At 63.5% G+C, this 45,925-nt stretch carries 42 protein-coding genes and 1 pseudogene; 23 read left to right on the forward strand and 20 right to left on the reverse strand.

Annotated features, from left to right (window positions below; translation table 11 throughout):
* Positions 1 to 226 precede the first annotated feature (226 nt).
* The 5 genes from PPL01S_RS11145 (at position 227) to PPL01S_RS11165 (ending at position 6,486) form a co-directional block, all read left to right on the forward strand.
* On the forward strand, positions 227 to 1,870 hold the full coding sequence (locus PPL01S_RS11145) for an acetolactate synthase large subunit (protein WP_028626001.1): 1,644 nt from the start codon (positions 227 to 229) through the stop codon (positions 1,868 to 1,870).
* Positions 1,871 to 2,048: 178 nt separating this feature from the next.
* Positions 2,049 to 2,603, forward strand: a complete 555-nt coding sequence (locus tag PPL01S_RS11150) for a UPF0149 family protein (RefSeq protein ID WP_016391640.1) — start codon at positions 2,049 to 2,051, stop codon at positions 2,601 to 2,603.
* 142 nt (positions 2,604 to 2,745) lie between these two features.
* On the forward strand, positions 2,746 to 3,369 hold the full coding sequence (locus tag PPL01S_RS11155) for a glutathione S-transferase family protein (protein WP_016391639.1): 624 nt from the start codon (positions 2,746 to 2,748) through the stop codon (positions 3,367 to 3,369).
* A 27-nt stretch (positions 3,370 to 3,396) separates the two neighbouring features.
* Complete coding sequence (locus PPL01S_RS11160; RefSeq protein WP_016391638.1) at positions 3,397 to 5,424, forward strand: pyridoxamine 5'-phosphate oxidase family protein; 2,028 nt, start codon at positions 3,397 to 3,399, stop codon at positions 5,422 to 5,424.
* A 162-nt stretch (positions 5,425 to 5,586) separates the two neighbouring features.
* On the forward strand, positions 5,587 to 6,486 hold the full coding sequence (locus PPL01S_RS11165) for a LysR family transcriptional regulator (protein WP_016391637.1): 900 nt from the start codon (positions 5,587 to 5,589) through the stop codon (positions 6,484 to 6,486).
* On the opposite strand, the gene PPL01S_RS11170 is transcribed toward PPL01S_RS11165, so the two are convergent.
* Positions 6,487 to 7,911 carry an aminotransferase-like domain-containing protein gene (locus tag PPL01S_RS11170; RefSeq protein WP_028626000.1) on the reverse strand — a complete coding sequence of 475 codons (1,425 nt, stop codon included), beginning with the start codon at positions 7,909 to 7,911 and terminating at the stop codon, positions 6,487 to 6,489. It lies immediately after the preceding gene.
* A gap of 17 nt (positions 7,912 to 7,928) precedes the next feature.
* Positions 7,929 to 9,359 (reverse strand): L-lactate permease, encoded by a 1,431-nt coding sequence (locus tag PPL01S_RS11175; protein WP_028625999.1) that lies wholly within the window; start codon positions 9,357 to 9,359, stop codon positions 7,929 to 7,931.
* Between the two features lie 257 nt (positions 9,360 to 9,616).
* Here PPL01S_RS11175 and PPL01S_RS11180 point away from each other — a divergent pair, with 257 nt between their 5' ends.
* Positions 9,617 to 9,856 (forward strand): type II toxin-antitoxin system RelB/DinJ family antitoxin, encoded by a 240-nt coding sequence (locus PPL01S_RS11180; RefSeq protein WP_016391634.1) that lies wholly within the window; start codon positions 9,617 to 9,619, stop codon positions 9,854 to 9,856.
* Positions 9,846 to 10,134, forward strand: a pseudogene (locus PPL01S_RS11185) (type II toxin-antitoxin system RelE family toxin). Before PPL01S_RS11180 ends, PPL01S_RS11185 begins: the two are co-directional and overlap by 11 nt.
* 184 nt (positions 10,135 to 10,318) lie before the next feature.
* Here the strand turns inward: PPL01S_RS11185 and PPL01S_RS11190 are convergent.
* The 3 genes from PPL01S_RS11190 to PPL01S_RS11195 form a co-directional block, all read right to left on the reverse strand.
* Positions 10,319 to 11,569, reverse strand: coding sequence for a ribonucleotide-diphosphate reductase subunit beta (locus tag PPL01S_RS11190; RefSeq protein ID WP_016391632.1), 1,251 nt, complete (start codon positions 11,567 to 11,569; stop codon positions 10,319 to 10,321).
* A gap of 504 nt (positions 11,570 to 12,073) precedes the next feature.
* Positions 12,074 to 12,205 carry a hypothetical protein gene (locus PPL01S_RS25645; RefSeq protein WP_016391631.1) on the reverse strand — a complete coding sequence of 44 codons (132 nt, stop codon included), beginning with the start codon at positions 12,203 to 12,205 and terminating at the stop codon, positions 12,074 to 12,076.
* A gap of 140 nt (positions 12,206 to 12,345) precedes the next feature.
* Positions 12,346 to 15,225, reverse strand: coding sequence for a ribonucleoside-diphosphate reductase subunit alpha (locus tag PPL01S_RS11195; protein ID WP_016391630.1), 2,880 nt, complete (start codon positions 15,223 to 15,225; stop codon positions 12,346 to 12,348).
* A gap of 765 nt (positions 15,226 to 15,990) precedes the next feature.
* Between PPL01S_RS11195 and PPL01S_RS11200 the strand changes: the two genes are divergently transcribed.
* The gene (locus PPL01S_RS11200) at positions 15,991 to 16,689 is read left to right on the forward strand and encodes a response regulator (protein ID WP_016391629.1); all 699 of its coding nucleotides are present in this window, start codon (positions 15,991 to 15,993) and stop codon (positions 16,687 to 16,689) included.
* Complete coding sequence (locus PPL01S_RS11205; protein WP_028625998.1) at positions 16,686 to 18,293, forward strand: ATP-binding protein; 1,608 nt, start codon at positions 16,686 to 16,688, stop codon at positions 18,291 to 18,293. Before PPL01S_RS11200 ends, PPL01S_RS11205 begins: the two co-directional genes overlap by 4 nt.
* 3 nt (positions 18,294 to 18,296) lie before the next feature.
* Here PPL01S_RS11205 and PPL01S_RS11210 read toward each other — a convergent pair whose 3' ends face one another.
* Together PPL01S_RS11210 and PPL01S_RS11215 are read right to left on the reverse strand one after the other, a co-directional pair.
* Complete coding sequence (locus PPL01S_RS11210; RefSeq protein WP_016391627.1) at positions 18,297 to 18,998, reverse strand: 4'-phosphopantetheinyl transferase family protein; 702 nt, start codon at positions 18,996 to 18,998, stop codon at positions 18,297 to 18,299.
* Between the two features lie 84 nt (positions 18,999 to 19,082).
* Positions 19,083 to 19,874 (reverse strand): dienelactone hydrolase family protein, encoded by a 792-nt coding sequence (locus tag PPL01S_RS11215; RefSeq protein ID WP_016391626.1) that lies wholly within the window; start codon positions 19,872 to 19,874, stop codon positions 19,083 to 19,085.
* A gap of 130 nt (positions 19,875 to 20,004) precedes the next feature.
* Between PPL01S_RS11215 and PPL01S_RS11220 the strand changes: the two genes are divergently transcribed.
* The 4 genes from PPL01S_RS11220 to PPL01S_RS11235 all read left to right on the forward strand — a co-directional run bounded on the left by PPL01S_RS11220 (position 20,005) and on the right by PPL01S_RS11235 (position 24,376).
* Entirely contained in the window at positions 20,005 to 20,607 is a 603-nt protein-coding gene (locus tag PPL01S_RS11220; protein ID WP_016391625.1) for an outer membrane beta-barrel protein, read from the forward strand.
* Positions 20,608 to 20,706: 99 nt separating this feature from the next.
* The gene (locus PPL01S_RS11225; RefSeq protein WP_016391624.1) at positions 20,707 to 21,384 is read left to right on the forward strand and encodes a response regulator; all 678 of its coding nucleotides are present in this window, start codon (positions 20,707 to 20,709) and stop codon (positions 21,382 to 21,384) included.
* Positions 21,381 to 22,727: an ATP-binding protein gene (locus PPL01S_RS11230; RefSeq protein ID WP_016391623.1), complete on the forward strand. Its 1,347-nt coding sequence runs from the start codon at positions 21,381 to 21,383 to the stop codon at positions 22,725 to 22,727. The genes PPL01S_RS11225 and PPL01S_RS11230 overlap by 4 nt, the downstream gene beginning before the upstream one ends.
* A gap of 326 nt (positions 22,728 to 23,053) precedes the next feature.
* The gene (locus tag PPL01S_RS11235) at positions 23,054 to 24,376 is read left to right on the forward strand and encodes a dicarboxylate/amino acid:cation symporter (protein WP_016391622.1); all 1,323 of its coding nucleotides are present in this window, start codon (positions 23,054 to 23,056) and stop codon (positions 24,374 to 24,376) included.
* A gap of 72 nt (positions 24,377 to 24,448) precedes the next feature.
* Here PPL01S_RS11235 and PPL01S_RS11240 read toward each other — a convergent pair whose 3' ends face one another.
* Positions 24,449 to 24,943 (reverse strand): SprT family zinc-dependent metalloprotease, encoded by a 495-nt coding sequence (locus PPL01S_RS11240; RefSeq protein ID WP_028625997.1) that lies wholly within the window; start codon positions 24,941 to 24,943, stop codon positions 24,449 to 24,451.
* A gap of 129 nt (positions 24,944 to 25,072) precedes the next feature.
* A complete protein-coding gene (locus PPL01S_RS11245) occupies positions 25,073 to 25,672 on the reverse strand; it encodes a Yip1 family protein (protein ID WP_016391620.1) in 600 nt (199 codons plus the stop codon).
* 264 nt (positions 25,673 to 25,936) lie between these two features.
* Between PPL01S_RS11245 and ttcA the strand changes: the two genes are divergently transcribed.
* Together ttcA and PPL01S_RS11255 are read left to right on the forward strand one after the other, a co-directional pair.
* A complete protein-coding gene (ttcA, locus tag PPL01S_RS11250) occupies positions 25,937 to 26,761 on the forward strand; it encodes a tRNA 2-thiocytidine(32) synthetase TtcA (protein WP_028625996.1) in 825 nt (274 codons plus the stop codon).
* Between the two features lie 4 nt (positions 26,762 to 26,765).
* On the forward strand, positions 26,766 to 27,437 hold the full coding sequence (locus tag PPL01S_RS11255; protein ID WP_028625995.1) for a DNA-3-methyladenine glycosylase I: 672 nt from the start codon (positions 26,766 to 26,768) through the stop codon (positions 27,435 to 27,437).
* 72 nt (positions 27,438 to 27,509) lie between these two features.
* On the opposite strand, the gene PPL01S_RS11260 is transcribed toward PPL01S_RS11255, so the two are convergent.
* The 3 genes from PPL01S_RS11260 to arsC are packed head-to-tail and all read right to left on the reverse strand — an operon-like array spanning position 27,510 to position 28,871.
* Positions 27,510 to 27,923: a DUF2069 domain-containing protein gene (locus PPL01S_RS11260; protein WP_016391618.1), complete on the reverse strand. Its 414-nt coding sequence runs from the start codon at positions 27,921 to 27,923 to the stop codon at positions 27,510 to 27,512.
* A gap of 1 nt (position 27,924) precedes the next feature.
* The gene (wrbA, locus tag PPL01S_RS11265) at positions 27,925 to 28,521 is read right to left on the reverse strand and encodes an NAD(P)H:quinone oxidoreductase (RefSeq protein WP_016391617.1); all 597 of its coding nucleotides are present in this window, start codon (positions 28,519 to 28,521) and stop codon (positions 27,925 to 27,927) included.
* A complete protein-coding gene (gene arsC, locus PPL01S_RS11270) occupies positions 28,518 to 28,871 on the reverse strand; it encodes an arsenate reductase (glutaredoxin) (RefSeq protein ID WP_016391616.1) in 354 nt (117 codons plus the stop codon). The genes wrbA and arsC overlap by 4 nt, the downstream gene beginning before the upstream one ends.
* Positions 28,872 to 28,956: 85 nt before the next feature.
* Between arsC and PPL01S_RS11275 the strand changes: the two genes are divergently transcribed.
* Positions 28,957 to 29,421, forward strand: coding sequence for a TlpA disulfide reductase family protein (locus PPL01S_RS11275; RefSeq protein ID WP_016391615.1), 465 nt, complete (start codon positions 28,957 to 28,959; stop codon positions 29,419 to 29,421).
* A 126-nt stretch (positions 29,422 to 29,547) separates the two neighbouring features.
* Here the strand turns inward: PPL01S_RS11275 and PPL01S_RS11280 are convergent, their stop codons facing one another.
* The 4 genes from PPL01S_RS11280 to PPL01S_RS11295 all read right to left on the reverse strand — a co-directional run bounded on the left by PPL01S_RS11280 (position 29,548) and on the right by PPL01S_RS11295 (position 34,250).
* Complete coding sequence (locus PPL01S_RS11280) at positions 29,548 to 29,952, reverse strand: META domain-containing protein (RefSeq protein WP_016391614.1); 405 nt, start codon at positions 29,950 to 29,952, stop codon at positions 29,548 to 29,550.
* Entirely contained in the window at positions 29,949 to 30,386 is a 438-nt protein-coding gene (locus PPL01S_RS11285; RefSeq protein WP_016391613.1) for a hypothetical protein, read from the reverse strand. Before PPL01S_RS11285 ends, PPL01S_RS11280 begins: the two co-directional genes overlap by 4 nt.
* 31 nt (positions 30,387 to 30,417) lie before the next feature.
* On the reverse strand, positions 30,418 to 31,407 hold the full coding sequence (locus PPL01S_RS11290) for a 2-hydroxyacid dehydrogenase (RefSeq protein WP_028625994.1): 990 nt from the start codon (positions 31,405 to 31,407) through the stop codon (positions 30,418 to 30,420).
* Positions 31,408 to 31,490: 83 nt separating this feature from the next.
* Complete coding sequence (locus tag PPL01S_RS11295) at positions 31,491 to 34,250, reverse strand: response regulator (RefSeq protein ID WP_016391611.1); 2,760 nt, start codon at positions 34,248 to 34,250, stop codon at positions 31,491 to 31,493.
* A gap of 195 nt (positions 34,251 to 34,445) precedes the next feature.
* Between PPL01S_RS11295 and PPL01S_RS11300 the strand changes: the two genes are divergently transcribed.
* The 7 genes from PPL01S_RS11300 (at position 34,446) to PPL01S_RS11330 (ending at position 42,841) form a co-directional block, all read left to right on the forward strand.
* Positions 34,446 to 35,162: a response regulator transcription factor gene (locus PPL01S_RS11300; RefSeq protein ID WP_028625993.1), complete on the forward strand. Its 717-nt coding sequence runs from the start codon at positions 34,446 to 34,448 to the stop codon at positions 35,160 to 35,162.
* A 3-nt stretch (positions 35,163 to 35,165) separates the two neighbouring features.
* Positions 35,166 to 36,527, forward strand: a complete 1,362-nt coding sequence (locus PPL01S_RS11305) for a sensor histidine kinase (RefSeq protein WP_016391609.1) — start codon at positions 35,166 to 35,168, stop codon at positions 36,525 to 36,527.
* Between the two features lie 173 nt (positions 36,528 to 36,700).
* Positions 36,701 to 37,600 (forward strand): cysteine synthase CysM, encoded by a 900-nt coding sequence (gene cysM, locus PPL01S_RS11310; protein WP_028625992.1) that lies wholly within the window; start codon positions 36,701 to 36,703, stop codon positions 37,598 to 37,600.
* On the forward strand, positions 37,601 to 38,959 hold the full coding sequence (gene rlmD, locus PPL01S_RS11315; RefSeq protein ID WP_016391607.1) for a 23S rRNA (uracil(1939)-C(5))-methyltransferase RlmD: 1,359 nt from the start codon (positions 37,601 to 37,603) through the stop codon (positions 38,957 to 38,959).
* Positions 38,960 to 39,055: 96 nt separating this feature from the next.
* Entirely contained in the window at positions 39,056 to 41,296 is a 2,241-nt protein-coding gene (relA, locus tag PPL01S_RS11320; RefSeq protein ID WP_016391606.1) for a GTP diphosphokinase, read from the forward strand.
* A gap of 145 nt (positions 41,297 to 41,441) precedes the next feature.
* Positions 41,442 to 42,275 (forward strand): nucleoside triphosphate pyrophosphohydrolase, encoded by an 834-nt coding sequence (gene mazG / locus PPL01S_RS11325; protein ID WP_028625991.1) that lies wholly within the window; start codon positions 41,442 to 41,444, stop codon positions 42,273 to 42,275.
* A 26-nt stretch (positions 42,276 to 42,301) separates the two neighbouring features.
* A complete protein-coding gene (locus tag PPL01S_RS11330) occupies positions 42,302 to 42,841 on the forward strand; it encodes a DUF2058 domain-containing protein (RefSeq protein WP_016391604.1) in 540 nt (179 codons plus the stop codon).
* A gap of 45 nt (positions 42,842 to 42,886) precedes the next feature.
* Here the strand turns inward: PPL01S_RS11330 and PPL01S_RS11335 are convergent, their stop codons facing one another.
* The 4 genes from PPL01S_RS11335 to purM all read right to left on the reverse strand — a co-directional run bounded on the left by PPL01S_RS11335 (position 42,887) and on the right by purM (position 45,695).
* Positions 42,887 to 43,069, reverse strand: coding sequence for a hypothetical protein (locus PPL01S_RS11335; protein ID WP_016391603.1), 183 nt, complete (start codon positions 43,067 to 43,069; stop codon positions 42,887 to 42,889).
* A gap of 195 nt (positions 43,070 to 43,264) precedes the next feature.
* Positions 43,265 to 43,975, reverse strand: a complete 711-nt coding sequence (locus PPL01S_RS11340) for a DUF3108 domain-containing protein (RefSeq protein ID WP_016391602.1) — start codon at positions 43,973 to 43,975, stop codon at positions 43,265 to 43,267.
* Between the two features lie 8 nt (positions 43,976 to 43,983).
* On the reverse strand, positions 43,984 to 44,637 hold the full coding sequence (gene purN, locus PPL01S_RS11345) for a phosphoribosylglycinamide formyltransferase (protein ID WP_028625990.1): 654 nt from the start codon (positions 44,635 to 44,637) through the stop codon (positions 43,984 to 43,986).
* Complete coding sequence (gene purM / locus PPL01S_RS11350; RefSeq protein WP_016391600.1) at positions 44,637 to 45,695, reverse strand: phosphoribosylformylglycinamidine cyclo-ligase; 1,059 nt, start codon at positions 45,693 to 45,695, stop codon at positions 44,637 to 44,639. Before purM ends, purN begins: the two co-directional genes overlap by 1 nt.
* Positions 45,696 to 45,925: the final 230 nt, after the last annotated feature.

Genomic DNA, 45,925 nt, shown 5'->3' on the forward strand with positions numbered 1-45,925 from the left:
CTTGCACCTTACATCCGCAAGCCACCATATTTGTCCGCCTGCTACCTCTCCAAGCGCGCTCATCAGTGCGACAATCAATCCTGTTCGTTTACGTGACTTTTCCCTGCCTGACCTGCGTCAAGGCTTAGGTTCGGGGCATCCTCGCGCCCGGACAGAGCGATGCCAGCGTACCGTGCTGCGCATTTCTGGACCTCCACCGTCCTATACAACTGAGGTAAGAAGCAAGATGGCCAAGGCCGCCGATGTCGTTGTGCAATGCCTGGAAAACGAAGGTGTCGAGTATGTATTCGGCATTCCCGGCGAGGAGAACCTCGACCTGCTGGAATCCCTGCGCAAGTCGAAGATCAAGCTGGTTCTGACCCGTCATGAGCAGTCCGCTGGCTTCATGGCTGCGACCTACGGCCGCCTGACCGGCAAGACCGGCGTCAGCCTGTCGACCCTCGGCCCTGGTGCGACCAACCTGGTAACCGCCAGTGCATACGCCTACCTGGGCGGCATGCCAATGATGATGATCACCGGCCAGAAGCCGATCAAGAAGTCCAAGCAGGGCCGCTTCCAGATCATTGATGTGTGCGGCATGATGGACCCCATCACCAAGTACACCCATCAGTTCGCCTCGGCCGACAACATCCCGTCGCGTATGCGTGAAGCTTTCCGTCTGGCCGAAGAAGAGAAGCCGGGCGCGGTGCACCTGGAGCTGCCGGAAGACATCGCCGCCGAACAGACCGACGCCATGCCGATTCCACCGAGCCTGCACCGTCGTCCGCTGGCCGAGCATGTCGCCATCGAAGCTGCCATCGAGAAGCTGCGCAACGCCCGCAGCCCGATCCTGGTGATCGGTGCTGGTGCCAACCGCAAGATGACCGCCAAGGTCCTCAAGCAGCTGATCGACCAGACCGGTATCCCGTTCGTCACCACTCAGCTCGGCAAGGGCGTGGTCGATGAGCGCAGCCCGCGTTTCCTGGGCAACGCTGCCCTGTCCTCCGGTGACTTCGTCCACCGTGCCGTCGAGGCTGCCGACCTGATCGTCAACATCGGCCACGACGTGATCGAGAAGCCGCCATTCTTCATGGTCCGTGGCGGCACCGAAGTCATCCACATCAACTTCCGTTCCGCCGAAGTCGATGCCGTGTACTTCCCGCAGATCGAAGTGATCGGCGACATCGCCAACGCGGTCTGGCAGATCGGTGAAGGCCTGGGTGACACCTCGCACTGGGACTTCACTCGTCTGATGGCCATCCGCGAAGCCAACGAAGCGCAGATCGCCGAAGGCAAGGACGACGACCGCTTCCCGGTCTACCCGCAGCGCCTGGTCGCCGACGTGCGCCGTGCCCTGCCATCCGAAGGCATCGTGGCCCTGGACAACGGCATCTACAAGATCTGGTTCGCCCGCAACTACAAGGCGCACAAGCCCAACACCGTGCTGCTCGACAACGCCCTGGCGACCATGGGCGCCGGCCTGCCTTCGGCAATGGCTGCGCACCTGGTGTACCCGGATCGTCCGGTCATCTCGGTATGTGGCGACGGTGGCTTCATGATGAACAGCCAGGAGCTGGAAACCGCGGTACGCCTGAACATGCACATCACCGTGGTGATCCTGCGTGACGATGGCTACGGCATGATCCGCTGGAAGCAGGCCAATATGGGCTTCACCGATTTCGGCCTGGACTACGGCAACCCTGACTTCGTCAAATATGCCGAAGCCTACGGTGCCAATGGCCACCGCGCGGAAAGCGCCGAAGGTTTGCTGCCGTTGCTCGAGCACTGCATCAAGACCCCGGGCGTGCATGTGATCGACTGCCCGGTGGACTACAGCGAGAACGACCGTATCCTCAACAGCGAGTTGCGTGAGCGCGCGCTGGCGGTCTGATAGCTGAAGGCCCTATCGCCGGCGAGCCGGCACCCACAGGGAAACCACTGGTTCTGAATACAGTGGGGTACATGTGGGAGCCAGCTCGCCGGCGATTGCATTTGTGCGCAAGACAATCCCTCCCCACCGATCCCCATGTGCTAGGGTGCAGGCAAATCTCCACCTCAGGACACCCCGCATGCTCCCTTCGCTCAGCGAAAAAGAACTCGACCGCCTCGAAGACCTGCTGATTACCTACGGCAACGACTATTCGGTGCTCAACCTGGCCGAACTCAATGGTTTCTTCACTGCCTTGGCCAGTTCTCCGACCCAGGTCATCCCCGAGCAGTGGCTGCCGACAGTTGCAGGTGGCAAGGTGCCGAAATTCAAGAAACCCGCCCATGAAGAAGCCTACACGGCGCTGATGCTGCGCTACGCACACCAGGTGGCGGAGCAATTGGCGGAAAACCTCGAAGGCTTCGAGCCGATGTTCGAAGCAAGCGAAGCCGAGGAAGGTCCGGCGATCATCATGGAAGAGTGGTGCTTCGGTTACATGCGTGGTACCCAGGTCGCCGCTTGGGACGAGCTGCCAGCAGAGCAGGATGCATTGCTCAGGGCCATCTCGCTGCATGGCCTGGAAGACAATTTCGAAGTGCTCGATGCCATGAGCTTCAGTGAGCTGCAGGCTTGCGTACCGCAGGTGGTCGAGGCCGCGAAGGGGCTCTATCGGTACCAGCGTCAGCAACGCAATTGAGGTGAAAGGTCGGTGCGGTGGCCCGTGATTATTTCGCCAAGCGAAATTATGGTTTCCCCACAGCACTGATTCTACAGTCAGACGATTCGGCGCAGCATGTGCTCCAGCCGCACCGCACCGGTGCCGACCTGGAGCCCAGACCGTGATCAAACTCTACAACTTCCCCAAATCCGGCCACGCCCACCGCATCGAGCTGATGCTGTCGCTGCTGAAGCTGCCTACCGAGCTTGTCTTCGTCGACCTGGCCAAGGGCGCCCACAAGCAGCCGGAGTTCCTCGCGCTCAACCCTTTCGGCCAGGTGCCGGTGATCGATGACAACGGCACCGTCATCGCCGATTCCAACGCCATCCTGGTGTACCTTGCCAGCACCTATGACAAGCAGGGCCGCTGGCTGCCTCATGACCCTATCGGCGCCGCCCGTGTGCAACGCTGGCTGTCGGTCGCCGCAGGGCCGCTTGCCTTCGGCCCTGCCGCCGCACGCCTGGTCACGGTATTCGGTGCCGCGTTCAACACCGATGAAGTGATTGGCCGCGCCCACACCCTGCTCAAGGTCATGGATGCCGAACTGGCCAGGACGCCGTTCCTCGTGGGCAACGAAGCGACAATCGCCGATGTCGCCAACTACTCGTATATCGCCCACGCCCCAGAGGGCAACGTTTCGCTCGAGCCGTACCCACATGTACGTGCCTGGCTGGCTCGGGTCGAAGCGCTGCCCGGTTTCGTCGCCATGCCGCGCACGGTCGTGGGCCTGCAAACCACCGAGTGAGTTACGGACGACGCGAGGAATGCCGCCATGTCGCAATCCCCTGACCATCGCTCACCCTGGCACGCCGGTGAGAAACGCCTGCAGGAGCAGGTGGGAGTGGCACAGCGCATGGAGGCGTTCGGGCAGAAGGTCATTCTTGACCACATGCCCGACCAGCACCGAACCTTCTATCATCAACTGCCGTTCATCATCGCCGGCGCCGTGGATTCATCAGGCAGACCGTGGGCGACGCTGCTCGAAGGCCCAGAAGGCTTCATAAGCTCGCCTGACCCACGGCAGTTGCTGATCGATACCCAGCTTGCCAGCGATGACCCTGCAACCCCGGGGCTGGCTGCAGGCGAGGCCATCGGCCTGCTTGGTATCGAGTTGCACACCCGCCGGCGCAACCGTATGAACGGCTTGATTCATCCGACTGTCAGCGGAGCGCTTGCGGTGGTGGTGGAGCAGTCATTCGGCAACTGCCCGCAGTACATCCAGCTGCGTACCTATCGCCGCGTCGATGAGCCGGCGCAAGGGCGGCAGGACTCAGCCGTACTGGATGACCAGGCGATTGCAATGATCGAGAACGCCGACACCTTCTTCGTCGCCAGTTACATAGACCACCCCGACGGCCATCGCTCGGTGGACGTATCCCACCGGGGTGGTCGCGCGGGTTTCATAAAGGTCGAAGGCAACCGCCTGACCATCCCTGACTATGCCGGCAACCTGCACTTCAACACCTTGGGCAACCTGTTGGAAAACCCGCAAGCGGGGCTGTTGTTCGTCGATTTCAGCAACGGCAACGTGCTGCAACTGACCGGGCGCACCGAGGTCATCCTCGATAGCCCAACGATCAAGGCCTTCGAAGGTGCCGAGCGGCTGTGGACGCTTGCGGTCGAACAGGTCGTGCTGCGCCGCGCCGCCCTCAGCTTGCGTTGGGCGTTCGAGGCATACGCGCCCACCAGTCTGATGACCGGCACCTGGGACGAAGCCGAGCAACGCCTGCAGCAGCGCGAGCGGCAGCGCCAATGGTTGACGTGGCGAGTGCTACGGGTGGAGCAGGAAAGCCGCGATATCCGTTCGTTCTATTTTGCTGCCGACGCATCGGTGACCTTCGCGCCGGGCCAACATATCCCGGTGTGTATCCCCGTGGGGGGCAATACACCACAGATCCGCACCTACAGCTTGTCCAGCGCGCCCTCCGATGGCCACTTGCGTATCAGCGTCAAGGTACAGGGCCCGGCATCACGTTACCTGCATGAGCAAGTCGGTCTCGGTGACCTGCTGCAGGTACGCCTGCCCATGGGCAGCTTCACCCTGGATAGCGACAGCGACAGACCCTTGGTGCTGATTGGAGCGGGCGTGGGCATGACGCCGCTTGTCTCCATGCTGCGTGAACAGCTGGCCAGGCGGCAGGGTCGACGTATCTATCTGTTCCAGGGCGCACGCAACCTCGCCGAGCTGCCGTTCCAGCGAGAGGTCGCCGAGTTGCGGCAGCAGGCTGGTACCCTGTTGAGTGTGCACCGCGCCTTGAGCCAGCCGGAGGGCGAAGCGATATCCGGGCGTGACTACGAGCATGCCGGTCGCCTGGCGATCGAACAGGTCAAGGCAGCACTGCCGCTGGGCGATTACGATTTCTACTTGTGTGGCCCTTCCAGTTTTACCCAGGACCTGTATGAGGGCTTGCGTGCGGTGCACGTGCCGGATGCTTGTATCCACGCCGAAGCCTTCGGGCCCTCGACCCTCAGGCGCCATACCGACGACAATCAACCGGTATTGCAGCAACCGCCTGCAGCCGATGAGCCGGTGCCGGTGTACTTTGCCAGTTCGGCCAAGGAGGCACGCTGGACGCCAGGCAGTGGCACTTTGCTGGAGCTCGCCGAAGCGCGCGGGCTGTCGCCGGATTTCAGTTGCCGGGGAGGGTCATGCGGCACCTGCAAGACCAAGCTGGCGAGCGGGCAAGTGCATTACCCCAACCCGCCTGCCGAGCTGCCGGAAAGCGGCAGTGTGCTGATTTGCTGCGCGGTGCCTGCCAAGGTGGAGGAGGGCGCCCAGGCGCTGGTGCTGGAGCTCTGACGTTGTCTGCACGGGCCTCATCGCCGGCAAGCCGGCTCCCACAAAAAGTGAGTTCGATGCGGTCCTTGTGGGAGCCGGCTTGCCGGCGATGAGGCCCGTGCAGGCAGCACAAAGCCCCCAGATAACCGATAATCCCACCACCCCCGATGCCCAGGAGCCGGCATGGACCAGATCCACCTGATGAAGGTCTTCGTCGCCGTCGGCGAGCTGGAAAGCTTCGCCGCCGCCGCCCGCCGCCTGGACATATCGCCCGCCGCTGTCACCCGCGCAGTCAGCGCCCTCGAAGATCAGCTTGGGGTCAAGCTGCTGCTGCGCACCACCCGCAGCGTGCGCGTGACCGAGGCCGGCAGCCGCTATCTGGAAGACGCCAGACACATCCTCGCCAGCATCAACGAGGCCAACGAAGCCGCCGCCGGCATCAACGCCACGCCCAAGGGCGAGCTGGCGGTGACCGCGCCAATCCTGTTCGGCAAGAAGTTCGTCATGCCCTGCATCGTGCGCTACCTGCAGCAGTACCCCGAGGTGGACGTATCGGCCTACTTCCTCGACCGCATCGTCAACATGGTGGAAGAGGGCATGGATGTGGCCGTACGCATTGGCCCGCTACCTGATTCCGGCCTCAAGGCCCTGCGCGTGGGCAAGGTGCGGCGCATGCTCTGCGCCTCCCCGCAGTACCTGGCACGCCATGGCGTGCCGCAGCACCCCTCGGATTTGCCCGAGCATGCGGTGATTGCCACCACCAACCTCTCGCCCCGTGCCGGCTGGCGCTTCGGCGTGACCGACCAGCCGACGACGGTGCGCATGCAGCCAAGGCTTACCGTGACCAGCAACGATGGCGCCATCGCTGCGGCAGTAGGCGGGCTGGGAATCGCTCGGTTGTTGTCGTACCAGGTAGTCGACGAGATTGCCAGCGGGCAACTTGAAGTGATCCTTGCCGAGTATGAAGAAGCCCCTTGGCCAATTCATGTGTTGCACCGGGAAAGCAAGTACGGCTCGGCCAAGGTACGTGCGTTCGTCGACATGCTGGCAGAGCATTTGCGCAGGCAGGCGCACCTGGACTGATCACGTGCTTCGCTGAGCCAGCTGTGCGCACTCGGCCAGCACGTTCAGCCCCCGCATCACTTCTGGCGTGATCAGCCGTCCAAGGCACACACGCAATCCCGTGCCACTTTCGCCATCGGCAAAGAACATCCCACTGGCGCCAACATTGCACCCGCGCTCACCCGCAAGTCGCTGCAGCGCAGCCATGTCCGTCCCCTCGGGCAACGCGAGCCAGTGAATGAAGCCTCCCTGGGGCGCTACATATCGTGTTCCCGCCGGAAATGCCGAGTGCACCAGCGTATCCAGCGCCTCGGTCTGCGCCGCCAGCCGTCCGCGCAGTTTCGCGCAGTGCTCTTCCATATACCCACGGCCGATGAACTCATCCAGCACCCGTTGCGCCAGGCTCGACACCGCCAGGTTGCGTGAATACATCTGCGCCAGGATCGCGTCCCGATGGCGGCCGGCCAGACACCAACCCACCCGGTAACCCGGCGCCACGGTCTTGGAAAACGACGAGCAGTAGATCGTTTGCCCGCTCGTGTCGTAATGCTTGATCGCTTTGGGTCGCTGCGCCTCATCCAGCAGGTCGAAGAAGATATCGTCCTCGATGATTGGCACATCTGCCGCCACAGCCAGGCGCACAAGCCGAGCGCGTGCTGCGTCGGGCATGATGAAGCCCTGCGGGTTCTGCAACGTCGGGTTGAGGAAGATCACATCGACCTTTTTCTGCCTGAGGGCCCATTCCAGGTGCTCGAGGTCGATACCGCTGCCGGCCTGGGTACGGATGGGCAGGGCACGCATTCCCAGGCGCTCGATGGTTTGCAGGATGCCGTAGTAGGTGGGCGTCTCGATGGCCACCGTGGCACCAGGGCGTGCAACGGCTTCCAGGGCCAGCTCCAGGGCTACGGTGTCGCCGGAGGTCACTAGGATATCGTCCGGGCTGCATGCCACGCCGCGTTGCAGCATCAGCCCGGCGATACGCCGGCGCAACGAGGCCAGGCCGGGCGGGGCAATCAGCCCGGCCAACGGCTGATCGGCCTTGCTGGCCAGTGTCGCCAGGCACTTGCTCAGCAGCACCTGGGGCGCGAGCTCGTCATGCAGCACGGCCGAACTCAACGACAGCTGGGTGGTGCTGGCCGCCTGGGCGAGCATGGCGACCACCGCATGGTCGACGTTGACACTGACGCTGGCCAGGTCGAAGCCCTGCACCTGGGACGCACCGTTGGCCACGAAATAGCCTACACGTGGTGTGGCCTGAACATAGGCGTTGGCCTCGAGCTCCGCCAGGCCCCGCTGCACGGTGGCGATGCTGCTGTCGAACAGCCTCGCCAGCTCGCGCACCGAGGGCAGTTGCGTGCCATTGGGCCACTCACCGCTGTCGATCTGGCGCAGCAGCCAGGCATAGACGGTTTGCCAGCGTTTGTCGGGTTTAGGGTTCAGATCCATGAGGGCCTTGTGTCGAGTCAGGCGGAGGCTCCCGAAAGGTAGAGCAAAATCACCCCGGTTGCAGCCACGATAGTGATGTTGAGCAGCACCAGGGCAAAGCCAAAGCGGATCAGCCCGTGTTCTTCCTCACGGTTGGCCCCGGCCAGCCCGCTGACCAGCGACAGGATCGACAACGAGCCCAACGCCCCATGCCCTGCTGCACTGTTGGCGATGGCGGCCAGCCAAGGGCCGTGGGTACCGGACAATGCGGCAATGGAGGGCATGACCAGCGTGGCGCCGCCGACATTGGAGCTGGTGACATAGCCGGCCAACCCAGCCAGCAGTGAAACCGTCGCTGCCAGCGATACGCCGGACAGCGCCTGCAATGCCCGCTGCGCCTCGACCAGGAAGCCCGCCTTGACCATCACTTGGGACAGCAGCAGGAACAGGAACACTGTGGCCAACGGAAACCGCGCACGGACGAACAGCGATCGCCACGCAAAACCTGTGCCCTGGCGTGCTGTCATCATCAGCACCACCAGCAGCAATGCCAGCCCCGGCGACGCCAGCGGCTTCCATGACACACTCAGCCCTTGTACCACCCACAGCCCATCCCAGCCCGTCAGCAGAAACAGCCCCCGCGATGCAACGATCACCACCAGCAGCGCAAGGTACGGCCACGCTGCCCGCGGCCAGCGCACCAGTGCCCCGCGCCGCGCCCAGGAAACTCCCAGCCCCACGCAGGCCACCGCCAGCCCCGCCAGCACGCCGGAAGCTTCCGGTCCGATCCAGCGGTTGACCACATACAGCACCGCGCTGAACAGCAGCGAGGTCAGCGCCAGCCCCAACCACGCCTGAATGCTGCGAACCCCCGCCACGGCCAGCGCCACGCAAGCGAGGCAGAGAAACACGGGGGCACTGATCAGCGCCGAATGGCTGCCCAGCTCCTGCGCAGGCACATGGGTCAGAAGCGCGCCGATCACCGTGGCCAGCCCAAGGGTGCCCCAAGGCATCACCACCATCCCTGCCAACGCCATCTTCATGCCCTGCTGGCGCGAAAACAGCCCCATCAGCAACGGCACGGTAGCAATCAGCGACACCCCGAACCCGGTCATCGCCTCCAGCATCGGCGCCAGGCCCAGCACGATGAAGATCACCTGCATCGGCGGCGTCCACCCCAGCTCCCGCACCCACGCCCCGATCGCCTGCGGCGCGCGGGCGCGCTCGACCAGAATGGCAAAGGCCAGGCCCGCTGCAATGACGCTGCCGGTGTTGAGGAAAAGGATCAGCGTGTCCTGCACGATCGCCGCCGACACTGCGCCCGACAGCGGCTGAGCAGCACCCAGGCCCCACAGCAGCAGAACGCCGGCCACCCCGGCGAGTGCCGCCTGCACGGGAGGGCGGCGCAGCAGGAGGATCAGGGTGATCACCAGGCCTAAGGGAGAGATTTGCAGGAGCAGGGCAGCCATGATGCGGGATCCTTCAGCCATTCAAAGGTGAGATGAAGGGTGAAGGTTGGTCACCTGCCGAAACAGATACAGCAGCTGGGTGATTTTCAATACAGCCGCACCTCCGTCCTGAGGTCGATGCCGAACCTGTAGGAGCGGGCTTGCCCGCGATGGGCTGCAAAGCAGCCCCTGCACCCAGTGAAATGACGAGATGCGCTTGCGCTGTTCCTGCCAATGGTAGTGTAATGACGAATGTCTTTACCTTGGAGGATCAGGCCATGGCATCCATCAATGTCCGCGTCGACGATGAACTGAAGGCTCGCGCCTACCAGGAGTTGGAGCGTCTGGGGGTGACTCCATCCGAACTCATGCGCCAAGCGCTGCAATACGTGGCTGAACGGGGCAAGCTGCCTTTCCGACCGGTGTTGATGAGCGAGGAAGATGAAGACCTGATCGCAACGGTGAGCGAGCGCCTGGCCGCCCCGCAACGCGTGAAGGTAAAACTGGATGACCTATAGTCTCGAGTTCGATTCGCGCGCACTGTAAAGAATGGAAAAAGCTGGGGGATACCGTCCGCCAGCAGTTCAAGAAAAAGCTGGCTGAGATCCTGCTCAATCCCCGTGTCGAGGCAAACAGACTTCATGCTTTGCCAGACTGCTACAAGATCAAGCTGCGAAGCAGCGGCTACCGTTTGGTTTACCAAGTAATCGACAAAGAGATCGTCGTATTCGTCGTGGCTGTTGATCGTCGCGAACGCGATCAGGTTTACCGCAAGGCGGCAGAGCGCCTGGACTGAACATGCATGGCGCATTTCCTGGGAAAGCAACAATCCTGCTCAAAATCCCAAGGCCTTGTTCGACCCCTGTGGGAGCCGGCTGAATCCTGCTTCATGAAGATCAAGAATGACTTTCCCGGTAATCCGTGAAGAACCATAAAAAAGGCTGCCAATCGGCAGCCTTTTCGATGATAAGCCCGGACAATCAATCCCAGCTCAACGCCCCACCCGTCTGATACTCGATCACCCGCGTCTCGAAGAAGTTCTTCTCCTTCTTCAAGTCCATGATCTCGCTCATCCACGGGAACGGGTTGGTAGTGCCCGGGTACTCTTCCTTCAGACCAATCTGGGTCAGGCGACGGTTGGCGATGAACTTGAGGTAGTCCTCCATCATCGCCGCGTTCATGCCCAGCACGCCGCGAGGCATGGTGTCGCGCGCGTATTCGATCTCCAGCTGGGTCCCTTGCAGGATCATCTGGGTCGCTTCTTCCTTCATCGCCGCATCCCACAGGTGCGGGTTCTCGATCTTGATCTGGTTGATCACGTCGATACCGAAGTTCAGGTGCATCGACTCGTCACGCAGGATGTACTGGAACTGCTCGGCAACGCCGGTCATCTTGTTGCGGCGGCCCATGGACAGGATCTGGGTGAAGCCGCAGTAGAAGAAGATGCCTTCCAGAACGCAGTAGTAGGCGATCAGGTTGCGCAGCAGCTCTTTGTCGGTCTCGACGGTGCCGGTGTTGAATTCCGGGTCGGAGATCGCGCGGGTGTACTTCAGGCCCCAGGCGGCTTTCTTCGCGACCGACGGGATCTCGTGGTACATGTTGAAGATCTCGCCTTCATCCATGCCCAGCGACTCGATGCAGTACTGGTAGGCGTGGGTGTGGATCGCTTCTTCGAAGGCCTGGCGCAGGATGTACTGGCGGCACTCCGGGTTGGTGATCAGGCGGTACACGGCCAGGGCCAGGTTGTTGGCGACCAGCGAGTCGGCGGTGGAGAAGAAGCCGAGGTTGCGCATGACGATGCGGCGTTCGTCTTCGGTCAGGCCGTCCTGGCTCTTCCACAAGGCGATGTCGGCGGTCATGTTGACCTCTTGCGGCATCCAGTGGTTGGCGCAGCCGTCGAGGTACTTCTGCCAGGCCCAGTCGTACTTGAACGGTACCAGCTGGTTGAGGTCGGCGCGGCAGTTGATCATGCGCTTCTCATCGACCGCGACGCGGGCCGAGGAGCCTTCCAGCTCGGCCAGGCCTTCGGCGATGTCGAGGGCGTCGAGGGCGGCCTTGGCACGTTTCACGGCTTCGGAATCGGAAGCGGTGGCAGCACGGGCTTCCAGGGCGGCGGCACCGCCGGCGCTGTCCAGTTTGTCCAGGGTTGCAGCGGCGTTGGCCTGTGCAGGGGTGGCGCCTTTGGCGGCGACTTCACCGTCTTCCTTGTCGAATTCGTCCCAGCTCAGCATGGTGATTGGCTCCTGCTTGAGGGTTGCCCTGGGGCAACCGGTTGGATTTTAAGAATGTGATGCCTGACGCAAGGCCGTTACGGCGAATGGACAGCTCGAGAGGCTGACTCTCGTTACATCTGGATTCGTGCCTGGCCAGGCCTCGGGGGAGGGGCCAGGGACTTGAATGGTGTGCCCTTTTCAGAGGGGGCGAAGTATACCGGAATTCGCTATCGATCGGGGGCGGGAGTCCTGCGGGCGAAGGTAATATTTCGACCGGTTCTGTACGCTTCCGTTCAGTTGGCTCGGGTCGTCTTGCATGGGGGGAGAGTGTAGCGTCAACCTATATGTTGTGCCAGTTTAAATTTTCAGGCACATCATGTGGTGTTTTGGTGGGTTTGGCCGTTAGGCGCTGTGTTGCCTGAGCGGGCCTCATCGCCGGCAAGCCGGCTCCCACAGAGACCGCGTTGTGCAGCATACCTGTGGGGGCCGGCTTGCCGGCGATCAGGCCCGTTCAGGCGGCCACTAACCGCATCGCTTGCGCAGCGTCTCGACCACATGGGTCTTGGGATGCTTGCGGGCTTCTTCCACCGACGTGAAGCGGCCGGTTTGCGCATTGCGGCCAATCTTGCGAGTGATCACTTTTTTCCGTGCCATGGGCTAGGTCCTTGTTGAGAGGTCCTGTCTGTGTACCAAGCCGTGCGAGCGGTGGACAAAGGGCAGGGCTTCTCAGTGGCGCGGATACAAAAATGCCGCAAAAGGGGTACCCGAGGGCACCCCTTTGCGGCATCAGTGCCTTACTGGCAGGCTTCGCAATCCGGCTCGTCGATGGCGCAAGCCTTCGGTACCGGGGCCGGGCCGGCGGCCTGGGCCGGGGCGCTGTCGCCACCGCTGGACACGGCGTTGAGCTTGCCGGTGTTGATGGTCGACTTCTCGGTGCTGGTCGCGGCCAGGGCACGGAGGTAGTAGGTGGTCTTCAGACCACGGTACCAGGCCATGCGGTAGGTCACGTCCAGCTTCTTGCCCGAAGCGCCGGCGATGTACAGGTTCAGCGACTGGGCCTGGTCGATCCACTTCTGGCGACGGCTTGCTGCGTCGACGATCCACTTGGTCTCGACTTCGAACGCGGTGGCGTACAGGTCCTTCAGCTCTTGCGGGATACGCTCGATCTGCTGCACCGAACCGTCGTAGTACTTCAGGTCGTTGATCATGACCGAGTCCCACAGGCCGCGGGCCTTCAGGTCGCGGACCAGGTACGGGTTGATCACGGTGAACTCGCCCGACAGGTTCGATTTCACGTACAGGTTCTGGTAGGTCGGCTCGATGGACTGCGACACGCCGGTGATGTTGGCGATGGTCGCGGTCGGCGCGATGGCCATGATGTTCGAGTTACGAATGCCTTTCTGTACGCGGGCACGGACCGGCGCCCAGTCCAGGGTCTCTTCCAGGTTGACGTCGATGTACTTCTGGCCACGGGCCTCGATCAGGATCTGTTGCGAATCCAGCGGCAGGATGCCCTTGGACCACAGCGAACCCTGGAAGGTCTCGTAGGCACCGCGCTCGTCGGCCAGGTCGCAGGAAGCCTGGATGGCGAAGTAGCTGACCGCTTCCATCGACTTGTCGGCGAACGCCACGGCGGCATCGGAGCCGTACGGGATGTGCTGCAGGTACAGCGCGTCCTGGAAGCCCATGATGCCCAGGCCGACCGGGCGGTGCTTGAAGTTCGAGTTGCGCGCTTGCGGCACCGAGTAGTAGTTGATGTCGATCACGTTGTCGAGCATGCGCACGGCGGTGTTCACGGTGCGTTGCAGCTTGGCGGTGTCCAGCTTGCCGTCAACGATGTGGTTCGGCAGGTTGATCGAGCCCAGGTTGCAGACAGCGATCTCGTCCTTGTTGGTGTTCAAGGTGATCTCGGTGCACAGGTTCGAGCTGTGGACCACGCCCACGTGCTGCTGCGGCGAACGCAGGTTGCACGGGTCCTTGAAGGTCAGCCATGGGTGGCCGGTCTCGAACAGCATCGACAGCATCTTGCGCCACAGGTCTTTGGCCTGGATGGTCTTGAACACCTTGATCTTGTTGTACTCGGTCAGGGCTTCGTAGTACTCGTAGCGCTCTTCGAAGGCCTTGCCGGTCAGGTCGTGCAGGTCTGGCACTTCCGATGGCGAGAACAGGGTCCACTTGCCGTCATCGAAGACGCGCTTCATGAACAGGTCAGGGATCCAGTTGGCAGTGTTCATGTCGTGGGTACGACGACGATCGTCACCGGTGTTCTTGCGCAGCTCGATGAACTCTTCGATGTCCAGGTGCCAGGTTTCCAGGTAGGCGCAGACCGCCCCCTTGCGCTTGCCGCCCTGGTTGACCGCCACGGCGGTGTCGTTGACCACTTTCAGGAACGGTACGACGCCCTGGGACTTGCCGTTGGTGCCCTTGATGTAGGAGCCCAGTGCACGCACAGGGGTCCAGTCGTTGCCCAGGCCACCAGCGAATTTCGACAGCATGGCGTTGTCGTGGATCGCGTGGTAGATGCCCGACAGGTCGTCCGGCACGGTGGTCAGGTAGCAGCTCGACAGCTGCGGACGCAGGGTGCCGGCGTTGAACAGGGTCGGGGTCGAGGCCATGTAGTCGAAGGACGACAACAGGTTGTAGAACTCGATCGCGCGGGCTTCCTTGTCTTTCTCTTCCAGCGCCAGGCCCATGGCCACACGCATGAAGAATACCTGCGGCAGTTCGAAGCGCACGCCATCCTTGTGGATGAAGTAGCGGTCGTAGAGGGTCTGCAGGCCCAGGTAGGTGAACTGCTGGTCGCGCTCGTGGTTGATCGCCTTGCCCAGTTTTTCCAGGTCGAAGTCGGCCAGAGCAGGGTTCAGCAGTTCGAACTCGATACCTTTGGCGACGTAGGCCGGCAAGGCCTTGGCGTACAGGTCGGCCATCTCGTGGTGGGTGGCGCTGTCGGCTACGTTGAGGAAGCCCAGGCCTTCGGCGCGCAGGGTATCCATCAGCAGGCGGGCGGTGACGAACGAGTAGTTCGGCTCACGCTCGACCAGGGTACGGGCGGTCATCACCAGGGCGGTGTTGACGTCCTTGATGGCCACGCCGTCGTACAGGTTCTTCAGGGTTTCGCGCTGGATCAGGTCGCCATCGACTTCGGCCAGGCCTTCGCAGGCTTCGCTGATGATGGTGTTCAGGCGCGCCATGTCCAGCGGCGCCAGGCTGCCGTCGGCCAGGGTGATGCGGATGCTCGGGTGCGGCTCGACCACGGCGTCGGTGTTGGCGCGGGTGGCGCGCTCTTTCGCACGCTGGTCGCGGTAGATCACGTAGTCGCGGGCGACCTTCTGCTCGCCGGCACGCATCAGGGCCAGTTCGACCTGGTCCTGGATTTCTTCGATGTGGATGGTGCCACCCGATGGCATGCGACGCTTGAACGTGGCGGTGACCTGCTCGGTCAGGCGTGCGACGGTGTCGTGGATGCGCGACGAGGCAGCGGCGGTGCCGCCTTCAACTGCGAGGAACGCCTTGGTGATGGCCACGGTGATCTTGTCGTCGGTGTAGGGGACGACAGTGCCGTTACGCTTGATCACGCGCAGTTGGCCCGGAGCGGTGGCAGCCAGATCCTGGTTGGAATCGGCGGCCTGCGGCACCTTGGCCTGCGGGTTCTCGCGAGTTGTGTCGGTTTGCATGGGTGGGTGTCTCCACAGTTTCTATATTGTTCAGGCGCCTTTTGGGCGCCCACCGTTCCGTCCACTTGCTCGATGACCCGGGTGGGGATGCGGCATGCGCGCGCATCCGACCGCTCGGGCGTACCGACTTCGGGACAGACTCAGGAAATGGGGGCAATAAGCTTGCCGCTCCCTGGCCGAAGTCAAAGGCTATGGGGCACTGCTGGCAAGCAGGCCCGAAAGCTGTTGTTCTCCAATCTTCCGCTGGAGCGGTTTGGCTGGTGAAACCACGCTAAGTTCAGCAGGAAAAAGCGCTTGAATTTCCGTACCGAGTTGTGTTTGAGATTTTGGCTCAAACCCAATATCTAGTGGTTTGCTGCATTGGGGATACAAGATAATGCGGTCTTGGGGTCTTTGCAAGGCGAGCGCCTGTGGATAACGTGTGCGTACTTTGTGTGTGAATCGTGGGTATTCGCTGTAGGCCTTGTACCAAGAGGTTTGCACTATTTTTCTGCGTCTTGCTGCCCCGGGGGGAAATTTTCGGGGGCGAACCCTAGCACAAAAAACGGCTCGGTCGAGGGGCATTCTGGCTGAGGTTGGCAGTGCCTGGTGCGCGACGTAGTATCCGCGGCAGATGTTGCCTTTTGGTTAAAGGGTAACCGTTGCGGCCTCATCGCCGGCAAGCCGGCTCCCACAGAGAGTGCCTGCGCTAAATCTGTGGGAGCCGGCTTGCCGGCGATGAAGCCGGAGCAGGCAGAACAAAGAACAACAATCGAAGGCAAGGCCATGGACCAACCCGTAAACCGCATCCTGATCGTCGAGGACGACCAGCGCCTCGCCGAGCTTACCGCCGAATATTTGCAGGCCAATGGCTTCGATGTCGCGGTGGAAAGCGATGGTGCCCGTGCCGCACGACGCATCGTCGACAGCCAGCCCGACCTGGTGATCCTTGACCTGATGTTGCCCGGCGAGGATGGCCTGAGCATCTGCCGCCGGGTGCGTAGCCAATACCCGGGCCCGATCCTCATGCTCACCGCGCGCAGTGACGAACTCGACCAAGTGCAGGGCCTGGACCTGGGCGCCGACGACTATGTCTGCAAGCCGGTACGGCCACGCCTGTTGCTGGCGCGGATCCAGGCACTGCTCAGGCGCAGCGAGCCGGCCCAGGGCAAGCTCCAGGACCTCGCCTTCGGCAAACTGCGCATCGACCAGCGCTCGCGTGAAGCCTGGCTGGGCGAGCAGCTGATAGACCTGACCGGCGCCGAATTCGACCTGCTCTGGCTGTTGGCCAGCAACGCCGGGCGGGTACTGACGCGCGAACAGATCTTCACTGCCCTGCGCGGTGTGGGCTATGACGGCCAGGACCGTTCCATCGACGTGCGTATCTCCAAGATCCGCCCGAAGATCGGCGACGATCCGATTCATCCTCGGCTGATCAAGACCCTGCGCAGCAAGGGCTACCTGTTCGTTGGCGACTCGCCATGAACAACTCGATCTTCCTGCGGATCTATGGCGGAATGCTGGCCGTGCTGGTGCTGGTCGCCTTGCTTGGCGTGCTCAGCCTGCACCTGGTCAACGAAGTGCGCGCCGCCCAGCACCGCGAGCGCTTGGCCCAGGGCACGTTCAGCCTGATGGCCGACAACCTGGCGCAACAGAACGAAACCGAACGCAAGCGCTCGCTGCTGATGTGGGAACGCCTGCTGGGCGTGCCGCTGGACCTGCAGCCGATGTCGACGCGCACCCTTGAAGGGGGCCAGCGCGCGCGCCTTTATCGTGGCCTGGTGGTGGTAGAGAAAACCGGTCCACATGCCGCGCAGGTACTACGCAAGGTCGGCCAGGAAGACCTGCTGCTGGTGGCTGAAGTCAACCAGGTCAGCGAGCAACTGGCCCGGGCCACCCTCTATCTGCTGGCCGATGAATTGGTGCGCTACCCGGTCACCGAGCAGCAGCAGCGCCTGGCGGACTTGAAACAGAGCAAGGGCTTCGGTTTTGGTGTCGCCCTGCAGCGCCTGGAGCGGGTTGGCCTGGACGATGACCAGCGGCGGCGCGTCGAGGAGGGCGACACGGTCATGGCGCTGGGCAAGGATGGCGATTCGGTTCGCGTGTTCGCCGGCCTGCCGGGCTCGCCCTGGGTGCTGGAAATCGGTCCGCTGTACCAGCTCAACCCCTATCCGCCACAGTTGCTGGTGCTCATCACCTTCCTCGGCCTGTGCCTGATCGGCCTGGTGGTCTACTTGCTGGTACGCCAGCTGGAACGACGGGTGTCGGGGCTGGAAATGGCCGCCACGCGAATCGCCCAGGGCAGCCTGGAGACCCGCGTGCCGGCTGGCGATGCCGATTCGGTAGGGCGCCTGGCCGCAGCCTTCAATGGCATGGCCGAGCACCTGCAGCGCTCGCTGAACATGCAGCGCGAGCTGGTGCGGGCGGTGTCCCACGAATTGCGCACGCCAGTGGCGCGCCTGCGCTTCGGCCTGGAAATGATCGAGAGTGCCCCGACCGAGCAGGCGCGTGCCAAGCATCTGGCGGGCATGGATGGCGACATCCAGGACCTCGACAAGCTGGTCGACGAGATGCTCACCTATGCGCGCCTCGAGCAGGGCGCACCGGCGTTGAAGTTCCAGCGGGTGGATCTGGAAGCCCTGCTCGACAGGGTGATCGAGGAGCTGGCGCCGCTGAACAGCAACGTCAGGCTGGTGCGCGGCGTGTGCGAGCTGCATGACGCTGACGGTGCCTGGGTCGAGGCCGAACTGCGCTACCTGCATCGCGCCCTGCAGAACCTGGTCGGCAATGCCTTGCGCTATGCCGCTTGCGAAGTACGCCTGAGCTACCAGTTGGGCCAGCAGCGCTGCCGTATCGATGTGGAAGACGATGGGCCGGGCATTCCTGAAGGCTTCTGGGACCGTATCTTCACCCCCTTCACTCGGCTTGACGACAGCCGCACGCGAGCTTCCGGCGGGCATGGCCTGGGCCTGTCGATCGTGCGACGGATCATTCATTGGCATGCTGGCCGCGCCACGGTCGGGCGCAGCGAAGCGCTGGGAGGGGCTTGCTTTAGCCTCAACTGGCCGCGAGTGCAGGCGCCGCAGTAACGTTCAGACGCTGATCAGGCTGAGCAAATGGCCGTCTTGCAGGCAGAATTGCCCTTCGATCTCGATGCCGTGCCGCCAATCGGACGACAGGTCGGTAAGCAGCCGCAGGCGGGCCGAACCCTTGGTGGACCATTCCAGCACTTCGGCGTGCTCGAAGTAGAAGCGTTGACGGGTCAAGGGGTAGAGGGTCTTGAACAGGCTTTCCTTGAGCGAGAACGTCAGGGTAACCGCCAGGCCAGGCTGGCTGCGGTCCAGGCGCTCGAGCTCGGTCGGTGTGAGTATTTCGCCCATCAACCGTTCAGCGCGCTCGTCGTCGAGCAGCGCTTCCTGATCCAGGCCGATCCCTCGACAGGCACCCGCAGTGGCCACCACAGCCGCCGCCCAGCCCTTGCCGTGGGTGATCGAACCATGAATGCCCGCAGGCCAGATCGGCGAGCGATCTTCGTGGCTGCCGGGCACATGGTCGCGGCCATCCAGGCGCAGCAAGGCGGCGCGTGCGCAAACGCGACCGGCCACGTATTCCGCCTGGCGCTTGGCCACGGAGCGTTGCAGGCTGGCGCTGGGCACGATGCCGGCGCGCTGGAAATCGTCGGCGGCCAGCAGCGCAGGGTCGAAGGCACAACTGACCAGTACCGCGCCAGGAAGAGAGCGGGGCAGGGGCCAGTGGTACTGAAGCGGGGCGCAGCAAGAAGGCAGTGTGTTCATGGCGGGTATTGTGCCAGCCGAGGCGCCTGTGTGGGAGAAGGGGCTGCTGCGCAGCCCATCGCCGGCTTGCCGGCGATAGGTGCGTTACTTGAACGCCTGCTTGAAGAACGCTTGCATGTCCTTCCACGAACTCTCGTCCGCTGCCTTGTTGTAGCCTATGTCCGGCCCGCCATGCTCGCCATGGCTCAGGCGGTCGGCATCCGGGTTGGTGAAACCGTGCTTGGCCCCGGGAATACTGACGAACTCATACTTGACCTTGGCCGCGTCCATTTCAGCCTTGAACGCTGTGACCTGCTCCTCGGTGACCATGCTGTCCGCCGCACCGTGCTCCACCAGGATGTCGGCCCGCACCACGCCAGGCTTGGCCGGGGTCTGGGTGGCCAGCGGCCCGTGGAAGCTCACCACACCGTCCAGTTTGTCGCCACGCCGCGCGGCATCAAGCACCACCTTGCCACCAAAGCAATAGCCTACGGCGCCCAGTTGATGCTTGTTGATGTTCGGCTGAAGCTTGAGCAACTCCAGGCCCGCCTCGAAGCGCTTGGCCGTTGCCTGCGGGTCCTTGGTGGCCTCTTGCATGAAGGCCTGGGCATCTTGTGGATGTTCGGTGTTCTTGCCATCGCCATACATGTCGATGGCCAGGGCGTTGTAACCCAAGGCCGCGAGGTCGCGGGCGCGGCGCTTGGCGTACTCGTTCAGCCCCCACCATTCATGCACCACGATGATGCCGGGGCGTTTGCCTTCGACGGCATCGTCATAGGCGTAATAGCCGACAAGGCGCTTGCCGTCGGCATCCTGGTAAGGGATTTCGCGGGTCACTACCGCCGCTTGGGCAAGCGCGGCGCTGCACATCAGGGTCACCGCCAGCAGGGCACGCATGTTCACCACTCCTTGTTTTGCACACGGTTCGTTCAGCCGCGGTTCAGCCAGGGTTCAGCCGCGGTTCAGGGGACCCTGCTTACTCTAGCCCCCAGACCGAAACAGTGCATTACAACTGGAGCAAGAACCCATGAAAACCTTCAACACACTGCTCGCCGCCCTGGCCGTTTGCGCCGCTGGGATGACCACCGCCCAGGCTGATGAAAACTTTGCCAGCCTGACCTACGGCCAGACCAGCGACAAGGTACGCAAGTCCGGCCTGTTGCAAAGCAACACCGACCACCTGAACGCTGATGGCATCATCGGCAAGGACGACACCTGGGGTGTGCGCCTGGGCCGGATCAACGACCAGGGCCGCTACTACATGACCTATGACAACGTCTCGGGCGATCACAGCGGCCTCAAGCTGCGCCAGGAGAACCTGCTGGGCAGCTATGACCTGTTCCTGCCGGTGGGCGATACCACCAAGCTGTTCGGCGGCGGCAGCCTGGGCATGACCAAGCTGACCCAGGACTCGCCAGGGGCCAGCCGAGACAGTGATTACGGCTACGCGGTGGGCCTGCAGGCCGGTGTGATCCAGGAACTCACCGACAAGGCCTCGGTGGAGTTGGGCTACCGTTACCTGCAAAGCAACGCATCGACGGAAGTGGCGCCCAGCGGTGGGCCGAAGGCAGGCACCTTGCGCCTGACCAGCAGTGCCCAGACTTACCTGTCGGCGAACTACAAGTTCTGATGGGCGAGTCGCGTTATCCTCCACTGGCCTCATCCCGCTTGTGGGAGCCGGCTTGCCGGCGATGAGGCCAGTCCAGGCAATACATGAAAGGAGCCCTGCATGAAACTTCTGGTGGTCGAGGACGAAGCCCTGCTGAGGCACCACCTCCACACCCGCCTGAGCGAAAGTGGCCATGTGGTCGAAGCCGTGGCCAATGCCGAAGAAGCCCTGTACCAGGCCGAGCAGTTCCATTTCGACCTGGCCATCATCGACCTGGGCCTGCCGGGCATGAGCGGCCTGGAGCTGATCGGCCGCCTGCGCAGCCAGGGCAAGGCCTTCCCCATTCTCATCCTTACCGCCCGTGGCAACTGGCAGGACAAGGTCGAAGGCCTGGCTGCCGGGGCCGACGATTACCTGGTCAAGCCCTTCCAGTTCGAAGAGCTCGAAGCGCGGCTGAATGCCCTGCTGCGCCGTTCCAGCGGCTTCACCCAGTCGACCATCGCCGCAGGCCCGCTGGTGCTCGACCTCAACCGCAAGCAGGCGACCCTGGACGAGCAGCCCCTGGCGTTGACCGCCTACGAGTATCGCATCCTCGAATACCTCATGCGTCATCACCAGCAGGTGGTGGCCAAGGAGCGGCTGATGGAACAGCTCTATCCAGGCGACGAAGAGCGTGACCCCAACGTCATCGAAGTGCTGGTCGGGCGCCTGCGCCGCAAGCTTGAGGGCGAGCACGGCTTCAAACCGATCGACACGGTACGTGGCCTGGGCTACCTGTTCACCGAGCGCTGCCGGTGATCCGCTCGCTGCGGGTGCGCCTGATGCTGGCGGCGGCGGTGCTGGCGCTGCTGTTCATGCTGGCGCTGCTGCCGGCCTTGCAGAAGGCCTTCAGCCTTGCACTTCAGGAATCGATCGAGCAGCGCCTGGCCTCCGATGTCACCACCTTGATCTCGGCAGCCCGCATCGAACATGGCCAACTGCAAATGCCGGCACTGCTGCCGGACGAACGCTTCAACCTGCCGTATACCGGCCTGCTCGGCTACATTTTCGACCGCAACGGTCAGATGGTCTGGCGCTCGCGCGCCACCGCCGACCAGAACATCAACTATCAGCCGCGCTACGATGGCCGGGGCAATGAATTCGCCCGTATCCACCAGAACGATGGTGAAGAGTTCTTCGTCTATGACGTCGAGATCAAGCTGCTCGGCGGCCAGAGCGCGGCGTACAGCATCGTTGCCTTGCAGCCGGTGAGCGAGTACAAGCAGACCCTCGCCGGCTTGCGCGAAAAGCTTTACCTCGGTTTTGGCGCCGCCTTGCTGGCCCTGCTGGCGCTGCTGTGGGCCGGCCTGACCTGGGGCCTGCGGTCGCTGCGGCGGTTGAGCCGCGAGCTGGACGAAGTGGAGTCCGGCGCACGCGATGGGCTCAGTGCCGAACACCCGCGCGAGTTGCTGCGCCTGACCGGATCACTGAACCGCTTGCTGCGCAGCGAGCGTGAACAACGCCAACGCTACCGTGATTCGCTGGGCGACCTGGCGCACAGCCTGAAGACCCCACTGGCGGTGCTCCAGGGCGTGGGCGAAAGCCTGCAGCAGCGCGTCGGCGAGCGTGAGCAGGCGAGGGTGCTGCAGAGCCAGGTCGAACGCATGAGCCAGCAGATCGACTACCAACTGCAACGTGCCAGTCTGCGCAAGAGCGGCCTGGTACGCCACAGCGTGCAACTGCAACCGGTGCTGGAAAGCCTGTGCAGTACGCTGGCCAAGGTCTACCGCGACAAGCGGGTCGAGGCGCTGCTCGACGTGTCGGAGCAGGCGCAGGTACCGATGGAGCAGGGCGCCTTGCTGGAGTTGCTCGGCAACTTGCTGGAGAACGCCTATCGGCTGAGCCTGGGCCAGGTGCGGGTGAGCTTGCTGGAGTCGCCAGGGCAGCTGACGTTGTGTGTCGAGGATGACGGCCCCGGCGTGCCGGCGGACCAGCGACAGCGGATTCTCGAGCGGGGCGAGCGGCTGGACCGGCAGCATCCGGGGCAGGGGATCGGCCTGGCGGTGGTCAAGGACATCGTCGACAGTTATGACGCCGAGCTGAGCCTGGGAGAATCTTCGCTGGGCGGCGCCGCCTTCCGCATTACCTTTCATCTTGACTGAAGGGTAGGCAGTGCCGGCGATAAGGCCAGTGAAACCTTGGTGGGCGGATTTCCGCCACCGCCCCCTGTTCAAATTCCGCCACCGGGCGGAAATCCGCCATCGCCTACCTGCCAATACGCCCCCTCGTTGGGCATTTTCCTCTAGCAAATACGGCCTTCGCACCCTTGATGGGCATTTTGGCATCGCCCTTGCTATCTCCGTTGGCAGAGGCCTGCCCAGGCAGCTCGAACACAACGACAAATCCCTCCAGGTGCAGGAGGGTTAGCGATTCAGGTGCCCAACCACCCTGGGAAGGGTGAAGCCGGTACACTCGAGGAAAATGAGCCATGACGACCCGTCAGCCGCTGTACAAATCCCTGTATGTCCAGGTGATCGTCGCGATCACCATCGGTATCCTGCTCGGCCACTTCTACCCGGAAACCGGCGTAGCCCTCAAACCCCTGGGTGATGGCTTCGTCAAACTGATCAAGATGGTCATCGCCCCGATCATCTTCTGTACCGTGGTCAGCGGCATCGCTGGCATGCAGAGCATGAAGTCGGTCGGCAAGACCGGCGGCTACGCGCTGATGTACTTTGAGATCGTCTCCACCATCGCCCTGATCATTGGCCTGGTGGTCGTCAACGTGGTCAAGCCGGGCGCCGGCATGCATGTCGACGTCAGCACCCTGAACGCCAGCAGCGTGGCCGCCTACGCCGCCGCCGGCGCACAGCAGACCACCGTCGGCTTCCTGCTCAACATCATCCCCAACACCATCGTCGGCGCCTTCGCCAACGGCGACATCCTGCAAGTGCTGATGTTCTCGGTGCTGTTCGGCTTCGCCCTGCACCGCCTGGGCAGCTATGGCAAGCCGGTGCTGGACCTGATCGACCGCTTCGCCCATGTCATGTTCAACATCATCAACATGATCATGAGGCTGGCGCCGATCGGTGCCTTCGGTGCGATGGCCTTCACCATCGGCCAGTACGGCGTGGGTTCGCTGGTGCAGCTGGGCTACCTGATGGCCTGCTTCTACATCACCTGCCTGCTGTTCGTCCTGGTGGTGCTGGGCGGCATCTGCCGCGCCCATGGCTTCAGCGTCATCAAGCTGATCCGCTACATCCGTGAAGAGCTGCTGATCGTGCTGGGCACCTCGTCCTCCGAGTCGGCCCTGCCACGCATGCTGGCCAAGATGGAGCGCCTGGGTGCGAAGAAATCGGTGGTTGGCCTGGTGATCCCGACCGGCTACTCGTTCAACCTCGACGGCACCTCGATCTACCTGACCATGGCGGCGGTGTTCATCGCCCAGGCCACCGACACCCCGATGGACATCACCCACCAGATCACCCTGCTGCTGGTGCTGTTGGTAGCGTCCAAAGGCGCTGCGGGCGTGACCGGTTCGGGCTTCATCGTCCTTGCCGCCACCCTTTCCGCCGTTGGCCACCTGCCGGTTGCCGGCCTGGCGCTGATCCTCGGTATCGACCGCTTCATGTCCGAAGCCCGTGCCCTGACCAACCTGATCGGCAACGCCGTTGCTACCGTGGTCGTGGCCAAGTGGGTCAAGGAGATGGACAACGACAAGCTGGCCTCGGAACTGGCTTCCGGTGGTGCGCCGCTGATCGACACCCGCCCGACCGACGACCTGGGCGTGGCTGAAGGCCCGGCTCGCTGAGTCTGATGCCGGCATGAAAAAGGCGACCTTCGGGTCGCCTTTTTTTGTGTCTGTTCGGGCGATAGGGCCCGATCACTCAACCCGCGTCTCCCCGCTGTACACCAATATCTCCCGGCACCGCCGACACAGATACCGCCGCCCCTGATGCACCAGCTTGTGCCGCTGCGCAGTAAACGGAAAATCACTCTCCGGACAAGGGCACCGATAGATGAACCGGGTCGCCACGCGCCGCTGCACCTCATAGTTGTGACAGCGATTCGGTGGCAGCTCGTACACCCCGCGCATGATCAGCTGCCACTCCTCGCCATGGGCCTGGATGCGCTCACCGAACAGTTGGTGGGCGACCAGGTGGGCCACCTCATGGGCGACGGTCTGGCGCAGGAAGTCTTCCTGGTTCTCGCGGTACAGCTGCAGGTTGAAGCGCAACAGGTTCTCGTGCAGGTGGGCGACGCCGGCTTTCTGGCCGCGCAGCTTGAAGCTCACCTGCGGGCGCGGGAAGGTACGTTTGAAAAAGGCTTCGGCTTGCTGGTAACAGGTTTCGACGCGTTGTTTGAGCAGCTCGGGCATGGCGGGGCAATTCTCCTGACCGGGCATTATGCCGGAACCTGCGCGAAGCTGCCGAGCCCACTGGTCAGCAGACAGCCAAAGGCCGCCTTGCGGCGGCCCCTGGCTTTGATGCCCCAGTGTTGGTTGGATCTAGTTGGTATACACGGGCCCCACGCCCAAGCCCCAGATGATCACGGTAGCAGCCATGATCGCCACCAGTACCACCAGCCCCACTGCCAGCACGGAGCTGGAGAACAGGAAGCCTTCATCCGATGGAATGTTCATGAACGTCGGCAAGCCGACATACAGCAGGTACACGGTGTAGCAGATGGCCGCAGTGCCCACCAGCATGCCCAGCCAAAGGTGTGGATAGAGCGCCGCCAGGCCGCCGAGGAACAGCGGGGTGGCGGTGTAGGTGGCGAAGGCGATGCATTGGGCCATGGATGGGTTGGCATCGTAGGTGCGGGCCATCCAGTGAATGAACGCCCCCATCACCGCCACCCCGGCGAGCATCGCCAGGTAGGACATGATGCTCATCCACAGCGCGCTTTCCAGGGTCAACATCACCGCCGGCCGGCCACCGATCACCCAGCCTACCTGGGTGGTGCCGATGAATGCCGAAACGGCCGGGATCGCCGCCAGGATCAGCGTATGGGTCAGGTACATGTGGCTGATGCTTTCTTCTTCCCCGCGAATTTCGCGCCATTCCTGATCAGGATGGGTAAAAAGACCTACAACGTGATGAATCATGCCGGTCACTCCTCTCAGTGTTGCCTATCGCCCCCCAGACGGAGCGCAAGCGGCCCGAGGCCAGGACAACCGATGCAAGCGGTAATGTGGCCTTATGTCGCAGTATAGGAAGCCGTTCCCGGCACAAACTCGGCTTTTTAGAGCAAATTGCGCTGTCAATAGCGCTGCTGATTACATTGAAGTCTTTGTCGGTTAGCCCTACGCCCGCGCCCGGTTTGTGCGTAAAATGGCCGCCTTTTGTCACACCTCGCGGATTCAAGCGCTATGGGCACCCTCTCGGTCAACCAGAACAAACTGCAAAAACGCCTGCGTCGACTCGCTGGCGAAGCCATCACCGACTACAACATGATCGAGGATGGCGACAAGGTCATGGTCTGCCTGTCCGGCGGCAAGGACAGCTACACCATGCTCGACGTTCTGTTGCACCTGCAGAAGGTGGCACCGATCAAGTTCGAGATCGTCGCGGTGAACATGGACCAGAAGCAGCCGGGTTTCCCCGAGCATGTGCTGCCGGCCTACCTCAAGGAACTGGGCGTCGAATACCACATCGTCGAGAAGGACACCTACTCGGTAGTGAAGGAGCTGGTACCCGAGGGCAAGACCACTTGCTCGCTGTGCTCGCGCCTGCGCCGTGGCACCCTGTACACCTTCGCCGACGAGATCGGCGCGACCAAGATGGCCCTGGGGCACCACCGCGACGACATCGTCGAGACCTTCTTCCTCAACATGTTCTTCAACGGCTCGCTCAAGGGCATGCCGCCGAAGCTGTGCGCCGACGACGGGCGCAACGTGGTGATCCGCCCGCTGGCCTACTGCAGCGAGAAGGACATCCAGGCCTACTCGGACATGAAGGAATTCCCGATCATTCCGTGCAACCTGTGCGGTTCCCAGGAGAACCTGCAGCGCCAGGTGGTCAAGGACATGCTGGTGGAGTGGGAGCGCAAGCACCCGGGTCGCACCGAGAGCATCTTCCGCGCCCTGCAGAACGTTGCCCCGTCGCAGCTGGCCGACCGCAACCTGTTCGACTTCACCAGCCTGAAGATCGACGAAAGCGCCACCCCGCGCTTCCTCGACGTGCTGAACATCTGAGCCCATGCGCGATTACCAGTGGTTGCACGAGTACTGCCTGAACCGCTTCGGTTCGGCCCAGGCGCTCGAAGCCTTCCTGCCGCAACCGCGCAGCCCGGCGCAGTTGCGCGACATCAGCGATGACCGCTACCTGTCGACCCTGGCCCTGCGTGTATTCCGTGCAGGCCTCAAGCACAGCCTGGTAGACGCCAAGTGGCCGGCGTTCGAGCAGGTGTTCTTCGGCTTCGACCCGGAGAAAGTGGTGCTGATGGGCGCCGAGCACCTGGAACGGCTGATGCATGACGAACGCATCATTCGCCACCTGGGCAAGCTCAATAGCGTGCCGCGCAATGCGCAGATGATCCTGGATGTGGCGAAGGAGAAGGGCAGTTTCGGCGCGTTCATCGCCGATTGGCCGGTGAGCGATATCGTCGGCTTGTGGAAGTACCTGGCCAAGCAGGGCAATCAGATGGGCGGGCTGTCGGCACCGCGCTTCCTGCGCATGGTTGGCAAGGACACGTTCATACCCACCGATGACATGGCGGCGGCGCTGATTGCGCAGAAGATCATCGACAAGCCGCCGACCAGCCAGCGCGACCTGGCATTGGTGCAGCAGGCATTCAACCAGTGGCACGAAGAGAGCGGGCGACCGCTGTGCCAGCTGTCGGTGATGCTGGCGCATACCGTCAACCATTGAGACCGTCGGGGCCGCGGTGCGGCCCTGTGGGAGCTGGCTTGCCAGCGATTGGGCTGCGCAGCAGCCCTGATTTCAACTCCCTTCGCCCGCCAAGCGCCGCTCCTGCTGAAACTTCCAGCGCACATACAGCAGCCCACTGACAAACAACCCCAGGCTCACCAAAATCTCAACCCAGCCAAATACCGCGCGCGCCGGGTCGAACGCCGCCAGCACGCCCTTGATGAAATAGATGTTCACCACAAAGCAGGTCCAGGCATGCGCCCGGGCACTGCCCATCAGCATGCCCGGCACCAGCAACAGCAGCGGCACCAGCTCGATCGCCAGAATCACCCCGACCCGCGCCCCATGCAGGTTGGCGAACCACAGGTTGTTCACCACCAGCAACGCGATCAGGCCAAAGAAGCAGGCCAGGCTCAGCGCCCGCGTCAGGCGCACGCGCGGTTCCAGCCACGCCAGTGGCGGCAGCACCTTGGGTTTTCTCGCCACGTCAGGACTCCAGAGCCTTGGCCGTGGTCGCCAGGCGTTGGCCAAGGGCGCGGCAAAGGGCGATCTCGTGCTCATCCAGTTCACGCTTGCCATCGGCACCGGCATGGTGGCTGGCGCCGTAGGGCGTGCCGCCACCGCGGGTTTCGAGCAGTGCCGATTCGCTGTAGGGCAGACCCATCACCAGCATGCCGTGGTGCATCAGCGGCAGCATCATCGACAGCAGGGTGGTTTCCTGTCCGCCGTGCAGGCTGGCGGTGGAGGTGAACACCGCGGCGGGCTTGCCCACCAGTTCACCGCCCAGCCACAGGCTGCTGGTGCCGTCGAGGAAATACTTCAGCGGCGCGGCCATGTTGCCGAAGCGGGTCGGACTACCCAGCACCAGGCCTGCGCAGTGGCGCAGGTCGTCGAGGGTGGCGTACAGCGCGCCGCTGGCCGGAATGTCCGGGGCCACGGCTTCGCATTCGGTGGAAATCGCCGGCACCGTGCGCAGGCGCGCTTCCATGCCGGCCAGCTCGATGCCGCGGGCAATGTGCCGGGCCATCTCGCTGGTCGAGCCGTGGCGGCTGTAGTAGAGCACCAGGATGAAGGGCGCGCTCACGGCAGGATCTCCAGCACCTTCTCCGGTGGGCGGCCGACCACGGCCTTGTCACCGGCGACCAGGATCGGCCGCTCGATCAGCTTCGGGTGCTGGACCATGGCCTCGATCAGTTGCGCGTCGGTAAGCGCCGGGTTGGCCAGGCCCAGTTCCTTGTACTCGTCCTCGCCGGTACGCAGCAGCTGGCGCGGGGCGATGCCCAGCTTGCCGAGCAGGGCCTTGAGCGTGGCAGCGTCTGGCGGGGTTTCCAGGTAGCGCACGATGGTCGGTGCCAGGCCCCGTTGTTCGAGCAGTTCCAGCGCGCCGCGGGATTTCGAGCAGCGCGGGTTATGATAGAGCGTCAGGTCAGTCATGTCGGGTCGCATCCAGCTGGGTGTGGCGGCTATTCTAACCGCAGCGACTGACCCATTTGCTCGAAAACTTGAGAAGGATTGACCCATGGCAAGGCGTTTGGCAGCAGTACTGGCCATCACCGCGAGCCTGTTGCTCGGTGGTTGCGGTGCCGACTACGGCGTGGACCAACACGGTAATACGGTAAAGGCCGAGCAGCTCGACGGGCACTGGCTGGTGCTCAATTACTGGGCCGAATGGTGCGGCCCGTGCCGTACTGAAATTCCGGAGCTCAATACTGCGGCCAAGCAGTGGGCAGCCGATGGCATCAAGGTGGTGGGGGTGAACTTCGACGGGTTGCAGGGGCAAGAGCTGAAGCAGGCGGTCGATACCTTGGGCATCGGTTTCACCGTGCTGGCCCAGGACCCGGCCGAGCGCTACGACCTGCCGCGCAGCGAGGCGCTGCCGGTGACCTACATCATCGATGACAAGGGCAAGGTGCGGGAGCAGCTGCTGGGCGAGCAGACCCTGGAAGGGCTGCAGGCCAAGATCAAGGCCCTGAAAGGCGCTTGATGCAGGTTTGCACCGGCCTCATCGCCGGCAAGCCGGCTCCCACAGCTACCCCGCAGTTCTTCAGCCCTGTGGGGCTCCTGTGGGAGCCGGCTTGCCGGCGATAGGGCCGGTACAGCCAACAGGGAATCAGCCTTCCTCAGGCCAGAAGCGCAAAGGCTTACCCTCAGCCGGCCAGAAGCGCATCTGCTCCACCGGCGACACATCCCAGCGCTCCACCGTCTCCAGAGCCTGCAAGAAGCGCTTCTCCTGCTCCATCAGCGCTGGCGCGCACAGCTTGCGGGTCTTGCCGACCTTGCCGAAGCTCAGGTGCTCGCCGTCCAGGGTATAGGGCGCGAACCAATGGTTGCAGCCGCCATTGCCATAGGCGCGGCCATCGCTGGCCAAGGTCAGGGTCAAGTGGCTGTAGTCGATCAGCGGACGCTCACCGATCCACTCCAGCACATAGCTGCGTTCCTGCTGCAGCTTCGAAGGTTCGGCGGCGCAGCCGAGCAGGGCGCTGGCAATCAGCGCGCCGGTCAACACATGTTTCACGCAGCGCTCTCCTGGCATTTCGGGCACAGGTGCTTGTCGCCGCGGCTGGCCCAACCCAGCTCGGCGATGCGCGCGGTGGCGGCCGGTTGGCGGGCTTTCTTGCCCAGCTTGGCGTCCACGGCGAATTCGAAGTCCAGCACCGCGTCGCAGCTGTCGCACTCGACCTGCCAGGTGAGGATCTCCAGTTCGTTGAACACCGGGCCGCTGGCCACGGCGACCCACTGGCCGCGCGGGTTGATCAGGTGGCGCACGCTTTCCACGGTCAGGCGCATGGCCAGGTCCTTGCTGCCCTTGAGGGTGACCAGCAGGGTATCGCCCTTGTGCATCGAACCACCGTTGCCGGTCACCTGGTAACGGCCCGGTACCAGGGCGCGGCACTCGATCAGGGTGTGTTGCGGGTTGAAAAGGGTGTAGCGGAAATCGTGCTCGACCATGGGTCCTCCAGAAATGCCGCGTATCCTAGCATTAACCCGAGACCTGATTCTGCGGATTGCCAGCCGCCCAGCGGATGATGTTGTCCAGGGTGGTCGCGGCTATGGCGTCGAGGGCTTCGCGCGTCAGGAAGGCCTGGTGGGCGGTGACGATCACATTGGGGAAGGTCAGCAGCCGGGCCAGCACGTCGTCCTGCAGCGGCAGGTCCGAACGGTCTTCGAAGAACAGCTGCGCTTCCTCTTCATAGACGTCCAGGCCCAGGTAGCCAAGTTGCCCGCTCTTGAGCGCATCGATCAGCGCCGGTGTGTCCACCAGCGCGCCGCGGCCGGTGTTGATCAACATTGCGCCGGGCTGCAGCAGGGCCAGGCTGCGGGCATTGATGAGGTGTTTGGTGTGCTCGGTCAATGGGCAATGCAGGCTGATGATCCGCGCCTCGCGCAGCAGTTCGGGCAGTTCCAGGTAGCGAGCCCCCAGCGCCAGCAGCTCGGGGTTGGGGTAGGGATCGTAGGCCAGCAGTTGGCAGCCGAAGCCGGCCATGATGCGGGCGAAAGCGACACCGATCTGGCCGGTGCCGACCACGCCGACAGTCTTGCCATGCAGGTCGAAGCCGGTCAGGCCATGCAGGGTGAAGTCACCTTCGCGGGTGCGGTTGTAGGCGCGGTGCAGACGGCGGTTGAGTGCCAGGATCAAGGCGACGGCATGTTCGGCCACCGCATGCGGCGAATAGGCCGGCACGCGTACCACCGCCAGGCCCAGGCGCTGGGCGGCGGCCAGGTCGACATGGTTGTAGCCGGCCGAACGCAGGGCGATCAGGCGCGTGCCGCCAGCGGCCAGGCGCTGCAGGACCTGCGCGTCGAGCCCGTCGTTGATGAAGGCGCACACCACTTCGAAGCCCTGGGCCAGGGCGGCGGTGTCGAGGGTCAGGCGGGCGGGCTGGAAGTGCAGCTCCAGGGGCATGCCGCGGCTGGCCTGGGTGAAGCTTTCCTGGTCGTAGTGCTGGCTGCTGAACAACAGGGCGCGCATGGTCGGTGTTCCTTTTGCGAGGTTGTGGGATTGTAGCCAGCGGGTTGGGCTGAAGTGTTGATCTGCACCGGCCTCATCGCCGGTCAGGCACTGAGCCGCGCCTGGGCCGCCAGCCGACCGATCGCCCCGTCCAGCTCATCCAGTGCCTGCTGCGCCTGCGGATGGTCCTGCTTGAGCAAGGTTTCGCTGCGCTGGCACGCCGCACGCAGCTGCGGTACGCCGCAGTAGCGCGACGCCCCGTTGAGGCGATGCACCTGCTCGATCAGTGACGTGCGGTCCTTGGCCTCGCGCGCTTGACGGATCGCTTCGCGGTCACTGTCCAGCGACGCCAGCAGCATGGCCAGCATGTCGGCGGCCAGGTCCGGCTTGCCGGCCGCCAGTCGCAGGCCCTCGTCAGGGTCGAGCACCCGCAGCGCATGGCCGTCGGCCGGGTGTTCGTCCGCGCGCTCCAGCGGGACGGCGCCAAGACTCAGACCGGTCCACTTCATCACCACCTGGGCCAGCTGTCGTTCGCTGATCGGCTTGGTCAGGTAGTCGTCCATGCCGCCATGCAGCAAGGCGCGTTTCTCGTTGGCCATGGCGTGGGCGGTGAGGGCGACGATCGGCAGCGGGCTGCCGCTCTGGGTTTTTTCCCACAGACGGATCTGCTCGGTGCAGGCACGCCCGTCCATGTCGGGCATCTGCACGTCCATCAGCACCAGGTCGAAGCTTTCGCTCTGTACCGCCTGCAGCGCGGCCTGGCCGTTGTCGACCGCCAGTACCTCGGCACCCAGGTCCTCGAGCAGGGTCTGCACCAACAGCAGGTTGGCGGCGTTGTCGTCGACGCAGAGGATCTTTGCCCGGCGCTCGCTGCCGTTGCCCGGTTTCGCTTCGGCGAACGGGCGGCGCGGGTGCAACAGCTCCAGCAACAGGCGGCGCAGCTTGCGCGTGCAGGTGGGCTTGGACAGCAACTGGCCGTGGCCATTGGGCAGGAACGGGTGGTAGAGCGCCTGCTCGGTGGTCGGGCAGAGCACCACGCATTGGCACTGGTAGAGCTCCAGTTGCTGATGGTAATAACCCAGTTGCTCGGGCGACAGGCAGCCCAGGTTGGCGCCCAGGACGGCGAACTCGAACGGCAGGCCGGCCTGGAATGCAGCCTGCACACCTTGCAGCAGGTGCTCGCAGGAGGCGAACAGGCTCACGCTCAGGCCGCAGTCCTCAAGCTGATGCTCAAGGGCCTGGCGCGCCAGGTCATGGCCGTCGACGATCGCCGCGCGGCGGCCCAGCAGCGGTTGCAGCGGCTGCTCTTCGAGGTCGTCGTGGGCCTTGGGCAGGCTCAGGCTGATCCAGAACTGCGAGCCTTCGCCCGGCGTGCTGTCGACACCGATCTCGCCCCCCATCTGTTCGATCAGCCGCTTGGAGATCACCAGGCCCAGGCCGGTGCCACCCGGTTGTCGGGCCAGCGAGTTGTCCGCCTGGCTGAATGCCTGGAACAGCGCGCGCACGTCTTGCGGCGACAGGCCGATGCCGGTGTCCTGCACGCTGATGCGCAATTGCGCGCTGTCTTCGTGCTCGTCTTCGAGCATCGCCCGCACGACGATGGTGCCTTCGCGGGTGAACTTGATGGCGTTGCTCACCAGGTTGGTGAGGATCTGCTTGAGCCGCAACGGGTCACCGATCAGTGAAGAGGGCGTGTCGCGGTAGATGAGGCTGAGCAGTTCGAGCTGCTTGGCATGGGCGGCGGGGGCGAGGATGGTCAGGGTGTCCTGGATCAGGTCGCGCAAGTTGAACGGGATGCTGTCGAGTACCAGCTTGCCGGCCTCGATCTTGGAGAAGTCGAGGATCTCGTTGATGATCCCCAGCAGGTTGTCGGCGGACTTTTCGATGGTGCCGAGGTAATCGAGCTGGCGCGGGGTGAGTTCGCTTTTTTGCAGCAGATGGGTGAAACCGAGGATGCCGTTGAGCGGCGTGCGGATCTCGTGGCTCATGTTGGCCAGGAACTCCGACTTGATTCGACTGGCCTCCAGGGCCTCCTTGCGCGCCATGTCCAGCTCGATGTTCTGGATTTCGATGGTTTCCAGGTTCTGGCGTACGTCCTCGGTGGCCTGATCGATGCTGTGCTGCAGTTCTTCGTGGGCGCTGTGCAGGGTTTCGGCCATGCGGTTGATGCCGCGCGCCAGTTCATCCAGTTCAAGACTGCCCATGGCCGGCAGGCGTTCTTCGAGGTGGCCGTCCTTGAGCTGGTTGACCGCGTGCTTGATGCGCGCGATCGGGTCGTTGATGGTCCGGCTCATGCGCATCGCCAGCAGGCCGCTCAGGCCCAGGCAGGCGAGGATCAGCAGCACGGTGGTGAACAGGTTGCGGTAGCCGCGCAGCAGCGTGCCATCGTGGGACAGTTCGATTTCGACCCAGCCGAGCAGGCGCTCGGCTTCGGCAGGTACGGCTTCGGTGGCCAGGTCGCGGTGGTGGCCGAACACCGGCATCAGGTAACGGGTGGCGTCATTGCCACTGCGCTGGAGCAACTGGGTGCCGGTGCCGCCGCTGGGCGCCTGGTTGATCATGCTGGGGCCGGCATGGGCCAGGCGGGTCCGGTCCGGGGCCAGGAACGCCACGGCGCGCACATCGGCCTGTTCCAGGGTTTGTGCGGCAATCCGCACCAGCTGAGCGCGTGTCTGCTGGGCTAGAGCAGGCGCGGCCAGCGGAGCCAGTTGTTCGGCGATCATCTTGCCGCGCTGCAACAGTTGGGTGCGCAGCTCATCCTGCTGCAGCCAGGTGAAATAGCAGCCCAGTACCAGGGCCATCAGGCTGGCCGGCAGCAGCGCCAGCAGCAGGACCCGGCTGCGGATTCCCAAACGATCGAGCACACCAGCCTCCTGTCATGTGCCTGTACGGCGCAGCCAAAGCCACGCGCCAAAGCGGAAAGTTACTCCGCCTGACGCGTGATTGCACCCCTTTGCCGGTGTTTTCGCAGGGCGGCACGGCATTGGTCGCAGGGCGGTTGCCTAGATCGGAAGCATCCTCAATAATTGCGCGCAACTGAGAATGCATGGCAGTTGCCAATGAATCCCGTAGCTATTCACACTTCAAACATCCTGGCCATCGAGGATGACCCAGTGCTGGGCGCCTACCTGCACGAGGAGTTGCAGCGTGGTGGCTTTCAGGTGACCTGGTGCCGAAATGGTCTCGAAGGCCTCGAGACGGCCGGTCGGCAGACCTTCGACGTGGTCCTGATGGATATCCTGCTGCCTGGGCTGAACGGTCTGGACGCCCTGGCCCAACTGCGTCGGCGCAGCGCCACGCCGGTGATCCTGATGTCGGCGCTGGGAGCTGAAGCCGATCGTATCTGTGGCTTCCAGCGGGGGGCCGACGACTACCTGCCCAAGCCCTTCAGCATGGCCGAGTTGCAGGTACGGATCGAAGCGATCCTGCGTCGGGTCGCTCTCGAACGTCGCCACCAGCCGCTGGCGGACGTTGCCACGGGGGAGTTGCGCTTCGACGACGGCCTTTGCGATGTCAGCCTGGGTGGCCAGCACGCGGGCCTTACGCCAAGCGAATACCGCTTGTTCGACGTCCTCAATCGCAATTTCGACGAGGTGCTGAGCAAGCCCTTCCTGTATCAGCAGGTGTTGCAGCGTGGCTATTCGCGGCATGACCGCAGCCTGGACATGCATGTCAGCCAGATTCGCCGCAAGCTCAAGGCCATCGGCTACCACGAGCGGCAGATCCGTACCGTATGGGGCAAGGGCTACGTGCTCAGTGTCGGCGAGGCGGAGTGAGCGATGCTCGACCGTCATTCGCTGTTCTGGAAACTGGCCATCCTGCTGGTGGGCTTCTGCCTGCTGATGATCGGCCTGAGCTACACCTGGGGCCGGCACATGGAGACCCAGAACGCCTTCCTTGATGCACCCGCTCGCCAGGTACTGCGCGGCTATGCCAGCGAGGCCGAGCAGGCTTGGCGCAGTGGCGGCCAGGCCGGGCTGGACCAGTGGGTCGCGGCCATGCAGGCGCGCGAGCAGGGCTGGATCGGTGTGCTCGACACCCACCTGCAGCCTTTGAACAGCGCCACCCTCGGCCCGGACATCATGCAACGCCTGACTCGCCTGCGCGGCGTCGACTGGCCGATGAGCCGGCGCAGCATCGACCAGCCCTGGCTGCGCATTGCGTTTCCCGGGGCGCCGGAGCAGGGGATGCTGGTGATCGAGTTGCCCAAGCGCTTCACGCCCGGTCAGTACCAGGTGGCCTGGCGCATCGTCACCAACGGCATCATCCCGGGCCTGTTCACTTTGCTGCTGTGCGTCGGCCTTTACCGCATGCTGATCGTGCCGCTCAACCAGCTGCGCGAACAGGCCAATGCCTGGCGCGCCGACCAGCTTTCGGCACGCCTCGATTCGCGCACCATCGCCCGCCACGACGAACTGGGCGAACTGGCCCGGGCCTTCGACCAGATGGCCGAGCGGTTGCAGGGCACGGTGGCCATGCAGCAGCAACTGCTGCGGGATCTGTCCCACGAGATGCGCACACCATTGAGCCGGTTGCGCGTGGCCTGTGATGGGGAAACCGATCTGGAGCGCCTGCGCGAGCGGCTGAGCCGGGAAGTGGACTGCATGCAGCAGCTGGTCGAGGACACCTTGCAGTTGGCCTGGCAGGATGCCGAGCGAGCACCGATGAATCTTGAGCCAATCCAGCTGCAGGCGCTGTGGGAGCTGCTGGTCGAGGATGCCTGCTATGAAAGTGGCTGGTCGTCCGAGCGCTTGCGTTGCGAACTGCCGGCCCATTGCTGGGTACAGGGCAACCTCAATCATCTGGCCCAGGCCGTGGAGAACATGCTGCGCAACGCTGTTCGTCACTCGCCGCGCGACGGTGAGGTACGACTGGGCGGCCAGCGCGAGGGGAGCTACTGGCGATTGTGGCTGGAGGACGAGGGCGGTGGCGTGGACGATGATGACCTGGAACGGATCTTCGCGCCGTTCTCCCGACTGGATGGGTCGCGCCCCGGAGATGGTGGTTTCGGCCTGGGGTTGAGCATCGCCCGCAGTGCGATCCAGCGCCAGGGCGGCACGCTGTGGGCCGAGAATGGCAAGCGGGGGCTGCGCCTGTGCATGCGCCTGCCGGTCCATGCGCCGGCTGTGCTGTCCCCCTGAGCGCCTGAGAAGAGCGCTATCGCTGTAGGAGCCGGCTTGCCGGCGATAGGGCCATCACTGGCGACACAAGGCCATATAGCTTGTAGCTATATTCACCACAGATTGCGTGATATGGCGGCGAAGGGTTTGCCGGTATGATAGGCGCCCCTGCCGTCCGGATTGTGAAATACACCATGACCTTGCAGTACCCAACCATCGCCGATTGCGTCGGCAATACGCCCCTGGTTCGCCTGCAGCGCATCGCTGGAGAAACCAGCAACACCCTCCTGCTCAAGCTCGAAGGTAACAATCCTGCCGGCTCGGTGAAGGACCGCCCGGCGCTGTCGATGATCACCCGTGCCGAACTGCGCGGCCAGATCAAGCCTGGCGACACCCTGATCGAAGCCACCTCCGGCAACACCGGCATCGCCCTGGCCATGGCGGCGGCGATCAAGGGTTACAAGATGATCCTGATCATGCCCGACAACTCCACCGCCGAGCGCAAGGCTGCCATGACAGCCTACGGTGCCGAGCTGATCCTGGTGACCAAGGAAGAGGGCATGGAAGGCGCCCGCGACCTGGCCGAGAAGCTGCAGGCCGAAGGCCGCGGCCTGGTCCTCGACCAGTTCGCCAACGGCGACAACCCGATCGCCCACTACAACAGCACTGGCCCGGAGATCTGGCAGCAGACCCAGGGCACCATCACCCATTTCGTCAGCTCCATGGGCACCACCGGCACCATCATGGGCTGCTCGCAGTACCTCAAGGAGCAGAACCCGGCGGTGCAGATCGTCGGCTTGCAACCGATGGAAGGCTCGGCAATTCCGGGCATCCGCCGCTGGCCCGAGGAATACCTGCCGAAAATCTTCGACGCCACCCGTGTCGACCGCGTGGTGGACATGTCCCAGCAAGAGGCCGAGGACACCACCCGCCGTCTTGCCCGTGAAGAGGGCATTTTCTGCGGTGTGTCTTCCGGTGGTGCGGTGGCAGCCATGCTGCGCCTGTCCCGAGAAGTGGAAAATGCCGTGATGGTCGCGATCATCTGCGACCGCGGCGACCGTTACCTGTCCACCGGCCTGTTCGACCCGAGCTAAATGTCCAGAAAGAAAAGCAACAGTGGCCTGCGCTTCCAGCCGGCCGGCGGTAACCGCACTCCCCAGGTCCCCGTGGGCAAGAAGCAGCGCCTGGAAATCGAGCGCCTGGCCGGTGACGGCCGCGGCATTGCCTTCTTCGACGGGCGCACCTGGTTCGTCAGTGGTGCCCTGGCCGGTGAAACGGTCGAGGCGCGCGTGCTCAATGCCCGCGGCAAGGTTGTCGAGGCGCGCCTGGAGCGCGTACTGCAGGGCAGCCCCGAGCGCCGGCAGGCGCCTTGCCGTCATTACGCGCGCTGCGGCGGCTGCAACCTGCAGCACCTGCCCCACGAGGCCCAACTGGCGCTCAAGCAGCGGACGCTGGCAGAGCAGCTGCAGCGAGTTGCGGGTGTGCAACCGGAGGAATGGGCCGCACCTTTGAGCGGGCCGGAGTTCGGTTACCGGCGCCGGGCGCGGGTGGCGGTACGTTGGGATGTGAAAGCACGCCAGCTTGACGTGGGCTTTCGCGCCGAAGCCAGCCAGGAAATTGTCTCGATAGAAGACTGTCCGGTGCTGGTACAGCCTTTGCAAACTATTCTTCGTCACTTGCCGACGGTGTTGCGCTCGTTGGACAAGCCTCAGGCCATTGGCCATGTCGAGCTGTTCAGCGGTACTGCCGAAGCGGTGCTGGTGCGTCACGTCGCGCCGCTGACAGCGGATGACCTGGGGCGCCTGCAGGCATTCTGCGACCAGGCCAAGGCCCAGCTGTGGCTGCAAGGCGAGGGCGAGCCGGCGCCGGTGGATGCCGAGGCGAAGCTCGGCTTCGCCCTGGAGCCCTGGCAGCTGGAGCTGGCCTGGCGCCCGGGCGATTTTGTCCAGGTCAACGCCCAGGTCAACACGGCGATGATCGAACAGGCCCTGGCCTGGCTCGCGCCACAGGCGGATGAACGTGTGCTGGACCTTTTCTGCGGCCTGGGCAACTTCGCCCTGCCGCTGGCCCGGCAGTCGCGGGAAGTGGTGGCAGTGGAAGGTGTGCAGGCCATGGTCGATCGGGCCGCGGCTAATGCCCGAAACAACAATGTGCATAATGCACGGTTTTTTCAGGCCGATTTATCGCAGCCTTTGGTGGGCGCCGGATGGGCCGCCGAGGGCTTTTCTGCGGTACTCTTGGATCCACCGCGCGACGGTGCGTTCGAGGTGGTGCAAGACATCGCCCGCCTCAAGGCCAGACGGCTGGTCTACGTATCATGCAACCCGGCCACACTGGCGCGAGACGCCCAGGTGCTGGTCGGCCAGGGGTACCGGTTAAAAAGGGCCGGGATTCTCGACATGTTTCCTCAGACGGCACATGTCGAGGCCATGGCGTTATTCGAAGCGGGCTAGCGAACTGGCCCCTTGGTGCGGCTTCCACGGACTGGAAGTCGCACGGTGATAGCCAGTGCACCCTTGGGGTGCGCTATATGGAAAGGTAAAAGAAAGATGGTACAGGTGAGAGTGCACCAGCCGGTCAACACCGACGGCAGTATCAATCTCGAAGCATGGCTGGATCATGTGGTGAGCGTCGATTCGGCATTGGATCGCGTGGCACTCAAGGAGGCCTGCGAGTTCACCCAGGAAGTCGAGAAGAAGGGCAACCCGGCCAAGCATTCCTGGGCCGATGGCACCTCGAGTTTCCAGGCAGGCCTGGAGATCGCCGAAATCCTCGCCGACCTCAAGCTCGACCAGGATTCCCTGGTGGCGGCGGTCATCTACCGTTCGGTGCGTGAGGGCAAGGTGACCCTGGCCGAGGTCGGCCAGCGTTTCGGCCCGGTGGTGTCCAAGCTGATCGACGGCGTGCTGCGCATGGCCGCCATCAGTGCCAGTCTCAGCCCGCGCCAATCGTTGGTGCTGGGTTCCCAGGCGCAGGTCGAGAATCTGCGCAAGATGCTCGTTGCCATGGTCGACGACGTGCGCGTTGCACTGATCAAGCTGGCCGAGCGTACCTGCGCGATCCGCGCGGTGAAATCCGCCGATGACGAAAAGCGCCTGCGCGTGGCCCGTGAGGTCTTCGACATCTATGCGCCGCTTGCCCACCGCCTGGGCATCGGCCATATCAAGTGGGAGCTGGAAGACCTGTCCTTCCGCTACCTCGAACCCGATCAGTACAAGCAGATCGCCAAGTTGCTGCACGAGCGGCGGCTGGATCGCGAGCGCTTCATCAGCGATGTGATGAACCAGCTGCAGAACGAACTGCTGGCCACCGGCGTCAAGGCCGATATCAGCGGTCGGGCGAAACACATCTATTCGATCTGGCGCAAGATGCAGCGCAAGGGCCTGGAGTTCAGCCAGATCTACGACGTTCGTGCCGTGCGCGTGCTGGTGCCCGAGGTGCGCGACTGCTACACCGCGTTGGGCATCGTGCACACCCTCTGGCGGCACATTCCCAAGGAGTTCGACGACTACATCGCCAACCCGAAGGAGAACGGCTACCGCTCGCTGCACACGGCAGTGATCGGCCCGGAAGGCAAAGTGCTGGAAGTGCAGATCCGCACCCACGGCATGCACGAGGAAGCCGAGCTCGGTGTCTGCGCCCACTGGCGCTACAAGGGCACCGACGTCAAGTCCGGCTCCAACCACTACGAAGAGAAGATTTCCTGGCTGCGCCAGGTGCTCGAATGGCACGAAGAACTTGGCGACATCGGTGGCCTGGCCGAGCAGCTGCGGGTCGATATCGAACCGGACCGGGTCTACGTGTTCACCCCGGACGGCCATGCCATCGACCTGCCCAAGGGCGCCACGCCGCTGGACTTCGCCTACCGCGTACACACCGAGATCGGCCACAACTGCCGTGGCGCCAAGATCAACGGGCGTATCGTGCCGCTCAACTACAGCCTGCAGACCGGCGAGCAGGTGGAGATCATCACCAGCAAGCACGGCAACCCGAGCCGTGACTGGCTGAACTCCAACCTGGGCTACGTGACCACCTCGCGGGCGCGAGCCAAGATCGTCCACTGGTTCAAGTTGCAGGCACGCGACCAGAACGTCGCCGCCGGCAAGACCCTGCTCGAACGCGAGCTCAGCCGCCTGGGCCTGCCCCAGGTGGACTTCGAGCGCCTGGCCGAGAAGACCAACGTCAAGACCGCCGAGGACATGTTCGCCTCGCTCGGTGCCGGTGACCTGCGCCTGGCGCACCTGGTCAACGCCGCCCAGCAGTTGCTCGAACCCGACCGCATCGAACAGATCGAACTGGTGCCGCGCAAGCCTACCGGGACGCGCACCGGCAAGCGTGGCGATATCCAGATCCAGGGCGTGGGCAACCTGTTGACCCAGATGGCCGGCTGCTGCCAGCCGCTGCCGGGCGATGCAATCGTCGGCTACATCACCCAGGGCCGCGGCGTGAGCATTCACCGTCAGGACTGTGCCTCGGTGCTGCAACTGGCCGGGCGTGAGCCGGAGCGGATCATCCAGGTGAGCTGGGGGCCGATCCCGGTACAGACCTACCCGGTCGATATCGTCATCCGTGCCTACGACCGCCCGGGCTTGTTGCGCGACGTGTCGCAGGTATTGCTCAACGAGAAGATCAACGTGCTGGCGGTGAACACCCGCTCGAACAAGGAAGACAACACCGCGCTGATGTCGCTGACCATCGAGATTCCAGGCCTGGATGCGCTGGGGCGTTTGCTGGGCAGAATCTCGCAGTTGCCGAACATCATCGAGACGCGGCGTAATCGTACCCCTTGAACATCTGCACTGGGGCCGCTGGGCGGCCCATCGCCGGCAAGCCGGCTCCCACAGGTACTCCACAGGCCTCAGGCACAGTGGGTTCCTTGTGGGAGCTGGCTTGCCAGCGATCGGGGGAGAAGCCCCCGCCTGGGAATAGAAACCAATGACCTACACCCTCGAAGACCTGCTGCACCTCATGGCCCGTCTGCGCGACCCGCAATACGGCTGCCCGTGGGACCTCAAGCAGAACTACGCAAGCATCGTCCCGCACACCCTCGAAGAAGCCTACGAAGTCGCCGACACCATCGAGCGCAATGACTTCGAGCACCTGCAGGGCGAACTCGGCGACTTGCTGTTCCAGGTGGTCTACTACAGCCAGCTGGCCCGGGAAGAGGGGCGTTTCGAGTTCGACGGTGTGGTCGACGCCATCACCCGCAAGCTGATCCGTCGTCACCCACACGTATTCCCCACCGGCGAGCTCTATGCGCCGTTGGACACTCCCAGCCTGAGCGAGGCCGAGGTCAAGTCGCGCTGGGAAGAGATCAAGGCCGAGGAGCGTGCCGAAAAGAGCGGCCCGCAGCAGCTTTCGTTGCTCGACGATGTGCCCGCGGCCTTGCCGGCCCTGTCCCGGGCGGCCAAACTGCAGAAGCGCGCGGCCACTGTCGGTTTCGACTGGCCCGATGCCCTGCCGGTGCTCGACAAGGTTCGCGAAGAACTCGACGAAGTGCTGCAGGCCATGGCCGACGGTGATGCCCAGGCCCTGGAAGACGAAGTCGGCGACCTGCTGTTCGCTGCCGTCAACCTGGCGCGTCATCTCAAGCAAGACCCGGAAAACGCCCTGCGCCGCGCCAATCGCAAGTTCGAGCGACGTTTCCGCTTCATCGAACAGGCATTGCGCGACAGCGGTCGGCCCATCGAAGATTGTAACCTTGACGAACTGGACGCCCTTTGGGGGGAAGCCAAGCGTCAGGAAAAGAACCTGCCCAGCTGCGGCTGAGTGGCTGCATAAGTGAGTGAACATCCATGAGTCTTTCCCTTCGCGATCAATTGCTCAAGGCCGGTCTGGTCAACCAGAAACAGGTCTCCCAGGCCAACAAGGCCGAGAAGAAACAGAAACGCCTGGAGCACAAAGGCCAGGTCGAAGTCGACGACAGCCAGCAGCGTCTGGCCAAGGAAGCCATGGCCGAGAAGGCCAAGCGTGACCAGGAGCTTAACCGCCAGCAGCAGGAAAAGGCCGAGCAGAAGGCCCGTGCCGCCCAGATCAAGCAGTTGATCGAAGCGACCCGCCTGCCCAAGCTGAACACCGAGGACTACTACAACTTCGTCGATGACAAGAAGGTCAAGCGCATCGCCGTCAACGCCTTGATGCGCAGCAAGCTGAGCAACGGCGCGCTGGCGATCGTTGCCCATGGCGGTGGTTACGAGGTGATTCCGCGCGAAGCGGCGGTGAAGATCCAGGAGCGCGACCCGAACCGTATCCTGCTGCTCAACACCCATGTCGAGGAAGCGGACGAGGACGATCCGTATGCGGCCTACAAGATCCCGGACGATCTGATGTGGTAACAGGCAAAAGCCCCGCCTAGGCGGGGCTTTTTCTTGGAAGACGGGTCATTGCGTGGTGCGCTGGTTTTCCAGGTCTTCGAGCTCTATGCGGTACTGGTGAGCGTCGTGTTCATGGTGGAACATGCCCACCAACTGGCCTTGCTGGTGCACATCCCAGATCCGCACGCCAGCGGCCAGGCCTTCGTGGGACATTCTCGATTCGTCGCGTTCGGTTACTTGGACTGTCATCGGTAAACTCCACTTTTCAGTTGGTTGCGACATTGTGTCGCACACCCCTTTTATAAAGTTTGTTAGCAGGCTAAGTAAATAAAACACCGATGAAACAAGTTTCATGTAAGGCCGGGGCCGCTCCTACAGGCGCCTTGTGCCCATCAAAGAAAAACCCCGCACCAGGCGGGGTTTCAATTCAGCGGCGCTGGCGGCTCAGTTACCCTTCACCGACTTGCCATCGACCGTACCATCCTGCAGCACGATCACGTATTCCTTGCCATCGGTCTCGACCTGGCGCAGTTGCACCAGCAGGTAGTCCCAATCCTTGGCGAACCACAGCTCGGTGATGCGCTTGCTCTGGCTCGGGTCGCGCACACGCTCGACTTTCACCGCATCGACCTGGCCGGTCTTGGTGGTGACTTTCTCGGTGCCGAGCACGCGGAAGTCGTAGGTGTCGATCTCGTCACCGTCGACCACCTGGTAGGTCATGCTTTTCTTGCCGGCAGCCACATCATGCTGCAGCGCCAACTGGTAGGACGACTTGTCCAGCACGCCGCGGTTGAGCGGCAGGTTGACCGCGTCGCCGCGGTCGCTGCCAGTCACTTTCTTGGCGTTCCAGTCGAAGGTCAGGTCGACCTTCTTGGCCTTGCCCAGGCCGCCGCGCTCGAAGTGATACTTCTGCGGCAGCAGGGTGTCGTTGTCCATGCGCAGGGTGCTTTGCTCGGTCAGTTTGGCGATCATCATGGAAGCCTCGAAGTTGAGGTCCCAGGTGCCGTCGCCTTTTTTGACCAGGCTGCGCTCTGCAGTACCACTCATGGGCAGTTGCTTCCAGTCGGCGGTATAGCTCGCCGAGAAAGGCTTGAGGTCAGCTGCCTGGAGGGGCAGGGCGAGCACGGCAAGAGCCAAGAGCAGGGCGCGACGCATAAATTCTCCTAGGGTCGGATCAAATGACCACTGGCCGGCAGCGGCTGGCCATCCAGTAACGCACCCTGTTCGCCCAGGCGCAAGCGCCCCTCGGCAAACCAGTGCACTGCCAGCGGGTAGATCTGGTGTTCCTGATGGTGTACCCGCTGCGCCAGGCTTTCAGCTGTATCAGCTGGCACGACCGGGACCACAGCCTGTACGACCAGAGGGCCGCCATCGAGTTCCTCGGTGACGAAGTGTACGCTGCAGCCATGCTCGGTGTCGCCAGCATCCAGCGCCCGCCGATGGGTATGCAGGCCCTTGTACTTGGGCAGCAGCGACGGGTGGATGTTGAGCAGGCGACCCTGGTAGTGGCGCACGAAGCCGCCGCTGAGGATGCGCATGAAGCCGGCCAGCACCACCAGGTCCGGGGCGTAGCCGTCGATGCGCGCCATCAGCGCGGCATCGAAGGCTTCGCGACCGTCGAACCCGGTGTGGTCCAGCACGGCGGTGGCGATGCCGGCCGCCGCGGCCCGTTGCAGGCCATAGGCATCGGCGCGGTTGGAAATCACCGCGGCGATGCGTACTGGGCTGGCTTCACTGCGGCAGCTGTCGATCAAGGCTTGCAGGTTGCTGCCGGAGCCCGACAGCAGTACCACGACATTGCAGGGCGAACTTGGCATCAGTGTGCCTTGAGGTTCTGCAGCTCGACCTGGGCAGCGCCTTCGGCGGCTTCGGCGATGTGGCCGATCACCCATGGCTGCTCACCGGCGGCACGCAGTTCGTTCAGGGCAGCTTCGACCTGGTCCTGGGCAACGCAGATGACCATGCCGACGCCGCAGTTCAGTACGCGGTGCATTTCGTGCTCGTCGACGTTGCCTTTTTCCTGCAGGAAGTCGAACACCGCCGGGCGCTGCCAGCTGGCCACGTCAACCACGGCCTGGGCGTTTTTCGGCAGGACACGCGGGATGTTGTCCAGCAGGCCGCCACCGGTGATGTGGGCCATGGCCTTGACCGCGCCGGTCTTCTTGATCAGCTGCAGCAGCGGCTTGACGTAGATGCGGGTCGGCGCCATCAGCAGGTCGGTCAGCGGCTTGCCGTCGAGCTGGGTGTTCTCGATGTCGGTGCCGGACACTTCGAGGATCTTGCGGATCAGCGAGTAGCCGTTGGAGTGCGGGCCGGAGGACGGCAGGGCGATCAGCGCATCGCCAGTGGCGACCTTGGAGCCGTCGATGATCTCGGCCTTTTCCACCACGCCGACGCAGAAGCCGGCCAGGTCGTAGTCTTCGCCTTCGTACATGCCAGGCATTTCGGCGGTTTCGCCGCCGACCAGGGAGCAGCCAGCCAGTTCACAGCCGGCGCCGATGCCGGTGACCACGGTGGCGGCCACGTCGACATTCAGCTTGCCGGTGGCGTAGTAGTCGAGGAAGAACAACGGCTCGGCGCCGCAGACCACCAGGTCGTTGACGCACATGGCGACCAGGTCCTGGCCGATGCTGTCGTGCTTGTTCAGGTTCAGCGCCAGGCGCAGCTTGGTGCCGACGCCGTCGGTGCCGGAGACCAGCACAGGCTGCTTGTAGCCGGCCGGGATCTCGCAGAGGGCGCCGAAGCCACCCAGGCCACCCATGACTTCAGGGCGTGCGGTGCGTTTTGCCACGCCCTTGATGCGTTCGACCAGTGCTTCGCCGGCGTCGATGTCTACACCGGCGTCCTTGTAGCTCAGGGAGGGTTGCTTGCTCATTGATCCAGGCCTTTAAGAGGGAGGGATTCGTAAAAACGACCGTGACGGCCAAGGCCGGCTGGGAAGCGGCGGCTGCCTGAAACGTCAGAGGTCTGTGAAGGCGCGCGATTTTATCAGGGTTGCCGGGCAGCGGCCATCCTCAGGCCGACGGGCAGGGCAGGAAATGGTGAAAATCGTCGTGGAGCGCTTGGCTTTGGATTCGTAGTAGGGCGTACACCGAGCGCCGCCCG

It is taken from the genome of Pseudomonas plecoglossicida NBRC 103162 = DSM 15088 (assembly GCF_000730665.1).
In the GTDB taxonomy this organism is placed as follows: Bacteria; Pseudomonadota; Gammaproteobacteria; order Pseudomonadales; family Pseudomonadaceae; genus Aquipseudomonas; species Aquipseudomonas plecoglossicida.

Bases quoted from the DNA above. Each gene is read 5' to 3' on its own strand.
- PPL01S_RS11145 (WP_028626001.1), top strand. From the start codon at position 227: ATGGCCAAGGCCGCCGATGTCGTTGTGCAATGCCTGGAAAACGAAGGT.
- PPL01S_RS11150 (WP_016391640.1), top strand. From the start codon at position 2,049: ATGCTCCCTTCGCTCAGCGAAAAAGAACTCGACCGCCTCGAAGACCTG.
- PPL01S_RS11160 (WP_016391638.1), top strand. From the start codon at position 3,397: ATGTCGCAATCCCCTGACCATCGCTCACCCTGGCACGCCGGTGAGAAA.
- PPL01S_RS11165 (WP_016391637.1), top strand. From the start codon at position 5,587: ATGGACCAGATCCACCTGATGAAGGTCTTCGTCGCCGTCGGCGAGCTG.
- PPL01S_RS11170 (WP_028626000.1), bottom strand. From the start codon at position 7,911: ATGGATCTGAACCCTAAACCCGACAAACGCTGGCAAACCGTCTATGCC.
- PPL01S_RS11175 (WP_028625999.1), bottom strand. From the start codon at position 9,359: ATGGCTGCCCTGCTCCTGCAAATCTCTCCCTTAGGCCTGGTGATCACC.
- PPL01S_RS11180 (WP_016391634.1), top strand. From the start codon at position 9,617: ATGGCATCCATCAATGTCCGCGTCGACGATGAACTGAAGGCTCGCGCC.
- PPL01S_RS11190 (WP_016391632.1), bottom strand. From the start codon at position 11,569: ATGCTGAGCTGGGACGAATTCGACAAGGAAGACGGTGAAGTCGCCGCC.
- PPL01S_RS25645 (WP_016391631.1), bottom strand. From the start codon at position 12,205: ATGGCACGGAAAAAAGTGATCACTCGCAAGATTGGCCGCAATGCGCAA.
- PPL01S_RS11195 (WP_016391630.1), bottom strand. From the start codon at position 15,225: ATGCAAACCGACACAACTCGCGAGAACCCGCAGGCCAAGGTGCCGCAG.
- PPL01S_RS11200 (WP_016391629.1), top strand. From the start codon at position 15,991: ATGGACCAACCCGTAAACCGCATCCTGATCGTCGAGGACGACCAGCGC.
- PPL01S_RS11205 (WP_028625998.1), top strand. From the start codon at position 16,686: ATGAACAACTCGATCTTCCTGCGGATCTATGGCGGAATGCTGGCCGTG.
- PPL01S_RS11210 (WP_016391627.1), bottom strand. From the start codon at position 18,998: ATGAACACACTGCCTTCTTGCTGCGCCCCGCTTCAGTACCACTGGCCC.
- PPL01S_RS11215 (WP_016391626.1), bottom strand. From the start codon at position 19,874: ATGCGTGCCCTGCTGGCGGTGACCCTGATGTGCAGCGCCGCGCTTGCC.
- PPL01S_RS11220 (WP_016391625.1), top strand. From the start codon at position 20,005: ATGAAAACCTTCAACACACTGCTCGCCGCCCTGGCCGTTTGCGCCGCT.
- PPL01S_RS11225 (WP_016391624.1), top strand. From the start codon at position 20,707: ATGAAACTTCTGGTGGTCGAGGACGAAGCCCTGCTGAGGCACCACCTC.
- PPL01S_RS11235 (WP_016391622.1), top strand. From the start codon at position 23,054: ATGACGACCCGTCAGCCGCTGTACAAATCCCTGTATGTCCAGGTGATC.
- PPL01S_RS11240 (WP_028625997.1), bottom strand. From the start codon at position 24,943: ATGCCCGAGCTGCTCAAACAACGCGTCGAAACCTGTTACCAGCAAGCC.
- PPL01S_RS11245 (WP_016391620.1), bottom strand. From the start codon at position 25,672: ATGATTCATCACGTTGTAGGTCTTTTTACCCATCCTGATCAGGAATGG.
- ttcA (WP_028625996.1), top strand. From the start codon at position 25,937: ATGGGCACCCTCTCGGTCAACCAGAACAAACTGCAAAAACGCCTGCGT.
- PPL01S_RS11255 (WP_028625995.1), top strand. From the start codon at position 26,766: ATGCGCGATTACCAGTGGTTGCACGAGTACTGCCTGAACCGCTTCGGT.
- arsC (WP_016391616.1), bottom strand. From the start codon at position 28,871: ATGACTGACCTGACGCTCTATCATAACCCGCGCTGCTCGAAATCCCGC.
- PPL01S_RS11275 (WP_016391615.1), top strand. From the start codon at position 28,957: ATGGCAAGGCGTTTGGCAGCAGTACTGGCCATCACCGCGAGCCTGTTG.
- PPL01S_RS11285 (WP_016391613.1), bottom strand. From the start codon at position 30,386: ATGGTCGAGCACGATTTCCGCTACACCCTTTTCAACCCGCAACACACC.
- PPL01S_RS11290 (WP_028625994.1), bottom strand. From the start codon at position 31,407: ATGCGCGCCCTGTTGTTCAGCAGCCAGCACTACGACCAGGAAAGCTTC.
- PPL01S_RS11300 (WP_028625993.1), top strand. From the start codon at position 34,446: ATGAATCCCGTAGCTATTCACACTTCAAACATCCTGGCCATCGAGGAT.
- PPL01S_RS11305 (WP_016391609.1), top strand. From the start codon at position 35,166: ATGCTCGACCGTCATTCGCTGTTCTGGAAACTGGCCATCCTGCTGGTG.
- cysM (WP_028625992.1), top strand. From the start codon at position 36,701: ATGACCTTGCAGTACCCAACCATCGCCGATTGCGTCGGCAATACGCCC.
- rlmD (WP_016391607.1), top strand. From the start codon at position 37,601: ATGTCCAGAAAGAAAAGCAACAGTGGCCTGCGCTTCCAGCCGGCCGGC.
- relA (WP_016391606.1), top strand. From the start codon at position 39,056: ATGGTACAGGTGAGAGTGCACCAGCCGGTCAACACCGACGGCAGTATC.
- mazG (WP_028625991.1), top strand. From the start codon at position 41,442: ATGACCTACACCCTCGAAGACCTGCTGCACCTCATGGCCCGTCTGCGC.
- PPL01S_RS11330 (WP_016391604.1), top strand. From the start codon at position 42,302: ATGAGTCTTTCCCTTCGCGATCAATTGCTCAAGGCCGGTCTGGTCAAC.
- PPL01S_RS11335 (WP_016391603.1), bottom strand. From the start codon at position 43,069: ATGACAGTCCAAGTAACCGAACGCGACGAATCGAGAATGTCCCACGAA.
- PPL01S_RS11340 (WP_016391602.1), bottom strand. From the start codon at position 43,975: ATGCGTCGCGCCCTGCTCTTGGCTCTTGCCGTGCTCGCCCTGCCCCTC.
- purN (WP_028625990.1), bottom strand. From the start codon at position 44,637: ATGCCAAGTTCGCCCTGCAATGTCGTGGTACTGCTGTCGGGCTCCGGC.
- purM (WP_016391600.1), bottom strand. From the start codon at position 45,695: ATGAGCAAGCAACCCTCCCTGAGCTACAAGGACGCCGGTGTAGACATC.